At 40.6% G+C, this 57,671-nt stretch carries 42 protein-coding genes and 14 pseudogenes (1 of these 56 only partly in view); 22 read left to right on the top strand and 34 right to left on the bottom strand.

The annotated features are described in order from the left end of the window. Nucleotides 1-221: the start of a recombinase family protein gene (locus tag AACW75_RS12555; protein ID WP_017103703.1), read on the bottom strand. It extends 415 nt beyond the left edge of the window; 221 of the gene's 636 nt are visible here — the first part of the coding sequence; the start codon lies at nucleotides 219-221; its stop codon lies off the left edge, out of view. Between the two features lie 175 nt (nucleotides 222-396). On the opposite strand from AACW75_RS12555, the gene AACW75_RS12550 reads away from it, so the two are divergent. After that, nucleotides 397-654, top strand: a complete 258-nt coding sequence (locus tag AACW75_RS12550) for a hypothetical protein (RefSeq protein WP_016800084.1) — start codon at nucleotides 397-399, stop codon at nucleotides 652-654. Nucleotides 655-939: 285 nt separating this feature from the next. Here the strand turns inward: AACW75_RS12550 and AACW75_RS12545 are convergent, their stop codons facing one another. From AACW75_RS12545 to AACW75_RS12535, 3 genes and pseudogenes are all read right to left on the bottom strand, one after another. Next, entirely contained in the window at nucleotides 940-1,149 is a 210-nt protein-coding gene (locus tag AACW75_RS12545) for a hypothetical protein (RefSeq protein ID WP_016800083.1), read from the bottom strand. Between the two features lie 313 nt (nucleotides 1,150-1,462). Beyond that, nucleotides 1,463-1,675: a transcription antiterminator/RNA stability regulator CspE gene (cspE, locus tag AACW75_RS12540; protein WP_102258025.1), complete on the bottom strand. Its 213-nt coding sequence runs from the start codon at nucleotides 1,673-1,675 to the stop codon at nucleotides 1,463-1,465. Between the two features lie 287 nt (nucleotides 1,676-1,962). Next, nucleotides 1,963-2,409: pseudogene (locus tag AACW75_RS12535) on the bottom strand (recombinase family protein). 210 nt (nucleotides 2,410-2,619) lie between these two features. Here AACW75_RS12535 and AACW75_RS12530 point away from each other — a divergent pair. After that, nucleotides 2,620-2,880, top strand: coding sequence for a type II toxin-antitoxin system Phd/YefM family antitoxin (locus tag AACW75_RS12530; RefSeq protein WP_237297827.1), 261 nt, complete (start codon nucleotides 2,620-2,622; stop codon nucleotides 2,878-2,880). Further along, nucleotides 2,880-3,173, top strand: a pseudogene (locus AACW75_RS12525) (type II toxin-antitoxin system RelE/ParE family toxin). Before AACW75_RS12530 ends, AACW75_RS12525 begins: the two are co-directional and overlap by 1 nt. A gap of 45 nt (nucleotides 3,174-3,218) precedes the next feature. On the opposite strand, the pseudogene AACW75_RS12520 reads toward AACW75_RS12525, so the two are convergent. From AACW75_RS12520 to AACW75_RS12505, 4 genes and pseudogenes are all read right to left on the bottom strand, one after another. Continuing rightward, nucleotides 3,219-3,560, bottom strand: a pseudogene (locus AACW75_RS12520) (recombinase family protein); the annotation flags it as partial. Nucleotides 3,561-4,128: 568 nt separating this feature from the next. Next, complete coding sequence (locus tag AACW75_RS12515; protein WP_016800081.1) at nucleotides 4,129-5,397, bottom strand: RHS repeat-associated core domain-containing protein; 1,269 nt, start codon at nucleotides 5,395-5,397, stop codon at nucleotides 4,129-4,131. Nucleotides 5,398-5,431: 34 nt separating this feature from the next. Continuing rightward, nucleotides 5,432-9,274: an RHS repeat protein gene (locus AACW75_RS12510; RefSeq protein WP_017101797.1), complete on the bottom strand. Its 3,843-nt coding sequence runs from the start codon at nucleotides 9,272-9,274 to the stop codon at nucleotides 5,432-5,434. Nucleotides 9,275-9,289: 15 nt separating this feature from the next. Next, a complete protein-coding gene (locus tag AACW75_RS12505; protein ID WP_048660705.1) occupies nucleotides 9,290-10,351 on the bottom strand; it encodes a hypothetical protein in 1,062 nt (353 codons plus the stop codon). Between the two features lie 248 nt (nucleotides 10,352-10,599). On the opposite strand from AACW75_RS12505, the gene AACW75_RS12500 reads away from it, so the two are divergent. Then, nucleotides 10,600-11,520: an IS5 family transposase gene (locus tag AACW75_RS12500; RefSeq protein WP_237297826.1), complete on the top strand. Its 921-nt coding sequence runs from the start codon at nucleotides 10,600-10,602 to the stop codon at nucleotides 11,518-11,520. 465 nt (nucleotides 11,521-11,985) lie between these two features. Here the strand turns inward: AACW75_RS12500 and AACW75_RS26575 are convergent. From AACW75_RS26575 to AACW75_RS12490, 3 genes and pseudogenes are all read right to left on the bottom strand, one after another. Further along, nucleotides 11,986-12,101 (bottom strand): annotated as a pseudogene (locus tag AACW75_RS26575) (ISAs1 family transposase); the annotation flags it as partial. Between the two features lie 246 nt (nucleotides 12,102-12,347). Next, on the bottom strand, nucleotides 12,348-13,082 hold the full coding sequence (locus tag AACW75_RS12495) for a hypothetical protein (protein WP_017103568.1): 735 nt from the start codon (nucleotides 13,080-13,082) through the stop codon (nucleotides 12,348-12,350). Nucleotides 13,083-13,488: 406 nt separating this feature from the next. Next, nucleotides 13,489-15,543, bottom strand: a complete 2,055-nt coding sequence (locus tag AACW75_RS12490) for a hypothetical protein (RefSeq protein ID WP_237297825.1) — start codon at nucleotides 15,541-15,543, stop codon at nucleotides 13,489-13,491. Nucleotides 15,544-16,037: 494 nt separating this feature from the next. On the opposite strand from AACW75_RS12490, the gene AACW75_RS12485 reads away from it, so the two are divergent. Further along, entirely contained in the window at nucleotides 16,038-16,526 is a 489-nt protein-coding gene (locus AACW75_RS12485; RefSeq protein WP_102428398.1) for a PadR family transcriptional regulator, read from the top strand. A 174-nt stretch (nucleotides 16,527-16,700) separates the two neighbouring features. Next, nucleotides 16,701-16,880, top strand: coding sequence for a hypothetical protein (locus AACW75_RS12480; protein ID WP_016800071.1), 180 nt, complete (start codon nucleotides 16,701-16,703; stop codon nucleotides 16,878-16,880). Between the two features lie 142 nt (nucleotides 16,881-17,022). On the opposite strand, the pseudogene AACW75_RS12475 reads toward AACW75_RS12480, so the two are convergent. Beyond that, nucleotides 17,023-17,645 (bottom strand): annotated as a pseudogene (locus tag AACW75_RS12475) (IS5 family transposase); the annotation flags it as partial. Between the two features lie 945 nt (nucleotides 17,646-18,590). Between AACW75_RS12475 and AACW75_RS12470 the strand changes: the two are divergent. Next, nucleotides 18,591-18,950 (top strand): annotated as a pseudogene (locus AACW75_RS12470) (hypothetical protein); the annotation flags it as partial. A gap of 13 nt (nucleotides 18,951-18,963) precedes the next feature. Here the strand turns inward: AACW75_RS12470 and AACW75_RS12465 are convergent. The 5 genes and pseudogenes from AACW75_RS12465 to ltrA form a co-directional block, all read right to left on the bottom strand. Continuing rightward, nucleotides 18,964-19,194: a hypothetical protein gene (locus AACW75_RS12465; protein WP_016800070.1), complete on the bottom strand. Its 231-nt coding sequence runs from the start codon at nucleotides 19,192-19,194 to the stop codon at nucleotides 18,964-18,966. Next, nucleotides 19,195-19,560, bottom strand: coding sequence for a type II secretion system pilot lipoprotein GspS-beta (gene gspS2 / locus AACW75_RS12460; protein ID WP_016800069.1), 366 nt, complete (start codon nucleotides 19,558-19,560; stop codon nucleotides 19,195-19,197). Beyond that, nucleotides 19,517-20,642, bottom strand: a pseudogene (locus tag AACW75_RS12455) (alanine/ornithine racemase family PLP-dependent enzyme). Before AACW75_RS12455 ends, gspS2 begins: the two are co-directional and overlap by 44 nt. Beyond that, entirely contained in the window at nucleotides 20,639-21,844 is a 1,206-nt protein-coding gene (locus tag AACW75_RS12450; RefSeq protein ID WP_237297823.1) for a DUF1611 domain-containing protein, read from the bottom strand. Before AACW75_RS12450 ends, AACW75_RS12455 begins: the two are co-directional and overlap by 4 nt. Before the next feature lie 751 nt (nucleotides 21,845-22,595). Then, a pseudogene (gene ltrA / locus AACW75_RS12445) lies at nucleotides 22,596-23,875 on the bottom strand (group II intron reverse transcriptase/maturase). Nucleotides 23,876-24,806: 931 nt separating this feature from the next. Here ltrA and AACW75_RS12440 point away from each other — a divergent pair. Then, complete coding sequence (locus AACW75_RS12440; RefSeq protein WP_016800066.1) at nucleotides 24,807-24,992, top strand: hypothetical protein; 186 nt, start codon at nucleotides 24,807-24,809, stop codon at nucleotides 24,990-24,992. Nucleotides 24,993-25,997: 1,005 nt separating this feature from the next. On the opposite strand, the pseudogene AACW75_RS12435 reads toward AACW75_RS12440, so the two are convergent. From AACW75_RS12435 to AACW75_RS12410, 6 genes and pseudogenes are all read right to left on the bottom strand, one after another. Continuing rightward, nucleotides 25,998-26,234: pseudogene (locus tag AACW75_RS12435) on the bottom strand (recombinase family protein); the annotation flags it as partial. A gap of 91 nt (nucleotides 26,235-26,325) precedes the next feature. Next, nucleotides 26,326-26,586 (bottom strand): annotated as a pseudogene (locus tag AACW75_RS12430) (recombinase family protein); the annotation flags it as partial. A gap of 125 nt (nucleotides 26,587-26,711) precedes the next feature. Beyond that, a complete protein-coding gene (locus tag AACW75_RS12425) occupies nucleotides 26,712-27,626 on the bottom strand; it encodes an AAA family ATPase (protein ID WP_102258280.1) in 915 nt (304 codons plus the stop codon). Beyond that, nucleotides 27,623-28,648: a hypothetical protein gene (locus AACW75_RS12420; protein WP_016800063.1), complete on the bottom strand. Its 1,026-nt coding sequence runs from the start codon at nucleotides 28,646-28,648 to the stop codon at nucleotides 27,623-27,625. The genes AACW75_RS12425 and AACW75_RS12420 overlap by 4 nt, the downstream gene beginning before the upstream one ends. A 3,597-nt stretch (nucleotides 28,649-32,245) precedes the next feature. Then, complete coding sequence (locus AACW75_RS12415) at nucleotides 32,246-32,677, bottom strand: GNAT family N-acetyltransferase (RefSeq protein WP_016800061.1); 432 nt, start codon at nucleotides 32,675-32,677, stop codon at nucleotides 32,246-32,248. 82 nt (nucleotides 32,678-32,759) lie between these two features. Then, the gene (locus AACW75_RS12410; protein WP_017102562.1) at nucleotides 32,760-34,103 is read right to left on the bottom strand and encodes an opine metallophore biosynthesis dehydrogenase; all 1,344 of its coding nucleotides are present in this window, start codon (nucleotides 34,101-34,103) and stop codon (nucleotides 32,760-32,762) included. A gap of 340 nt (nucleotides 34,104-34,443) precedes the next feature. Between AACW75_RS12410 and tnaA the strand changes: the two genes are divergently transcribed. Then, the gene (gene tnaA, locus AACW75_RS12405; protein ID WP_029203693.1) at nucleotides 34,444-35,859 is read left to right on the top strand and encodes a tryptophanase; all 1,416 of its coding nucleotides are present in this window, start codon (nucleotides 34,444-34,446) and stop codon (nucleotides 35,857-35,859) included. Between the two features lie 64 nt (nucleotides 35,860-35,923). Here the strand turns inward: tnaA and AACW75_RS12400 are convergent, their stop codons facing one another. From AACW75_RS12400 to AACW75_RS12380, 5 genes and pseudogenes are all read right to left on the bottom strand, one after another. Continuing rightward, nucleotides 35,924-36,553 carry a winged helix-turn-helix domain-containing protein gene (locus AACW75_RS12400; RefSeq protein ID WP_237297821.1) on the bottom strand — a complete coding sequence of 210 codons (630 nt, stop codon included), beginning with the start codon at nucleotides 36,551-36,553 and terminating at the stop codon, nucleotides 35,924-35,926. A 144-nt stretch (nucleotides 36,554-36,697) separates the two neighbouring features. Further along, nucleotides 36,698-36,874, bottom strand: a complete 177-nt coding sequence (locus AACW75_RS12395) for a hypothetical protein (RefSeq protein WP_016800056.1) — start codon at nucleotides 36,872-36,874, stop codon at nucleotides 36,698-36,700. 543 nt (nucleotides 36,875-37,417) lie between these two features. After that, nucleotides 37,418-38,123: pseudogene (locus tag AACW75_RS12390) on the bottom strand (DDE-type integrase/transposase/recombinase). Between the two features lie 611 nt (nucleotides 38,124-38,734). Then, on the bottom strand, nucleotides 38,735-39,820 hold the full coding sequence (locus AACW75_RS12385) for a ParB family protein (protein ID WP_017102337.1): 1,086 nt from the start codon (nucleotides 39,818-39,820) through the stop codon (nucleotides 38,735-38,737). Further along, complete coding sequence (locus AACW75_RS12380) at nucleotides 39,820-41,019, bottom strand: ParA family protein (protein WP_016800054.1); 1,200 nt, start codon at nucleotides 41,017-41,019, stop codon at nucleotides 39,820-39,822. Before AACW75_RS12380 ends, AACW75_RS12385 begins: the two co-directional genes overlap by 1 nt. A gap of 238 nt (nucleotides 41,020-41,257) precedes the next feature. On the opposite strand from AACW75_RS12380, the gene AACW75_RS12375 reads away from it, so the two are divergent. The 6 genes from AACW75_RS12375 to AACW75_RS12350 all read left to right on the top strand — a co-directional run bounded on the left by AACW75_RS12375 (nucleotide 41,258) and on the right by AACW75_RS12350 (nucleotide 47,566). After that, nucleotides 41,258-42,382 (top strand): carbohydrate porin, encoded by a 1,125-nt coding sequence (locus AACW75_RS12375; RefSeq protein ID WP_017102338.1) that lies wholly within the window; start codon nucleotides 41,258-41,260, stop codon nucleotides 42,380-42,382. Nucleotides 42,383-42,528: 146 nt separating this feature from the next. Beyond that, nucleotides 42,529-43,773, top strand: a complete 1,245-nt coding sequence (locus AACW75_RS12370; protein ID WP_016800052.1) for a DUF3440 domain-containing protein — start codon at nucleotides 42,529-42,531, stop codon at nucleotides 43,771-43,773. A 5-nt stretch (nucleotides 43,774-43,778) separates the two neighbouring features. Beyond that, nucleotides 43,779-44,417 (top strand): IbrB-like domain-containing protein, encoded by a 639-nt coding sequence (locus tag AACW75_RS12365; protein ID WP_017102340.1) that lies wholly within the window; start codon nucleotides 43,779-43,781, stop codon nucleotides 44,415-44,417. Nucleotides 44,418-44,695: 278 nt separating this feature from the next. After that, a complete protein-coding gene (locus tag AACW75_RS12360) occupies nucleotides 44,696-44,962 on the top strand; it encodes a transposase (protein ID WP_229648116.1) in 267 nt (88 codons plus the stop codon). 690 nt (nucleotides 44,963-45,652) lie between these two features. Further along, nucleotides 45,653-46,933, top strand: coding sequence for an aromatic amino acid transporter (locus AACW75_RS12355; RefSeq protein ID WP_029222809.1), 1,281 nt, complete (start codon nucleotides 45,653-45,655; stop codon nucleotides 46,931-46,933). Nucleotides 46,934-47,419: 486 nt separating this feature from the next. After that, nucleotides 47,420-47,566 carry a hypothetical protein gene (locus AACW75_RS12350; protein ID WP_016800048.1) on the top strand — a complete coding sequence of 49 codons (147 nt, stop codon included), beginning with the start codon at nucleotides 47,420-47,422 and terminating at the stop codon, nucleotides 47,564-47,566. 599 nt (nucleotides 47,567-48,165) lie between these two features. Here the strand turns inward: AACW75_RS12350 and AACW75_RS12345 are convergent. The 5 genes and pseudogenes from AACW75_RS12345 to AACW75_RS12325 all read right to left on the bottom strand — a co-directional run. Continuing rightward, nucleotides 48,166-48,395 (bottom strand): annotated as a pseudogene (locus AACW75_RS12345) (type II toxin-antitoxin system RelE/ParE family toxin); the annotation flags it as partial. After that, nucleotides 48,386-48,619 (bottom strand): annotated as a pseudogene (locus AACW75_RS12340) (type II toxin-antitoxin system Phd/YefM family antitoxin); the annotation flags it as partial. The pseudogenes AACW75_RS12340 and AACW75_RS12345, both read right to left, overlap by 10 nt. A 106-nt stretch (nucleotides 48,620-48,725) precedes the next feature. Continuing rightward, a complete protein-coding gene (locus AACW75_RS12335) occupies nucleotides 48,726-49,088 on the bottom strand; it encodes a hypothetical protein (protein WP_016800046.1) in 363 nt (120 codons plus the stop codon). 272 nt (nucleotides 49,089-49,360) lie between these two features. Next, nucleotides 49,361-49,753, bottom strand: a complete 393-nt coding sequence (locus AACW75_RS12330) for a Rid family detoxifying hydrolase (RefSeq protein ID WP_016800045.1) — start codon at nucleotides 49,751-49,753, stop codon at nucleotides 49,361-49,363. Nucleotides 49,754-50,074: 321 nt separating this feature from the next. Then, a complete protein-coding gene (locus AACW75_RS12325; RefSeq protein ID WP_016800044.1) occupies nucleotides 50,075-50,902 on the bottom strand; it encodes a CPBP family intramembrane glutamic endopeptidase in 828 nt (275 codons plus the stop codon). 640 nt (nucleotides 50,903-51,542) lie between these two features. On the opposite strand from AACW75_RS12325, the gene AACW75_RS12320 reads away from it, so the two are divergent. Then, nucleotides 51,543-51,749: a hypothetical protein gene (locus tag AACW75_RS12320; RefSeq protein ID WP_102491941.1), complete on the top strand. Its 207-nt coding sequence runs from the start codon at nucleotides 51,543-51,545 to the stop codon at nucleotides 51,747-51,749. A 148-nt stretch (nucleotides 51,750-51,897) separates the two neighbouring features. On the opposite strand, the gene AACW75_RS26570 is transcribed toward AACW75_RS12320, so the two are convergent. Further along, nucleotides 51,898-52,251 (bottom strand): Ig-like domain-containing protein, encoded by a 354-nt coding sequence (locus tag AACW75_RS26570; RefSeq protein WP_372012355.1) that lies wholly within the window; start codon nucleotides 52,249-52,251, stop codon nucleotides 51,898-51,900. 45 nt (nucleotides 52,252-52,296) lie between these two features. On the opposite strand from AACW75_RS26570, the pseudogene AACW75_RS12315 reads away from it, so the two are divergent. The 6 genes and pseudogenes from AACW75_RS12315 to AACW75_RS12290 all read left to right on the top strand — a co-directional run. Continuing rightward, a pseudogene (locus tag AACW75_RS12315) lies at nucleotides 52,297-52,780 on the top strand (integrase core domain-containing protein); the annotation flags it as partial. Nucleotides 52,781-54,357: 1,577 nt separating this feature from the next. Next, nucleotides 54,358-54,867: a hypothetical protein gene (locus tag AACW75_RS12305; protein WP_145572360.1), complete on the top strand. Its 510-nt coding sequence runs from the start codon at nucleotides 54,358-54,360 to the stop codon at nucleotides 54,865-54,867. 8 nt (nucleotides 54,868-54,875) lie between these two features. After that, nucleotides 54,876-55,121 (top strand): hypothetical protein, encoded by a 246-nt coding sequence (locus AACW75_RS12300; RefSeq protein WP_237297820.1) that lies wholly within the window; start codon nucleotides 54,876-54,878, stop codon nucleotides 55,119-55,121. Nucleotides 55,122-55,564: 443 nt separating this feature from the next. Beyond that, nucleotides 55,565-56,155: an RNA-guided endonuclease InsQ/TnpB family protein gene (locus AACW75_RS12295; RefSeq protein ID WP_339385036.1), complete on the top strand. Its 591-nt coding sequence runs from the start codon at nucleotides 55,565-55,567 to the stop codon at nucleotides 56,153-56,155. Continuing rightward, nucleotides 56,101-56,223 carry a zinc ribbon domain-containing protein gene (locus AACW75_RS26565; protein WP_222425056.1) on the top strand — a complete coding sequence of 41 codons (123 nt, stop codon included), beginning with the start codon at nucleotides 56,101-56,103 and terminating at the stop codon, nucleotides 56,221-56,223. Before AACW75_RS12295 ends, AACW75_RS26565 begins: the two co-directional genes overlap by 55 nt. Nucleotides 56,224-57,107: 884 nt before the next feature. Beyond that, on the top strand, nucleotides 57,108-57,671 hold a 564-nt coding region (locus tag AACW75_RS12290; protein WP_237297819.1), incomplete at its 3' end, for an Ig-like domain-containing protein.

Here is a 57,671-nt window from a genome sequence, read left to right as displayed (position 1 = left end):
GAGAGTCGATCAATCTGCTCAATCATGATCAAATCCCCTTTTTTAGCATCACTTAATAATTGCAGTAATTTAGGTCTTTGCAACGAAGCGCCAGATTCTTGCTCAACATACCAAGCAGCAATACGAAGTCCTTTTTGTTCAACAAATTCTGATAAGGTCTTTTTTGCTCTTTCTGCATCTTGTTCGATAGTTGATGCTCTTAAGTATCCAAATATGTACATAATTTTGATTAAGTGACTTTTAGGTTATGATCTAAATAGGTATGTCATTTATATTATGACATTTAATGGTTAGGTGCAATTTTCAACTAGTGACAATAAGGTATACCCAAACAACATACCCTCCTTCTCAAATTTAAAGTTTAATCATTGCTACAAGGAATAATAAAAATATGAAATGAGAAATCAAAGACTCAGCCAAATCCAAAAAGAGATATTAAGTTGTTTGGCAAAGGGATTCGTGAAGGGAGTCAAAGAAGGTAAGTCTACGGTGGTCAACCATGCTATTAACCAACTTCTTAGGAGAGAGGTCCCTCCAAACAACTTCCGCGTATCTTGTGAAATTATTGAGGAGCGAGGGCTAATCAGGCGCAAGAAAGTAAATTTAGATTGGTATATTAACATTACGCCCGAAGTATTTGATAAAGCACTTTAAGGGCTAGGGTTTATAAATAGAGGTGCATATAGAGTCATTTACACCACAATTTCCGCCTCCGCTGAAATATGAAGAAGCGCATCTTGCTGTATTACAATGAAATCAGGGGGCGATTACGAGCCGAGGAATGCATGTCGACCGATTTCCTAACAAGCCGCTTTACCAAAGTAGTCAATAGCCTACGGAGCAAGATATCAAGCACACAATCAACAAAGAGTTAGGGTTCAGTCGGACAACTGTGTAATCAATTATTAGTAAGCTTAATTACAAGCCTGTGCTTTAGATTTAAGCCAAAATACTAAAATCACCAAGTACACAATCATGTTGATCAGTAATGCTGCCTGTTAAAGTCGTTTCGCAGTATGAAAATTTAATATTCATATCATCCACGTTTCCGCTCACTAACACGTGGCGCCTTAAAACATCACCATTAAGTTGGTGAATAATCCCACCCCAAGAGAGATTATCTTTAAATAAATTAAATGTGATCTTCATACTATTCCTATTTATTATTTATCGTTTTTTTCTTTTGTTGTTGAAACCAAAAAAGTTTACGGCCTGTTGTTCGAGACATGGTTGATCCTTATTTATTTTCGTTAGATATAACGAAGCTAGCAGTCTTTTAGAGATACTACTATTGAGATATATTAATAATTTTATTTATAAAAACGAAGTAAATAAGAAACGTAACGACAAATACAAAAAGTATTGGGAGAATATTGGATATTTTCGTGGGGAGTTATAAATAAGTACTCTAAGATGGGGGAAGTGACGCAAGCGGTATCTCCGCTCGCGCCTACTTAAAATCTTATGCAGCTACAACGTTTGCAGCTTGAAGACCTTTTTGGCCTTGCTCTACTTCGAAAGACACTTGTTGGCCTTCTTTAAGAGTCTTGAAACCTTCAGATGCGATAGCACGGAAGTGAACGAATACGTCAGCACCGCCGTTGTCTTGAGTTAGAAAACCAAAACCTTTCTCTTCGTTAAACCATTTTACTACGCCATTTGTTTTGTTAGACATATTGTGTCCCTTATATAAGATAAAAATTAATCGCAAAATGCGATGCGCTGAGAGCTGGAATTATTTAATGTATCTATGAAGCTAAGGGAAACACTGAGGAAAACAACAATAACGAGGAATTCTGAGGGTTTTACTTTTACAACTTGATGTTTCATTTAATAACTCTGAACAACAGAGCGATAACATTATTATCCATTATCTCGTTTTTGTAAAGGTTTAATTTGAAGTTAACATATATCTTCCTGCTGCCCTGCAAAATACGATTTTTTACAAATTCACCTACACTTTTATCCCGAGACCTTATAAACAGTCGTCCGACTACACCCTAACTCTTTACTGAGCGCAGTTTATTCATGCCTTGGTTTGCAATCTCTTGAATGAGTTGGTGAGCGTCTTAGAGGTGCCTCCCTTCTGAGCGCGCGCTCTGCCCACATCACTGTTAATATCCAAATCGCCCAAGTAATGAAAGACCAAACCGGCTTTCTTTCTCGCTAGCTGCTCAGCAATTTGCAAAGCATCAATGGTATTACGATCAAAATACGGTCGACTTTAGTAACGTGAATAACATCCCCTTCCCTCGCAAAGTCCAGCAACAGGTTAAGCAGTTCTCTCTCTGGGGATTCCCCCCCTCGCTTGCTCTTGGTGAATTTTTCATAACCTATAGCTTTAACCTGTTCAAGTTGAACGTCGAGCGTTTGGTCTTGAATACTGACACGGACATAGCCAATTTTCATGAAATGAACCCTAAAGTGAACATTAAGATAGTTTTAATTAAGTGTACATATACATTTAAAAGACTAACTGGACAGTTCTGAGAGGGGTAACAAGTCGTATCCACTAAATTACACCTTTATGGACACGCCATTGGATTAACCGTATAACTAAAATCATACAAATCAGTTAAAGCGTTAGATTCGTTTATAATGAACGAAAAGGAGAATATTATGCAATCACTTACTACTAATACAGCTAAAACTAAATTTGGCGATTTACTAATGAAGGCTCAACGTGAACCCGTACAAATCAATAAGAACGGTTCACCGGTTGCGGTGATGATGTCTTGTGAAGAATATGAGCAACTTGAAGCCCTGAAATTGATGGTGGTGAAATCGCGCTTCGAACAAGCAGAGGCCGATTTTCTATCAGATAACCTAGTCGACGGTGACGATTTCATGAATGCACTTGACCAAGGTAAATTTGATTAATGACGCAATATAAGCTTTCTTATGCAGCGCAGTCTGATCTCATTGATATTCGTCGCTATACATTAGAGCGATGGGGGCAAACACAATGGACCACTTACTTTTCAGAACTAAAGTAATCAATGGAATTACTGGCTAGCAATAAGTTGATCGGCATAGAAGTTTCAGAGTTGGGCCAAGACTACTTCCGCTTTCCTTCGAAGCACCATGTGATTTACTACATTCGAAAACAAGAGCTCCTCATTATTGCAGCCGTTTTTGGTAAGCACATGTCTCCCGCCAAACACTTTTCATAACTCTCTTAACCCTTAGCTTCATATAGTCACGCAGCGTACTCGGCGCTTCACCCTCTCGGCTTGGCCCTTCAGTCTTCCGAGAATCATTCCGTTTTTCTTTCTGGCGGCGAGCGCTTCCTTCGTTCTCAGCGAGATCAACTCACGCTCGATTTCTGCCGCAATTCCTAGCACCTTAGCGGTGATATGAGATTGCCTCGAGCCATATAACTGTAAGTTTTCCTTTGCAATATAGACATTAATTTTCTTTTTCATGCACACTTCGAGTACCTCTAGTACTTGTAACGTTGAACGTGCAATTCGACTGACTTCAGCAAACACAATGCAATCTCCGCTCGTCATCCCCTCTACTAACACACCTAACTTAAGTGGTCGCCATTTTATCTTGCCTATCAAGCCAAAGTGGGCAGCCAAGCACACCGATTTTAAGCATCATCCCCAACGACTCGCCCCTCGAGTTAGAGTTACTCCTACCAGCCCGTTCTGCTGGTTTTGTTCAACAAGGTGATACCGAGCCTAGGTTGCTCATTGCGAATGCGACAGCGATCGGGTTGCAACCTTCAATGTTAAAAGTGTCATATGCCAGTGAGATAAGCACTTCTAATACTAATGAAGGCCCAGACAAGAAGAGTGTTACATTATCGCTTGAGCGTGAATTCCCCCTCGATGATAAAGAACCAATAACCGGACGCTCTCACTCGCTGCTGCTTCAAGCTCAGTTGCAATGCCGGCATCCACCTGTAGTAATCCGCTACAATAATGAAATAAACAACCAAACTGGGAGAATATTATGTTTCCATTTGAACTAAAAGTTAGCCATAGGACGGGACTCGGCAAAAGGCCAGACAGAAGTTTTTTACTTTTACCCAAATTTGGCAACAACCCCTATCCCCACCAACTTACCTCTAGATTTTTTGTAAAAAAGCACATTAGTTAAAAATTACTGTCATTCTAACTATCATAACCAAGACGGATTCCTACCATAAATGACGAGTTTATTCAGGTTACCAGCCGCGGTATTGAAGCTATTGGTCACCCTGGCTAATGCAGGGGCTTGAGGTCTGAACACTCTCCCTGAAGTTGCGGGTAGGTTGCGGACGTAGTTACCTGGCCAAGCAACCACTCTAGTATTTAGATGATTGGCTAAAGCCTGCCCTTGAGAAAACATGCTTCCTCCGGTCGCCCCGAAACAGGTTTGCAAATTAAACCTCTGAACGCTTCGCGCGCCCTCTGGTAGATACTCCGCAAGCCGTCCAGCTGTTTTAAAACCATCTGGCGTCATGGTTAACCCAATCCCCCCATGGCTGTAGACATAATCGTCGGCGCTCCTGTAGATAGCTGCTGTTCTTTGATAACCTGGTGAGCGCTGCCTTGTTATGGTCGTGAGATCTTCAAGAGGGGACCAATGTCTTAACTCAACCATCTCCATCGCTTGGCGTCGTGTAGCCATCAATGCTCTTCTGCTACGAGCCACCCCGATCCCTCTTCCTGCCCCAAACGTTACAAGGCCTATTACCGCCCCAATTCCCGCATTTAAAGCGGCATCTTTGGCACTTGAGCCAGTCGCCAATTCAAGACCAAAGCTAACTGCACTTGACACAGAAGCATCAGCAATCGCGAGGCCCACTTGTACACTGGTTTTTGCTCCCGTTGCTGCCGCGCCAAATCCTCCTGAGATAAAGCCAAGTGCGGCCCCAATCCCAACTTGTTCCCATTCAAAATGCGTATCCGTCACTATCGCACGAATTCCTTCTGCAGTTGCGGAGATGCCCGCCCCTAGAATTGCCCCTACAATCGCCCCTATAATTAAACTGGATATCGCAAACTTTCCGCTGGGATCACGCAAATTCACAGGATCGCCAAAACAATAGCTATAGGAGTTACTCCCTCCCTCTCCAAAAGGACTCAACACATCTGCAGAATGGAAGCGAGTCAAACCTGAACTATAAATCCGAAAACCATTGCCTAAATGATATAGCCCTGAACCAATGTCGCTAATCTCACGTTCGCCATTAAAACCTAACCGACTCTGAGAAAATTTAACAGGCACAATTAACCCTGAAGATTCAAATTTTGATTTAAAGGCTTCGCCAGCTAAGAGAAATCTTGGAGTAAAGTAAATAAACGGGGATAAAGCAGCCAATGAGGTGGAATACTTGATAAAAGTTCTTTTTGATAGATCTATATATCTTTGATTAACACCGGATGAACCATAATTCTTATTCATGATAAACATTTCCTCTATAAATCACGCCTTCACCTCAACCTTGTCCATAGGGGGTGTACATTTTGTATTCTGTCGAAATAGTATCATCGCCATGGTGTGAGGTTAGAGTAGCGATAGCACTATGTTGGGCGTTTCCTAGTAAGTATTGATGTTCAGCAAGATGCACCGAGGTATCATAATTTGAAGGGCTGATATTAAACTTGAGGTACGAAGAAATAGTACGGTCCGTCCATAAACCACCCACGTTATGGTAACAAGTGTGCCATCCATCGTATAATTCGTTGACTATCTGGTCACCTTGATAATAAAGCTCCATCTTGGGTTCGTCTTGCCCAATTTGCGCCACTACACGCCCTTGAGCGTCGTATTCGAATTGATAAGACTTGTTGTTAATAGGCAGAGAAGTTGAATTCAATTGACCAAGAGCGTCATAATGATAAAGCGCCCCCCGCTCATCTTTAGTTATGTTTCCTGATGTGTCATAAGTTAAGTTAGCCGATTCAGAGTAGCTAATGTGGGTATTAGAGATTGACGTAAGACGCACCACGTCATCAGTATCATAAGTATATGTACAAATATTGTCGGTACCGTCTGAAAAAAACGTGATAAGTTTGGTTATATTGCCGTACAAGTCATAACTATATTGCTGTCGAATGATTTTGTTGCCAAATGTATCTTTGGGGTGTTCAAAGCCATCACACTGATAATCAACTAGTCGATGGAAATCATCGTATGACATTTTTTCAACCGTTGTTTTGTTGTCTCTTTCGAGTGTCTTTAGGCTGATTTGAAGTTCATCGTTATAAACTTGTTGCAAAGAAAACTGTAATTGAGAGTTTAGATGAACACTTCTTTTCGTTTCTAGTCCGACATCGTTTAATTCTAGTTTAATTTGAAGGTGATCATTTCCCCTATAAGTATCACATCCGACCAAGCGACTATAGTGATCATAATTTAAAGTGCTGAATGTATGGACACTCTCATTATTCGAATCTTGCTTAATATATTCGATATAAAACATTCTTCCGTAGCGGTCATAGCTGTATCTAACGACGTTACCAAAATAATCGTGCTTAAAATCCAGCCTGCCTGAAAGGTGATATTGTTCAAAGCTAAAAAGTCTAACAGACGTATTGGGGAAAAACGCCATCTCCTCTCTCGTCATCCCATCTTTAAAGTACACATAAGCACTGATGAGATTTTTATTCTCTGCACGTACTAGATGACCAGATTTTGCGTCGTAGTGATAGGTGACATTCAACGCTTCGTTGCCTGAAACATTATAGGCCGTGGCTTTCTTCAAATACTTATTGTACGTTATCTCGAGTTCATTACCATCCGCCATAACAACCCTCGTGGGAATTGGAGAAGCCCCGCTAAAAGACTGTTTTTCAGTTCCAGAACTCGACACTTCAGATACCATGCGAGATAGCCCGTCATACACCCTAATCCCAATGGTTTTATTATTAACACTGGTTTCAACAGGCAAAAGATCATGGCTGTAACGGACGTATTTTTTTGATATTTCAAGCGTTTCACCATCGTAGATTTGACGTGTTGAAACAACTCGGTCTGCGGTATCATAGGTGTATTCAACAGTATGACTTTTCTGGTCTGTGCTCGACACCAAGTTGCCTAAGGCATCATAAGTATTCTGGAAAAACGCTAACCGTTTCCCATGACTGTTGAGCAGCTCCTTTGTTAATAAGTTACCCATTAAATCAAAAGAACGAATTTCTGAAAGCAAACCTTGTATCGAATAGTTTATAGTCATCTTGACGGGGTTTTGCTTGATGACTTCTATCCTTCCCTCTGGGTGGGTGATTTTACTAAGGTTGCCTCTGGCATCGTATTCGTAGTTAGTTACCATTGAAGAACTGGTCGAAAAGTTATCAAATTCTTGCTGCTCAATCAATTGACCCAGGCTGTTATAGCTGAGTTCACTCAACACGATGAGTTGACCATTAAGATCACTTCGTTTTGTCTTAATGACCTTGCCTGCATTGTTGTAGTCTTCGACGCTTTGGATACCGGTAGGCTCTATGCTCTTCAATTGATTGAGCCCATCACCAACACGATAGACATACTTCACTACCGCTTCATAATCCGTCCCTTCCGCCTTTATCTCTCGAGTCCGCCTACCAAGAAGATCGTATCGACAACTTGAGATAACTCCTTCACTATCGACCCACTGAACGGCTTCACCACTCTTTAAATCATGCTTGACTTGGGTGGTAACGACTAAATTATCATGTGTTGTTAGTGCGCTTGTAATTTCAACATCTTGGTCGGTATAACGGTACGACAAGTCCTTTCGTGAAACAAAATCATTGATAAAAGTAGAGGTTTTTTGTAATTGACCATGAGTAAGCTCTTCAACATTGTTAAAGTAAACATAATCTACACGACTCAGAGAGCTCTCTTCATGTTTAAGGACGACAAAGTTGCCTCCTCCGATGCGGGGTAAGGATTGGTAGGTGAAGACACTTTTCCTCTCTTGTTCATGACTAGTAATAGAGGAAGCTGGCTGGAAAGTTTCTTCCTGCAGGAAGGCAACAAACCCATTAGGCTCTGGAGGGCATGCTTGACCCTCTCCTGAAGAGGTGTAATAGACTCGCTTCGTTTGATCACCATTTATCTCTCGAATTAAGGTTTGATTCCCATAATCATCGTACTGATACTTATGGACAAACGTTCTAGAATCAGAATCTTCATAGTGAGTTTCATGTTTTTCCTTCAGAAATGAGTAATTGGCTGGTTGATGCTCAATACTGGTATTTATCTCCGCGTAATAAACGTACTCTTCTTTTCTGTAAAGAACCTCATTGTGGCGATATTCTATAGATTTTTGTAAATGATATTTATTATAAGACCGTGTTATGGATTGCGTGCTATTTATTTTCTCGACACTACTATACTCATAGTCACTCCTAGATTTGAATAGAGTATCTTCTCCATTGACGAACGCGGCTTCACTAGCAAAACCGAGATAGTTTTTATCTGAATAAGTATAGTTTGTTACTCGGTCAGGTTGATTATTCCCAGCGACAAATCGATGCATAGTCACATAAGGGACTTTACTGACCGGCCCACCGCTCGGAAAGCTGTGCCCTTCATTTTGGTAAGTGAGGATTTCTTTCAGGCCACTGGGATGAGAAAAGACTGTCAGGAGATCATAGTTAATATTACTCAGGTATTCGTACTCAAAAGTGATATTCGACTCGTCATCAGGTAAATGAAGCGTTGTTAATCTTTTATAAATACCATTGCTTTCTTTATCAACAACCAGTGTTTGATAGGTTTCTCCACCTACAACCTGTGTGACCGTTGTTTTTAAGTCTTCAGACCAATAATCTATCCGTAATTCTCTTCCTGAGCCATCCGTTATTTTCCACAATTTGCTAGTTTGGTCACTCTCTCTATAGTGGAATGTTGTTTCCAAGCCTTGGATGGAGGTGATCTTTTTCAAGGCTCCCGTTTCATAGTCTATCGATTCTACAATCCCACTTTTATAGATAACATTAATTTCATTATTACTGAGAGAATAGAGTAACTTAATATCTTTAATTTTTCTGTATGGGAGTTTATATTCATTAGTCTGATGATTATAAATCGCTTTATAATTTTGGCCTGAGCTCAGGTAAATAATACTATCTTCTTTTTCAAAACGACTGAAAGAAAGAAGCCAGCCTCTCCCAAACCCTTCATCTCGAACACTTTCGGCACGATAGTTTAATACCAAGGAAATGGGAGAACCTACGGTTTTATGTGATAGAAAATCAGCGAGCCTTATTGAACATATATAAGCCCCAGTCCTAGGATCGACACCTGAATTATTAATAATTGAGAAGTTATGTGCATTCGATAAAAAAGACATTTTATTAATCACCTATTAATTATGTTCACTATGTATTCTTCTTAAATAGTACCCTTCCTCGAAATAATCATTGTAGCTAGTTCTTGAAAAACTAAAGTATCCTCTATTGCCAAATTTATCTTCGAAATACACTATTTTTCCATCAGGACTAATACTTTGGTTCCAGTCATAGGGAGGAAATGCTTTAGAGATGTTAGCAGAGTTGCTGCTGTAAATACCGCGCCCAAATGAGCTGACGAATATAATGGCCTCATCTGTATTGAGATCGCCATAGACAACCCGGTCTTTCCAGCCAGTGTCATAGGTAGTTGAAAATGGTATGTTGATATGGCCAGCATCTGTATCATATATCCAGTATAAGGCGGAAGAGGACTGGCTGTTGCTATAAGTCCCCAGCAACCTATGGTGGTCATTATTTAATCTCAGCCCCCCTTCTTGCCAAACTTTCTGGAGCGTAAAATTGTTAGGCTTATACTTCTTGAGATGAAGAATGGCCCCATCACTCCATCCGCTATTGCTTGTTTCGTAGGTAAAATCTGAACTGGTAAAGGTTCTTGGGGTCAACAATTCGACGATGGCAGAAGATTTGTTTGTGGTTCCATTACAAGTATTTTGGGTAAGAGATTCACCAGTGATATTATTGGTGGCCGTCGCTTGGACACACAGATGATAAACATCTGCACGGTTACCTGAAACAAACTTAGAAACACTCCTATAGCCTTCTCTTCGTCTGTTTCGGTTACTTCCATCCTCAAGCCTGATATCTAATACATACCCGCTGTGAGAATCTGAGACGGAGAGCGAGTCAATCGTTTCCGCCGTATAGAGTTTTTTGAGACTTACATTGTCAAACGTGTAATTAGATTTCAACTGATAATAAATTTCAATTTCGGCCTGCATTCTATTATTGGCGTATATTTTAGAATTTGGCGATAAATTCACATAGGTGCCTTCAAGATAAAGCCTCGAAAAAGGTTCCTCTCTAGGTCCAGTGGAAGAGCAAAAAGCGCTATTAATATTAAATAAAAAAGCGAGTAAACATAGTTTTTTAAATGAATTTGTTTTTAGAAATTTCATATATTATATCCCATATTTTATCACAATGATAAAATATATATTTAATCTTTATTTTTATAATAATTAATTTATAATTTATAATGAAAAATTTAGAAAAGCGCAGTAATAATGTATATACAGAAGAGAGTTTTAACGAATCCCGCCCTCTGGCCAACTTTGAGTTCAAATGGGCTTTGTTGCGTAATTCAATGGAACTAAATCAAGAACCTACGATCTGATCAGCTACCTCCACACTCTCTCGTAGTCCTATGCCTAAGCCTCGTTACAAAACAACCAACTGGAAGCAATACAACCGATCACTCATTAACCGTGGTTCTCTGACTTTTTGGATTGATGAAGAAGCAATAAGCGGATGGGCGCAAAGCAAACAGAATAAGCGTGGTAGGCCGCGTCGGTTCAGTGATTTAGCTATCACGACAGCACTCATGGTCAAACGAGTTTTTTCTATGCCATTGAGAGCGCTGCAAGGATTTATCGACTCGATATTTAGGTTAGCCCATGTACCGTTAAGTTGTCCGCATTACACCTGCATCAGTCGTAGAGCCAAGCAAGTTGAGGTTTCATTTAAGACTAAAACGAGAGGAGCGATACAGCACCTAGCCATTGATGCTACTGGCCTTAAGGTTTATGGCGAAGGTGAATGGAAAGTCAAAAAACATGGGACGGATGGCAAGCGTAGAGTCTGGCGAAAGCTGCATATTGCAGTCGATACCAACACTCATGAGAACATTGCCGCCGAGCTAAGTTTATCGACGGTTACAGATGGAGAAGTCCTCCCTAACTTATTGAAACAAACACGCCGAAGTATCCTTAAGGTGTCTGGTGATGGCGCTTACGACACGAGAGCATGTCACGCTGCTATTGAGATTAAGGGAGCTATTGCGCTTATTCCCCCAAGAGAAGGGGCTGCCTTCTGGGAACGTGGTCATCCTCGAAATCTCGCCGTGGGTAGCCAGAAGTTATACGGCTCAAATAAGTATTGGAAAGAGCGGTATGGATACCACAGACGTTCACTCTCAGAAACAGCGATGTATCGAGTTAAACAGTTACTAAGAGGACGATTGAGCTTAAGAAATTACAATGCGCAGGTGGGTGAGACTTACGCGATGATAAAAGCGTTGAACAAGCTTACTGGGTTAGGTATGCCTAAAGCTTGTCGTATTAACTAAGAAACACACGAAACGAAGTAGCTCTATCTCTAAATTTAATTACGCAACAAAGCCTATCCTCGCCCTAAAAGCGGGCGAGGATTTACGGAGAAATTGCTAACTGGAAATTGAGAACCTCAAAATTATCCTATAAAATTTATTCCTAACGAAGCCGCAAATTCCACCTGCTTCCAGCTCGATCTAAATCACGATCATTTTTAATCCGACCTGGGCGACTTGCCCCTCCCTCCTCTCCTCGACCACCTACAACCATAGCTAACATTTCTAATTCTTCTTGCGATAATAAAGGATGATTGTCAAATATAACTCGTTTCATTATTAAACCCCTAATTTTATTACTAATAATCTTAAAATTAAACAAAAGAAATTAATTTTAAATTATGATTACATTTAAAAAATTAGTTAATAAGTTAATAAGTTAATAAATTAATGTAAATTATATTAAAAAAGAATAACCTTGAATTCTAATTTCAGCACCGAGCCTACTGCATAAATACAACGTTGCTCATCTTCTTTGAAAATAACGTCTAACGCCCAGGACTCTGGCTCTCAATGTGCCAAAGTTTTCTTGTCGCTCTTGAGCGGCTTTGTTGAAGCGCTCATTTAATCGCCAATTTTTGAGTTGAGAGCCTTTTCCTATATTCTTATCATACCTTGATGTATTCACTCTCATAATCATACCTTACAAACACAATCAATCCAGGCGTCAACACTTCAAAAAAACACACCTACCGACAAACCAATTATATTGCGTGACCGAGGGCGGATTGATATCTGATTATCAGGCGACATTATGGATAATTGGCAGAGTGAGCAACGCACTTAAACTAAAAGCAGTTAGGTGTTGAAAAACCCATCCTTCGATAATTAGTCTCAAGAACATCCGAGATCATAAAAGCAGTAACCTTCTTTATTTCACCTCCGCCTTTCTTTAAATCTCGAATTATCTCCCTACCATTTTCAACACTCGCTCTTTTAACCGCTCCCGGTCTATTAAGCCTAGTGTTAACAATGTTATCGGGGTCTGACATCACTTGAGATATGCTTCTTTTTTCTAATGCAGTCCAGTCCTTAACCTCACTAATCACTACATTTTCACCTTTATATGAAGTTGAAAAGTATAATTTATTAGAATCTATTACATCTGAGCCCAAGGTATCAGAGGCACTTTCTAAAAAATCGTCATTGAACTGCAAAGCCTCTGTTACGCTACTTTTAGTACTTTCATTTGGAAATGGTATTTTACCTTCCTCAATATCAGCCAAAATATTTTTGTTCTTTTCAAGCATACTTTTTACATTCTCATATAGCTTTTTCCTAGCTTCTGAATGTTCCAAGGGTTTATCTAAAACTAACTTTTCAGTAGAGAAACCGACTTTTGAAAGCCTTGCCTCCCCATTTTGAATTATTATTTTCGGCCTGATCGAGTCTAATTCACTTGGATTTATTTTAGTTACATCAATTTCAAGACTCCCAGACATCGAGCTAAATGAAATTGCAGAGAGTAGCAATATCAAAAATGTATTTATAATATATTTAATTTTATATTTTCTTCCCATCATGATTCACCTCTTCAAGGAGTAATTGGTCTATGGTAATCCGGGGAAAGGAGAAGCCAACCCATTGTAATTCCCCTCAATAACATCAGAAACTACAAAAGCGGATATTCACCTAACGTTCGGATTATTTGACTTAAAATCTCTCACCACACTTCTATCTGTTTAGCACTGCACCTTTAAGAACCACATTAGTATTTACAATGTTGTCTGGATAACATGACGCAAGAGAAATACGCTTGCTCTTAACCTTAGGTCGCTCGAACGTTAGACATCAAAATGGATTATCCTTTGATTTAATTAAACTAGTGCCTCTTCCTATAGTCTTGATTTTTAGTTAATCAACTCAAAAAAATCATTTTTAAAACTTTATCTAAGATACTTTTTCCCTGCTCCCATCACAATATTCGACCTAATTGGCGTGATGCAGACGCATGGGTGGTCCTGTTTGAGAAACAGGAACCCATAAATTGATAGTGTCATCAAGGTACCTAATTATTTTATTATTATCTTCATCTAAAAAAGGAGTTGAGTTAAACGCTAGCCAATCAAAGTTTCCACTTGAATATTTATGTACTTCTTGAGAAGAGTAATTTACGAGTTTACTGTTTTTATTTAGCGCAACCAGGTCGTCACGTAAATCGCTCAAGATTACAGCAGCGGCTTCATTTTCCCAATCACTTAACTTTTGTAGTTTCTTCACGTAATTATCGATTAATGCGCCCACAACGTTAAAGTAACTATTTTGAATAGAGCTAGTCATTTGAGCATAATCAATGAATCGTAATGATGTCTCATAGTTATCACCACCTTGTAGACTCATTAATGAAACAGCATCATTTAATGCAACATCTACCTTTTTCTTTAGGCTTCCATCAGCCACATGTTTATCGATTTTCTCAATAAGCGAATTTAATTTTTCTTGACTGATTGGCTTTAATGAAATTTCTGATTTATCTACTAATTTAGTATTAACCAGGTCTTTAGCTGCATGATAAGAACTCATAATTTTGTTTTTAAGGGTGGAATGTTCCTCTCCAATTTTCGAATATGCATCATTAATTAATTTTGTAAACTTGGTCTCATCAGTCACATCGACGCCTTGGCTAATTAGTGACTTTGTTATGGCAAAAACAAATGGAGCAACATCAATTTTGGATTTAATATCATTCATGACAGAGCCTTGAATTATTGAGCTTTCAATTGGCATAAATATCGATATAAAAATAAGAAAACCTTCTTCAATCTTTACCTCTGAATAATCAAGGTTTTTCAAAATATGATGCCCAAAATATAACCAAGAATAGTATTTTTTTAGAACATCATTATATGGGGCTATCATTGACTCCTGAAGACTATGGATAAATTTTGTATCTGTAAGCATATCTTTGAATTCAACAACAAGATGATCGCTATTGTCATATATTACATCTACTGTCCTCTCTAAAACTGGGAAAAATACATCATTCAACCAACGCATATTTGGTATTGCAACATTTTTTATCGATTTTGAAAATCGGATGCTGTTTGTGCCTTCATATGATGGATGGAAATTTGCATTATTTAATTGGACATGTCCGAAACTGCTTATGTATTTCTTCCCTGTCAATGAGGTTGAATACCAGTATTTTAAATTTTCCTTTAATCCGATTAGGTGGCTAATAGTTACTGGTAATTCACTTGAAACGAATTGCGTGGTTATTGGGGTGGATACTGTGTTATCTTTGAAATATTTATCTACTCTATTAGAGTAATTATCATTAATCAATCTATATGCTAATTTGTGGAAACTGTTTTTATATAATTCAACTGTTAATTCTCCAAAATTTTTATATTCATAATTATAAATCTCATCATTATCACCTCGGATTATTTTTTTAAGCTTTAGTAGTGATGCGTCTGTTTTATCAATTGCTTTTGAGTAGACACCCATCAAAGTGCGATCGGACTCTTCCATCTTGTTGATGACCCCAGCCATTTTTATATCACCATAAATTGCAATCCCTTCAGCGATGAGAACACCTATAACTGGGTTTATAGCTTCCGCAATTGACTCGGAGAAGATTGAGCCGATAACTTCCCCTGCAATTTCCGGGGCTATGTAGGAGCCCAAAAGAACGGCACCACCAGTGATTTCATCAGCATTTTTATTTTCTATGCCGTCAAGCAATTCTAATCCACCACTTACAACGGCAATAGCTCCACCAATTTTCTCTGCCAACTCCATTGCTCCGGTTTCAAATTCTGGTATAACCTCACCAATTTCTTCATTAGTAATCTTTTGGCCAATGGAAGTTTCTTTTTCTGATATCGGTGAGATGTCCTCTTGAAAATCATCAACCTCTTTTTCAAGAGTTGTAGTTTTACATGCTTCCCCCTCATCCAAAAGAAAATAGAAAGAGTTAGCACTATTGGCAAATAATACCGCTCCGATTGATAGTCCAATAGTGCTTATTTTAAACTTCATTGTCCATTCCCCCGCCTAAAATATGATTTTTTGAAAAATTTGATGGAATTAAAAAATTGGTAAAACTGACAATAGACTATTTCAATCAATCAATAAGAACATTTAAATAATTTATGTTTTATTTATATTGAAAAGTTATCATCTTTACTAATTCAAGGAAAAAGCATGAGCCACACCAAGAGTTTTTGACTCTGAGTTAAGTGAGAAAGAGCTTGCGGTTGAAAATGCAGCTAGAACAATATTAGTCAAAAACAAGATTATATGTAGCAAAGCGGAAAGAGCGGTATGGTTACCACAAAGCCTATCAACAACTCAAAATCAAAAAACGGATAATTATTAATTATTAATTACCCTTCAACCTCTTGCGATAGCTGACAGGAAGAAGCATAAAGACGTCAGGTTAATAATCGCCCCAATAATGATGAAAGTCGTTTCACTTAACATCTCAGCGCATTCAAGCCGACCGCATTGTAATAATTGAAGGAACTAAAAAGATGTCACTACGTTACGTCATATTGACGTATTTAAATGAAAACCCCCACTCAGGTTACAGCGTCACCAAAGAAATCAACAAATCCCATTATTGGAGCGCCGTCCTACAGCATACTTATCGAGAGATTAAGGTATTGCACAAAGAAAGATGGATAGAAGCGCATGCGAACTGTGCTTCAAAAGGCAACGCTTTCACTATCACCGAACTTGGTAAACAAGCGCTAATTAACTGGCTATCGACACCGGTGGCCACCTGTCAGCATAGAGATTCGTTTTGTATAAAATTGATGAATCATTCTCTCGCACCAACAGAATTAAGCCGTGAGATAGACCTCAGCATCAAAACCACCCTCACGGTATGTCAATATTACGAACGAACCTTGAAACAACCGCAATTAAACGCTCGTCAAACCCTTATCCTCAAAAAGCGACTCGCAGAAGTTCAATTGAATTTGGATTGGTTCCAAGACATCCAGAAGACCTTGTTTTGAAAACGTCCACTCAAAGCAAAGTCGTTAAAAAAGAAATTGACCACATCGCCAAATACATTACACCTCAAGTTCATTCTGGCCCCGTCAAGCACGCACCCAGAATGAACTTGAAGAGAACGACATCAGCCAAAATATTAAAATAGTGGGATTGATTCATAATAAGGAGAACACCTCATGGACAAAAGAACCGTACCAGCCCATCAGCGCATGGAAATACCGCTTAAACCCAACCACGCCTTACCATATCCAAGTAAAACCGTGCCAGAAAAATTAAAGCAGCAGACCAAAGTTCGTCGCCGCATTGAAGACATCCTTGAAGCCCAAGAATTTGATGCGCTTTGGAAGGATGGGTGAAATAGAAGACAATAAAGCACGGCCGCTTTGTCGCGTAATTCAGTTTAGAGGCCATTTTTCACCGTTTGATATGCTTTTTAATCAATACGACAGGTTTCAGGCATCCCAAGCTTCTACAGCGCTTTGAGCATGTCTAAGTTTATGAAAGTAAACGTTTGTGATAACCAGACCGCTGTTTCCAATACTTATTGGAACCGGACACCTCCGGACAACCAGCCGCGAGATTTCGGGAGGGGGATGAGCTCAAACGCGAGTTTAATCTGAATTGCATAGTAACAAGACCTCGTGTCATAGCGCCATCGCCAGATACCTCTATGAGACTTCGGCGTGTTTATTTGAGTAAGTTCGGGAGCACTTCTCCACCGGTAACATTAGATAAACTTAACTCAGCAGCAAGGATTTCCGGCGTCTTGGTATCGACCGCTAAGTGTAACTTTCGCCATACTCTAAGCTTCCCATCTGAACAAGGTTTTTACTTCCTACTTACCTTCACCATAAACCTTGATGCCTCTCTACTCAATGGCTAGGCACAGCATTGCGCCTCTTGCTTTTGTTTTAGATGAGATATCTACCTCTTTTGCATGGCGAATGATACTTTTGTTATGTGGGCAGCTCAACGGAACATGAAGCTAGCCTAAATATTGAATCGATAGACCCTTGCAGCGATCTCAATGGCATAGAGAAGACTCGTTTCACCATTAACGCAGTGGTAGTAATAACTAAATCACTGAATCGACGTGACCTACCACGCTGGTTCTGTTTGCTTTACGTCCCCCCACTTATCGCCTCGGGACCTATCAGAGCTAATAGGAACTAATACAGGTAAAGGAGACCTCTTTTTATTTGTACTGCAATTTATCTAACTCATAATTGTCCGTGCGACCTGAAGTCGTATGAAGCGTTGTTCACCACGCAGAGTGAACCATCTGTATCACCAGATGACCCTAAGAGCCTGAATAAAGCAGCGGCTCTGACAACGTAACGAAGCTTGGTCGTTAGGCTGTGCGGGAGCAAAATCGTGAGAGGATGTTCCTCCTGATAACCTCAAAATCGGGTGAGTGCTAGGGAGTCAATATGATGAATGTAATGTGAATCCATTTAAGGCGCGTTATGTGATGAAACAGCGGAAGTGGTTAATACGCTGTAGCCAAAAGGCAACGAGAGTCGGAAAGAGATTGGACAATGCTCTTTCGTGGTCATTGTACTCTCCGCACCATTGTGGGCATCTAAGTTGACATTTTTACGCGACATACGGAACAGGGTAAGCCTGTATACCTCCCTATGGGAAAGCTACCTGTGAAGGTGGCCGATAGGTATGCAGGTAAAGGAGGTTAGAGAAAGCAAATGCCGCTTTGTAATGAAGTGGATACAGATTTTTATCTGGCGCGAAAGCGAGCTGACTTCTAACTGGTCTCCCGTTGCGAAAGAGTTTGAAGAACTTTATTGAAGAAGAAAAGCAAATGATGATTTCGAATGAAATTAGTGCATCTTCTTACAACGAACCGTGGTCTCTCAATTACTGAGTGCTCATTGGCGAGGTATTAAAGCTTCAAGTGCGTATCGCAAAGGTAATTAACACGAAGAGCTAATGTTGCGATCAACTTTTGGTCTCGCTCTAGTCCTATAACGATTTAATTACTGGGTGCTTCACTGTGCCTTTGTGGAGGCTTGAGCCGTATGCAGTGAAAGTTGCACACGGTTCTGAGGAGGGTGGCACCTGGTAACAGGTGCCGTCTATCCGACATTTCCTTTCGGCTTGAAGAGATTTGGCGGATCAAAACCAAACTAGAGATTGATAGTAGTTGGATGTAGCTTGCGTTACTTAACTGAGCCATTCTTGATAACAAACTAAGATCGAGTGATTTTCTCTACTTCCGGGGTTGCGAGGTCTCTTCGCAAAATAGGATATTTAGCCGTGTTAAGCAGATTCAGAGAAAAACAGACCTTGAAGTTCAATTTGAGAAAAAGACAAGAACTCAACAGAGTCTCATGAAATGGATTTTGATGACTTCCAACAGCCAGCAATTTTCTTTTCCAAGCCAAATGCGAAAGCAACAACCGATTAAGTATATACAGGCTTAAATTAAAAGTTGGAATGTTCGATTTTCTTCTTTGATTTGTAGGCTTTCATTGAAATTTTTAAGACAAGTTGTTCTTGTTTCGTTGAAATGAGCTGCTTAGTTAAAGCTTTGTGGTGTAGGTCCGTGATAAAGTTTTTTTCCCAAGGCGTAAGGCGGTCAAACCTTAATAAAATAGTGTCATTTAGTACATTGAACAACTCGTATTGGCTTTTATCCATTCGACTGCTGAGCATTCAATTAGAGCACTTAGCTAGAGAAATGACGTTAAGGCTTTCTACGTTATCATTTTTGCCTAAGGTAATGATTCGATAAGAGACCCCCCTCTCTAATAGTGGTCTTATTTCGATGTTGTCACAAAAACTAACGGCGACTTTTTCTACTAAGCTGTCCATATTCAAAGTTTTCTTTTTTACGAAAATAAGAGTGACACTATTGCCCTCTGACTGAGCATTTACGAGTGTGATTGAGCCTAACTCTTGTGGCAGTTGGCTTGAGATAACCGTCGCTCTATAATCGGCAAGCCCATTAGATTTTATTGGGCTTATCTGACAACCGTTAAGCATGACACTGACGAAGAAAATTACTGTTGTTCGTAGCATTATGCGCTTCTTCTCCCTTTAGGTGCCTTAAAATATTTATGGATATAACGTGAAGACATAGAAGATAAGAGCGCACTGTAATCTAAACTGAATGTGACTTTTTCCCCTACAAGTAGTGGTTTCTGTGAGGATTCAAGGACAAAGTGATCGCTAGTTGAAGACATGATCTTAATCCCATTCGGAGCCTTAAGCCCGCTGACACAAACATCTTGGCGGCCTAATGCTAGAATAGCTTGTGAGACCTCCCCTCTATCTTGAAGGCTTTCTTTTTCACCAAAAGCATTTAACCCCCGACTCCCCCAAGGCAAAGTCGGTTTAGTCTTGGATTCAATCACTTCAGCGGTCAAAGAAACCGCATCCGTATGTAAGCCTTTGATATTTTCGTGCTCTAAAGGCTCACAGCCTAAAAAAATTGCTTCTCCTATACGAAGGTTATTGACTCGAGTTAAGCCTGTTCTCTGAAGAGCCCAGTTAACTGAAGCAGAATTACCCCCTGAAATAATTTCTAGACTGATCCCAAATGTAGCTTCAATTCCATCGGCAAGCTCAGAAAGAATATTCATTTTTTGATCATCTGGAGCGACACCATACCGACAGGCCAAATTCGTACCAATTCCTTTTATCGTGATGTTTGGTAAAGAAATAACTTCTCGGATAAAATCAATAATATGATGGGGCATCACACCTTCTCTGAGATCGCCAAGCTCAACCATAATAATGATACCGTGACGGCAATTTTGTTGTTCCGCTGCATGTGAAAGCCTCTGAATCACTTCAACTTCAGAGTTTAAACTCATATCACTGTATTTTATTACGCTCGCCACTTGACTTAGCATGGGTGTACGTATCAGCATTTTAGGGATAGCAATGCCAGATTCAGTCATCTTTTGAAGATTTTCGATTCTTGAATCGGCTAACATTGTTGCGCCAGCATCAATAAGAACTTGTGCGATGATAGGGTGGCCGAGGAAGGCTTTTGTTACAGGTGTAACGGATATATTTTTTAGTGAGAGCTGAGTAATCAGGAACTGAGCGTTATGGTGAATCTTCCCACAATCAATGTCTAATCTAGGGTAGTTCACCCTTTTGCGGCCAGTTTTCTTGCTATCATAGGGAAGGCTGACGTTACGATGTGCAGTAGATGTTCGACAGGCTGTGATAATGCATCAGTAACCGGTATACCAAATTCGGTAGTGTAGCTGTCTATCACACAGCGTGTTTCATCTAAAGACATATCTTCATGATTCAGTGTTAGTCCAATAACATCGGTATTAGAAAACGTTTCGATAAGATTGATTTCTGAGGCAATCGAAGGCATTGGGCAATCAGGAAAATCACTACGATATAAACGTTTAGGAGCATGTTGCAATATCACACCCGCTGGACAACTGCCACGTAAGATAAATGCGCTGGTTGAAAACGCAGGGTGACTCAAGGCTCCTTGCCCTTCAATAATAATCAGGTCCGGATTTTCTTTTTCATAGGCCTGTACAATGACAGATTCCAACTCACCGGCACAAAATTGTGAAGGGACAGCATCGAGTGCAACGCAGTATTGCGCGCCTTGCATAATACCTGTTTGACCAGTGGCAATCAGAACGACGTTAAGGCCTTTTCTAGTCAGTTCATTCGCCAATATTGTTGCTGTTGTTCGTTTTCCTAGCGCGCAATCCGTCCCCATTACAGCAATTCTCGGACATTTAACGTTGTGTATTTTGCCGCTAAACGTTTTCAGATCGCCTTTACTTTTGGGTTTGCGAGTATCGAATATTCGAACGTTATTCTTTAAGCTAGCTTCTAAAAATAGAGGATCATCAGTTAGGAATTCATGCAAGCCATTTACGATGTTCATTCCTAGTGACATGGCATTTAAAATGATGCTTTTATCTAAGTCAGATAAAAAACCACTTGATGGCGCAATGCCAAAAATGAAGTAATCGGGAATGCTTTCCGCGTGAATGATAGCTTCTTCAGCATTGGCAAGGATCGGTATTCCATTGGCTTTGTTATCAAGTACTTCTCCAGCATCTAAGCCGGCAGATACACTATCAATAACCGATAGAATACGATAGCTTAATGAATGCCTCACTAGCCCATTAGCGGTTTTACCATCAATTTCACCGAAATTACCTTCGCAATATATAATTGCCGAAGGGATGACAGGTTTCACTTTCTGAGCAAGTGGTAGCCAAGGAGCAATATGAGTTACATTGTAGTTGGTTTTGAAATTTTCAATTCTAGTGAATTTGAAGATGTTTCTTAACTTTTGGGTTGAAATGGACATAATTAAAGCCTGCGGTGAGGCTTAGGAGGGCAACTAAGGAGTGCCGAGATGCGAGTTCGGAAAAGAAAAGAAGTCCCTACTAAGCGGTAGGGATAAAAACCAAGGTAACACACTTACCAGACTATTGTTGGTTAATATTAAGACACTTCTGCGTCTATCACTTTGAAAATTAGCCCTTACTAGAGTGAGTTATCGCCCGAGAATCGACTCAATTAACATCCTAATATCAACACAGATACCTAAACCGTTCAACTTCCTCATCAGTACGTGTTGGCATTGCTTTGATAAGTCTTCCTCTGCGCTTGGGAGCTCGTCTGTTTAGGTTTGGATGCTCTCACTTTTCGATTTTTAGGTTTACTCATAAACTGACCTGATAATATTCCACGAATGACTTCCCCTATCGCCTCAGAAGATAGCGATACTTGCGCATCATTCACATGGGCAAACGAAGCGTTGACGGAATACGCTTATGACCTAACAACTGCGGTGCCATTCATCATTTTTGACAAAAGACCATCTCAGCCCCGTCACCTCTTAAATTAGACAACCCATTAAAAGGAGCAATTTTAGCACCTTAAAACGATTTTAAGCTGCTTTGGCTCTTCCATACTTAAGATGTGTGATTAAGCTATTTTTTACGGTTTTGCTTAATGCCATCACAAGGATTCTCCATACAAGACGCTGCTGAACAGCATACTTAAAAATAGAACGAAGCAATCGAGTAGGAGGAGGCCTCGCAGCCTCCGTCCTCTCACACCACCGTACAAGCGTGGGTCGCATACGGCGGTTCCGAATATACTTTCAGTGACTCGTATCCATCTCTTAATGAGTACAGCCCCAACCCCTCGAACCATTTTATTGGCATGGCGTGATTAACCTGTGGCGTTAAAGCTAGATGCCACCAACCCTTGCCTGACATCGCTAGCTTCCACGCATTACGCTCAGTTACACCTTGTCGCTGTAACCATGTCGCTATGCTGTGTCTGCGTTTGCGCTGCTTTAGTCGGTAGCACCTTAGTCTACGCCGTATCCATTCATCTAAGCGCTGCATTGCACTTTTACGAACAGTAAGCTTGAAGTAGTGTTGCCATCCTCTTAGATATTGAGTTAACTCCGTGACTCTCGTCCTCGATTTCGCTTCGTTATCTGACGCACTCGCTTCTTCATTTGAGCTTGTGCCGTCTTCGATATCTGGATTGTTCCGTCTATCTGGAAGCGATGGCTTAGGTAAGTTCGCTCTGTCACTCCCGTTGCTGCACTTTTCTCACGGTTTACCGTCAGCTTTAGTTTCTGCTCCAAAAACTCCGTTATCGACTCTTTGACTCGATGAGCGGCTTCCTCACTACGCACGTAGATTTGGCAGTCATCTGCATATCGACAGAACTGATGCCCTCTACGCTCTAACTCTTTATCCAGTTCATCTAATACGATATTTGACAGTAGCGGAGATAATGGCCCACCCTGTGGTGTGCCTCGTTGTCTCTGCTCAACTAACCCATGTCGCATTATGCCTACCTGTAAGTATGACCTAATTAGCTTTAACACGCGTTTATCAGCAATATTTTGTGACAGCCTGTGCATCAGCCTATCGTGATTCACTGTATCGAAGTATTTTGCTAGGTCGATATCTACTACATAACCTCGACCTTCTCGGATGTAGCGACTTGCAGCCGTCAGTGCATGATGTGCACTGCGGTTTGGTCTAAACCCGTAACTGCTATTGCTGAACTTCGGCTCATAGATATCTGATAGCACTGATGTGATTGCCTGTTGGACTACCCTATCAAGGACTGTTGGGATACCTAATTGCCTTACGCCACCGCTAGCTTTGGGGATTTCTACACCAAGAACAGGTTGAGGTTGATAGCTTCCATCCAGAAGACTCTGGCGAAGCTCTTGCCCGTTTGATGCCTGTCGAAGTCTTGAGATAGTGGCGTTGATGTCAAGCTTGTCGACTCCTGCACACCCTTTGTTCTTCTTCACGCGTCTAAGAGCTTGATTCAAATTGGTTGAAGAGCAGATTTGCTCCATCAACGAAGTTGAGGTCACCAAGACTCGCCCTCCTGTCTACGCCGACCATGCTTGTCATTCTTCGTATCCATAAGCTTTACTTGAGGTATTGCCCTTTGGGACGTAGAGATGAGTTTCATCTTGCTATGACTCCACATGATTGAGTGTCTAGTGACTGCTTCTTGATATATTCAGTTCAGGCCTTCCCTTGAGTTGTACATTCTCAAAGTACTATGCCTTCTGCTGACTTCTTATTGCTCATCACACAACATCACTGCTGTATTAGTCTCTATTGAGACAAACAATAAGATCTCCCGAGGTAAGGCGTTGATCTTTCCCTTGGCTGTGCCTGATTTACCACTACACACTTCCCGTCGAGGCATTGGGCTATTCTATCTATGGTTAGGTTGCCCAAGTTGTAATGGCCTACTATCAGATTTCTATTCGTCACAACCAAGTTTTGCCATTTGCTTCCTTCAGATTTCACCTCACGGTGAACACCCTTGCATAGGCTAACGGTTCTCGCTCGACTGAGCCCGTAGAGGACTTTCACCTCCTAGATCAACGCCATGCTCGGCGCACCATCAAGGTTACGGTTGGCAGCGCCAGCCTAAGTCAACTAAATTCATCAAATCAACGTTGTACATGGTATGAATCAAGGCTACTGACGGGATAGCACACAAACTCTGGCAATAAATGTCTTTTCAAGGCACTCCTTGCTGTCCCTATCGAATCAAATTTCCATGTCGTGCACACCATAAACCATACATGACTCCTTAACCAATTCATCAAATTTATTGCAGGATTATTAGACAAAAAATCCCTTTATACAGAAACCATTTCCAACGTGTTCCAATCTTAGCCGAGTGGTTAACTCGCGCAGCTCAAGAATCTACCTTACCGCCTTTTGACCACTTTTTTCTTAATTCAAAAAGAGTGGCAAGAGTTGAAAATGGCGAGTTGGCTACATGACTGTGGAAAAATCACGACACCCGAAGGTGTGGTCAAAAAAGCAACAAAACTGGAAGCGATTTATAACCGGATCCACGAAGTAAGAATACGCTTCAAGCTTCTTAAACGTGAGGAAGAAATTACGAAATTGAAGTCTTTGGTGCAAGCGTATCCAGTTGGATGGTGAGATCAAATAATAGAAAATTGTGAACAGTTGAATCAATATTTTTAATTTTTAGCTCAGCTTAATTTGGGAGCAGAGTTTATCACACCAACTGAACCTAATATCATCTCACGAATGTGGACTCTAACCTTAAGTAAACAACTCGGTACATCTTCAGAAGAAATGAAGCAGTACACGAAAAAAGATAAATACCCAGCCGAAGCAATATCAGGCGAATAAAGGATAAATGCACAACTTAGGTATTCAGAGCGGCACGTTAACAGAGAAAGAACGGTTTATCATCAACGATCACATTGTTCAAACCATCCATATTTTGGAGTAGCTACCGTTCCCACAACATATTCGAAACTTGGCAAAAATTGCGGGAGGCCACCATGAGAAAATTAATGGTAAGTGTAACCTATGGGCTTAACGGGCTCAGAGATGCCTCTTACCACAAAAGTCATGGCCATTGCCGATCTCTTTGAAGCGTTGACCCTGCTCTGTTCGCTTTTTTTTAAGTTCGAGGGTTTGTAAACGTCTTACTGATGACTATTTACAGCCTGAGCAAATTGATGAAGTAAATATTAACGATTATTTAACGTGATATCGACGTTAAGAGCCTGTTCCTAGTCGTCATAAAGAGAAGAGGCCGATACGCGAACGTTGTTTCTCTCGTCCTTTCTACTTTCTTCGCAAACGTAATCTTCTCGCATCGGCTCAAAACTTGTTACGCCGTCACAATATATAATCCTGACACCTTAACCTAGATTGTCTTCTAGTCTTATGGAGTCGGTAGATTCGAAATCCTTAACGAGCACCTCATGTACCTAAACCGCCTTTACGGTGGAGTCAAAATCGGTCGAATTCACCTAGATATATCTCGGCGGATCTTGTGGGACAAACTGTCATGCGGCCTCCTAAAAACTGCATCGAACATAAAAACAAAACCCAGTACACTTAAACGTCCCCTCAACCGTTTTCATGAAACGTAAAGCTGGAAAAAACAAGCCCTATTTTCGTGCCAACCCCCTCATTACAGCGCTGCAAGATGTGTTTTCTTTCCATCTTGGTGGTGTAAATGATCCGGCCTACATAGCTATTGAGCTCCAAATAGCACAAATCATGAAAAACCAAACCGGCTTTCTTTTGCGCGAGCTGAGCGGTAATTTGCAATGCATCGATGGTATTACGCGCCATCCAATCGACTTTGGTAACGTGAATAATGTCCCCTTCCCTCGTAAAGCCCAACAACTGGTTTAGCTGTTAAATTTGAACGTCGGACGTTTAGTCTTAGGTACTGACACGGACATAGACAATTTTCATGAAATAAGCCTAGAATAAAACCAAATTTGGCGCCTAGTACTGTTGCCATTATCCGACACAGCATTGAACCATCCAGTTGCAAATTCTGATTAGCAATATAGACGATAATTTTATTTTCCATGCTCACTTAGAGTGCTTTGAGCACTTGTGAGGTAAGACGTGCAATACGGCTGACTTCTACAAACACCAAATTACCTATCCCAACCTTTTTGGTAGAGTCATAGAGCCCGTGCTTTTAGTTTGCTACATATTGGTTGTCTGAAGAGACTCCTAAATATGCGTAGTTCACCATGTTTTCACCTTAAATAAGATTATCTAAGGTAGACAAAAAAGTGAACGGATATAAGAAAGTGCGAACAGAGTCAGACAAAAAGACAGCACCGAAATTCGGTGCTTTTTGAAAATGTGAGAGCTAGCTTACAAAACGTCTCTGAGGTTTTTACGCTCTTCAATTTCTTCTTGTTCCGGGATAGTTCCAGGCAGCGTAATTTTTTTTGGATTTTGCTTAATACTTTGCACCGATCGAACAGACTTAGACGTCTTGGATTTCAAACTGAATACCTGTGGATTAATCGTAAGGTTTTGTCTTACTTCAACCGCAAACTCTTGATTTTCATTTTCAGGTAAATAATTACTCTTAAGGTACTTAATCGACAGGAAATCCTTGTTTCTCTTTAACGTAAATAAGCACTTTGTTAATCGCATTATCGACGTTAAACCAGCCCCAGATGCCATGGTAATTTCTTGATTACCACGAATTTCCTCTTTATTCACATGATGAACAAGCAATAAACTAGCGCCTGATTCACTGGCAAGGCTTTGGAAGACATTTTTGATTAAGCGATCGTGTTTGACTTCCTCACAACGGCCTATTGACTCAGTCACGGTGTCTACTATCACTAAATCGAATTCAGAGAAAATTTGTTTGAGTTGTTCTAAATACTGCTTATGTTCTACTTTTTCTTGTGCAGAGCTGTCGGGCGGGAGCACTATCGGTTCAATGTCCGTTAAAAAATGTAGATTTTTTTTTAGCTCTGACTTAATGGTGGCAGTGCAATTAACCAGCTTTTCTTTCATTCGAGATTGAATCACGCCAGCCCCGTCTTCTGAACTCAGTACCAAGGTTTTAGCCGGTTTGTCGGCCGCGCTCATCCCTAGTAAAGACATTGAAGAAGCGTGTTCCATCGCAATACAAAGTGCAAGGTGAGATTTACCGACATTCGGTGCGGCAATCAACATACCTACATGCCCTTTGAGTAAGCCTTTTATACTGAACTCTAGGCTTTGGCTCGCAGGTGAAGACATCAAGCTATCAAGAGATTGAGTAATCATGATTTACCCTCCCCAATATAAAAGATCTGTATACCATTACCAACATCGCGAAATTGAAGACTAAAATCTTTTTCAATTTGCACGGCATTGGCCAACAAATCTTTTCTTAGATCGCTACGGAAGCTATGGCTGACTTTAGAAGCAATAGACTGAATGTAACTATCGAGCGCCCATTCAAACTTTTTGTTATGTAAAAATTCTGCTTTGTGCGTGGTAATGTATTTTAAGAATGAGCGAACTGACGGTTTACTATAGTTGGTCATTTTGTGTTGTTCTAATCGATAATAGTAACCATGGTCGCGTATCGCTTGTAGCAAGCGCATGTCTGGCACTAAGAATACATGGTTAGTTAGATTCTTACTGTTTTTACGGCCGGTTTTGAATTTACTTCGATCACAATAGAAACGGTAATCTTGCACAAATTCTAAGGGCTTTTTGCCTACAACGTTCTGTTCTTCATCGAGTTCATTAATCACCAAATGAGCCGTTGCCAATTGAGTAATACGACGCTCAATTTGATCGTAGTTCGGACGAGTTGTCGCCATTCCCATTCGGGTTGCTAGCTCATACATACTCATCGATAAAACGGTTGCATCCCGGTCAATAAAAGAGTCGAAACCATCTTGTTGAGTGTCAGAAATATCACCATCAGAAATGGTTTGATATACTTGGGACCAATTTAAACGAGATCCCGCTTCATAAGAAGCATCGTCGAGTTGAATAGTTTGAGCATAGGCCAGCATAGTCTCGAGGATATCGCGATGAGGTTGTAGGAGATAATCTACATGTAGATCAACCCTGAAGCTTTTCCCATAGCTATTAATATTAACACTCTCTAATGGGTGATTTGGATCTGTACCACCACTCTGAGCAATTTGAATCAATTTTGACTGCATCGTTGAAGTCAAACGAGAAGCAGGATGAAAAATAGTTGCTCGAGAGAACAGAATCGATGAGATAAACCGATTTTTTCGGTCTTCTTCATTAATAACCGTCAGGCTAGAGTTGGATGATAACGTCATGATCATTACCTAAGAATGAGATAGTATCATTTTAACAGATAACCTTACTTACCTCATCAACTTCGGTAGATGTCTATATTATTTCGGTAAATATCTATAGCTCGTCACATAAATTATGTATAAATATCGGTAAATAACTACTTGTTTCGGTAAATGTTTAGTTACTTCACAATGATCAAACTATGTATTTAATTCATAATTTATCTAATGTTTTGATCGTTTTATAACCAATTTAGGTTAATTATCATAAGTTAACTTAAATTAATGATCTTACCTTCCTTTTAGATCGGCTAATGTTAATACTAAAAAATCTTATTTCGGTAAATGTTTATATGTATGATCGTTTAATATCAATATAAAATCGGTAGATGTTGATATTGAATCGGTAGATGTTGATATTGAATCGGTAGATGTTGATACATTTAGATGAACTCTAAGAAACTAGAAACTTTAGGATCTAGTTTCAAGATATACCAACTTCACTTAGGCTCAGTCGGTAACCCAACAACTAACATCAAATCTCGAGAGATTTTTGATGTTAGTTGTTGGGTAAATGTTAGTTATCTAATGATTTTATGTCTTACTTTTAATGTTTAGCTATATTTTTTACCAATTGCATGTAATTGATAAACGGGTTGGGTTTGTAGTGGTCTAATGATCTTAGGTACTAAACTAGGTGGTTAATCGCTACTATTAATACGGGCTCTTATGGTGAAGATCTTTTCGTTTTTTAGATCATCCCAGGCTGTAAATCAGTTTCATGCATTACTCGTCACTGCGCCTGACTGAATTAAACGAGCTTGCTATGTCTCCTCGACTTTTTATGCAGTCAAACCTATTTATCATTTAAATCTACTTACGAAAAGTTTCTCTCATGCGAACTAAAGAAAGAGCTTCAACATTAATGGAACACTTTGGTGTGGATCATGTGTAGCTGCGATATTGTTGGTTACAGCATGTGCTAATCTACAGAGGTTAGACAAAGAGTCTGCATTTACCTAACCTCTTTGAAGTGAGTTCGTTACAAACTTCATCAGGAAAGACATCCTGACACCGATGACAGTAGTTTTGATAGAATGAGAAGTGATCCTAAGACAAAACTATATGTAGCGAAGAGAAGCAGAGGGACTTTCGATAAGAGAAACACAAAGATTTTTGAAACGCTATATCGTTTGTAAATTTCCCTCCATTATATTGAAAGATTTTTCAGTTATGATGTAAGTATTGACATGGGATCGTCAATGCTCCCATGGAGAAGTTATTCATAAATTTGAAAATCGAGTGGACACAAGCTCAGTCGCTATTACCTGATGAGCTACTACAATCGGCAATAGCCTCCTCAAGCAAATGATGAGGCCTATAGATTTAGGATTGGACAAAGGTTGATTCGTGTTGTGATGAGTTGTGTGTGTTGAGCGCTGATTATATTAATGACAGTGGGATTAATTTGCCTTGGGAAGAACCTTAAGTGCCAACGCCAGAAATCAAATATTACGAACTCTCGAATTTCAAAGGTTAAGTCAATAATTATAATTTACCGCCCCTTTCTCTCACTCTTGGATAGAAATTGGCTTCAGAGGCTATTTCTACTGTCGTCCCTGAGAAGATTAACTTTAAAATCGACTTAAACTTTGTTGCGTGAATGAAATCCAACTTTGACGAATGTGTTCCTGAAGCTTGCTCTGAAATTACTGAGTATTAAATTGAAATTGTCGGTAGGTGCTGTTCCACTCCACAACCGAACAAGCTCGCGAACGTTGTAGGAATACCAATGTCATGCAACCACGCTAACTTTGTAGCAATCTTTATCAACCCTTAGATGGGAAATTACGTTTATCGCTTAATGGGGCTTTATCTTTCTTTAGAGGCAAGAGTATAGTGGTCCAATAAAATTGGTCACGGTTTTCAAGACAATCAATCGTTCTGAGCCAATGGGTGTCAGAACATCATTATACTGATATGGCCTAAGTTGGCTGGAATATCTAATTATGTATTGGATGATTTTTTGAGTCTCTGCAAAGCTGCGATAATTTATTGCGGGAATCTACTTAGTATTTAAGCTTCTAAAAAACGTTCGATTGTCACCTACTCCCTGCAATTTTTTCGTCGAGATAAGTTTTTTATCTGGAAGCACCGCAGTAATTGATGATACTTTCCACTTATTTAGTGACAGCCTTGGCCGCTGCGGTCCATGATATTTTTAGGTTTCCGACGAGCTTGTAAGCCATCGATAAACTTTATCTCTTGTCCGACTGTTAAACCATCAGCAGAGTCGTGGTTTTTTTAATATTTTCCCCGTCTTGAAATGTGTTTATACATTGAGGACTAATTATGACCATCCCAAATAAACACTACGTTAAGTGCACTCAGCGAGATTACATACTAGGCTTTAAATACAGGTTGTGGATACCATTGAAAAAGGAGAAATGGATTATTTAGTCAGTTCAAGGAAGAGCACGATGCCGAAATCACCGAGGGCGGCAAGAAGCCTTCGAAAAGAAAGTAAGCGTAATTAGGGCTTGTTCGTTACGCGATATTTATCTTTAATGTGTATATCAGAGAGAAAAATTGTCAAGGTGAGCTTGCACTAAGGCGCTTCATGTCTCGACTAGGAACTCACAAGCTTCACTTCTCTTACTAAAACCTCAATTGATAGCTAAAGGAATAAACCTGGGCCGCGATGTTTAGTTTAACTACCTTCAAGAAGAGCGGTTGCTGGTTAAGCCAAAATGGAGTTACACCAAAACAATGAAAAAGGCATTGAATGAAAAAGCATCCGAACTTGGTAAAATAAATGTTTTCTTCAAAGGTAGAGGAGTTTTTGGTGAGCTACATGACTTATGTTCAATCTGATGAGGGCGTTCATTAGTTGTCATTGTCAACGGACGCCTTCATTCGTAAGATGAACAGGCCAAATAATATGTATGAAAAAACAAAAAATTCCGTTACAGGCTTGCTAAAAATCGTCAACCTATTTAAGACGAGATACCTTCTTTTAAAATTCACGAATTTCTAGTTGTTCAGATGTCATAGGTGAGGCATTAGGGCTTTCTCTCGTAGATCTGTCTAGCGAATAGCAGAACACCGCTTAGCTTTAATTTCGATGTTTGAAGCCACATATGCCAAGCAGATGAACTGTTCTCTTCTAATACTCTCCTACCCTGCCCTCCTACCAGTATCCAAGCACAATGTAGTGTCTCAGTCACACCTTAATTACCGGTGTGATTTACGCTGTGGTATCGACGCTTCATGTTGCTATTTTTTTCTGGTGCAACCGACATATAAAAATCGAGGTCCAAACTCCTTGGTTACTCGCTGTCTCGCCTTTACTTTGGCTTGGGATAACCAGGGGGCTTGGGGCAATTTATAACTGGTGACCGATTGAATACGTTATTTTAGCTTGGGTCGGAGTGGTGTGTGTTGTCTTTTCGCAACTCACTGGCAATATTAGTTTCGCCCTTTTCTTTTTGATTGGGTATCAAGAAGGTTTGATGGGCTTTTATAGAAAAACAGTTTTAGATTGATTTGATTGTGGGAAAATTTGTCAATGCTCAGGCTGAGCATTGACAAATTTCATGGTTTTTTGAAAGATAATGATTAGTGTGCTGATTTGTATTTTTTCCAATAATCAAAGCTGTTGAGTAGGGCAAGCTCAATACCTTGTTCATGGTATTTATACGACACATAAAATCGTTCGATGTAAGCGTAGAAAGATGGGAGACGTTGTTGGAGAGCCGGCCTTTTTTTAGGAGGATGGACACTAACCATTAGGTAACCTATGACTTGTTTATTCTTTTTTGTTTCAGCGACAAAAAAATAGATATTTTTATTGTTTAGCTTCTCCTTCATCATTGATTCCGTAAAAACTAGATCAATGATTCTGATTTTACTGAAATTGTAATCACTTAAGCTGTATTCGTTCTGCTCTCTCTTGTAATGGCTAATTTTACTGTGGCTGCCTGTTAGTTGCTCGTGACACAGAGCATTGATAGAGGATATGTCGTTGAGCGTCGCTTTTCTTATTAACACCTTAATCTCCTTTTTCCTGTTATCTTTTTGAAGCAAAACGCTAAAATGCGAATTAAAAGATATGTGTGTCCCCTAGTAATTACTAGGGGCTAATAGATGGGGTTGCATATTCGTAATATTCTTTTGCGCGTTGTTTTAAAGCCTGGATTAGCGTATTTGGTAGGTTTCTTTCTTTTATCCAATTTTCAAACACTTCTATTGAGGGAAATGTGACAGAAGAGATTAGGCTTGAGCTTTGAACTAAGTGGTTAAGCCAATAAAGGGTCTGTAGGTCTTCTAGAGGAGTTCTGGGGAGTAGTAGTCTTCCTTTTCTAACTTTTCCTTTGATATAAGGTTTGGCTGAAACCTCAAAGGTTTTACCTTTTGAAAACGGGTCTGGGTCTATCAGGATTGTGCTATATCGTATGTAGAGTAGATATTCCTGCTCTATCTCATCAAGCTCGTTGAAAGAGACTATTTTGTCCTTGGGGATAGTCTTTTCATGTACTCGGTGATGTTCATCATTTAGCAACTGCAGTAGATTAATCGGTTGAGCTGAGTAATGTTCAAGTAGGCGAGAAACTGATTTCCAGTGCAGTAGTAAATCCCTAATCGAACTCATGGTGATTGGCCCTTCTGGGTACAGTTTATACATGTACTTAACTTCGTCTTCCTTAGACAAAATGTGATCTAATGAAAACGTATTGATAATAAAAGCAGGGTGTACATAAGTAGCAATGTTTCTGCCTTCCACACTGAACGAGTTATCTAAAGGGATGACTTGAACATCAATTTTTTCTAAAGCGTTTCGCAAGGCGCTCAATAAACCATCATTGGATTTAGACTGGTAAATATAAACTCGTTTTTTTACTGTTTTGGTTCTGACCGTGAGGACCCTATTTTTGTCCGTCGGGTTAGAAGTAAAATAAGACGTCGCAAAGTAGCTAGAGAAGAGCATTATATTTGGAGAGGCTCCTTTCTTTTTTAACATTCCTTCTAAAATAAGACACCCACCGAGCATTGAGGACATAAGAATGATTTGTTTTAAGTTCTTTAATAAAATTTCAGAAAAGGAAGACAACACATCACAATAGGCGTGAGCTGGAGTGGCTAAAACTAACGTATCCCAAGAGGAGGGAAGGGGAGATAGCTCTGTATAAAGTTCATTAAACTTAACTAATCCGACTAGTGTCGCTAATTGTGGTTCATTCACCTCACAACAAACAACGTATCCGTGTTGTTTGATTAATCTTTGCCTATTTTCCCACTGAGGGGAGCTTTTGCCGATGAGGGCTATTTTTTGACTAAGAGGAGCCATAATTTGGCTAGTTTGAATGCCGACCGGCCCCGCTCCAGCAACCAATGTGTTCCCTAGTATCATAATGGGCTCTCCATATTTCCATTTTCCTTCTAATTTATATGCTCTAGGTATATTTTTCATTCTCATACCACTACTTTTATAGTGCTACTTTCTAAGTCCATTGTTTATTTAATTATCTTTATTAATTAAAAAAACGGTGATGTCATTTGGTCAGGTTTTCTCATGGCTATGATGCTTTTTTAGAGGGCTTTTAGGTGTTGTTAATATGTTTATTAATATTTAATTTACGCTGAAATTAATACCAAATTTTATTTATTTGATTAATCTTTATTTAAGTTGGGAAGGAGAGGTTTGGGTGTCCGAATAATGGGCTTCTTTAGTTATTTCTAACCAACTTACCCTTAATCGTTGGAAAATGTTTGGAGAGAACCCTATGTCAGCAATTAGCAACAATCAAGAACAGCCTATGGATTCACACTATTTGCCGGAGCCGTATCGAATCCGGGTTATTGAACCAGTTAAAAGAACAACAGAACAAGAGCGAGAGCTGGCGTTAATGAAAGCGGGGTACAATCCTTTTTTGTTAGATAGCGATAAAGTGTTTATCGATTTACTGACCGATAGTGGCACCGGGGCAGTAACGCAGGCCATGCAATCCGCAATGTTGAGAGGTGATGAAGCGTACAGCGGCAGTCGAAGCTATCGGACGCTTAGCCAAACGGTAAAAGATATATTTGGCTATCAGTTTACTATCCCTACACACCAAGGACGTGGCGCTGAACAGTTGTATGTACCTGCCTTGATCAATAAGCGTGAACGAGATAAGGGGCTAGAACGAGAAAAGATGGCCGCATTTTCAAATTACTTTTTTGATACCACTCAAGGGCACACTCAAAAAAATAACTGTCGTGTGATGAATGTGCCTTCTCGTGATGCCTTTAATACTGAAGTTAAGAGAGATTTTAAAGGCAATTTTGACTTGAAAGCGCTCGCGTCTGGCATTGAAGAGATCGGGGCTAAAAATGTGCCCTATATTGTGAGTACGATTACTTGCAATTCTGCAGGTGGTCAGCCAGTTTCTCTTGCCAATTTGAAGGCTGTTTATGAGTTAGCGCAGTTTTATGATATTCCCGTAGTTATGGACTGTGCACGGTTTGCAGAGAACGCCTATTTTGTAAAGCAACGCGAAGAGGGATATGCTGAATGGAGCATTCAAGAGATAACTAGCGAAGCTTTTAAATATGCCGATATCTTTGCTATGTCAGCGAAAAAAGATGCGATGGTTCCTATTGGGGGATTGCTTGCTTTCAAAGATGAAAGCTTGTTAGATGTTCAATTAGAATGCAAAACATTATGCGTGCTATTGGAAGGCTTTCCAACCTATGGCGGGCTTGAAGGCGGTGCTATGGAGCGCCTAGCTGTCGGACTCTATGATGGGATGGAAGAAGATTGGTTAGCTTCCCGTCTTCAGCAAGTTGAATATTTAGTAAATGGTCTTGAAGCGTTAGGGGTTCGTTGCCAGCAAGCTGGCGGTCATGCTGCATTTATTGACGCAGGTGTGCTCTTACCTCATATTCCGCCGGAACAATTCCCTGGGCATGCTTTATCTTGTGAGCTTTATAAAGTGGCGGGTATTCGTGGGGCTGAAATAGGGTCCTTATTGCAAGGGTGTGACCTTGAAACTGGTGAACAACTGCCTTGTCCAGCGGAACTGTTGCGTTTAGCCATTCCCAGAGCAACCTATACGCAAGCTCACCTTGATTACATTATTGCTGCTTTTAAAGAAGTGAAAAAACGCGCCTCATCTATTTCAGGTTTGAAGTTTACTTATGAACCTAAAGTATTGAGACATTTTAACGCTACGTTAGAACCTGCACTCTAAGTTGTACCCCCCTTTGCTGTGAATAAGGGGGGATTTAGTTATTAATAACTAAATTGACGAGGTGTTAGGGGTTTATTGAAGGTTTTTTGCTTGCCTGAACTTGGGAAGAGGCGAGGATTAATTTCAGTTCATCCTTTTTTGTTAAACAGATTTGGCTTGATTGATTATTAAGGTTCACGTTAACAACTTCAAGTTCGTATCGAAAATAGAAATAACTGATTAGTAGGACCGCGAGGGTTGTTGAAGATAAGCCGATGAAAGTCCATTGGTATAATTTTAGATGATTGGTTGCTTTTTTGAGAGGACACGAAAAATTAGAGTGACGTGGTAACTTTATATCTCTCGGCGGGTCTAGTGAGGTTTCAAATTCAGGAATATGAATCTTGTAACCTTTTCTTGGGATGTTGACGATTTTGATGCTATCAAGGTCTAGAACTTTTCTTAGGTTAGTTATCGCGACTGGTAAAGAGTTAGGCCCGATGATATCTGGGCTCCCCCAAGCGGCAATAATTAACTCTTCTTTGGTTGAAATGAGTTGTTCTTTCTTAATCAGAGTTTCAAGGATACAGCTTTCAGGTAGGGTAATTGAAAATGACTTTTGATTGCTAAGCATCAATTGAGCCCCTGATTCATCCCTGTGTAATATACAATTACCTATAGGTAATTGTAGGTTTTCGAGATGCGCTTTTAACATAGTGTTTCTCCATATTTCTAGAGAGCGATGGTTAAGACAGTTAGTTTTTCTAGTGCTTTATATAATGGCTCATTTTTTGAATACTATTTACAAAATTTTGAATAAATTTGAAGTTAAACGAAATATTAGTTAAGGCGTTTTGTTTCATATGAAGCTAAAGGTCAGCTCTTTTCCTCCTTTGTCGTTTAGGTAAAACTGCATCCAACGCCAGTCCTTCTCCTTACAGGCCTTAAAAGTGCAGTGGATATTTTTTCCTTTAACAATATCGTTATCGCAGAAATCTATAAATGATTGAAAAGAGCGGCAGATCAGTGTTTCCATATTAGTAGTCCTTTTGAAAATTTATTCATATACACATCTCTAATTTATCTGTGTAGATGAATGAATTTTAATAAAAAATGATTATTAATAATTTTAGATTACCCATTTGGCAATGGCTAAAATTTAGGCCATTCCTCATAGGATTTTTTTGATAATTTATAAATAAATTATCAAAAAAATCATCTATTTATAGTGATATTTTAGTTTTTTAAAACTGGGGTTTTGGAGGGTTAAACAACAATAAATTTTTGACTAATACTCTCATTCTTCCTGTTTTATATAGTTGCTTCTTCTCTGTCTACGAGATCCCTTGAGCCTGTTATTTTGCTTTTATTCCTCAATTCGTTACGAAAGAATCGGAACTCTTAATCGAGCTGCAGCTATTCGTTTTTTGGTGTACTTACTAATCTAATGTTTAGTAGTACAGATTTCATTGCGTTTTGGGGGCGTCTAGCTTGAACTTGGGTCACTAAAAAATAAAATAGGTTAGCTTATGGTCTTTGATGGTCGGCGGAATATTGATTGTTCTAGGGGGTGTAGTGGTCAAAAGTACCGGACACTGGCTGAAGGGCCATTAACTGGTGACAACCCATCATTTTCTTGAGGGCGTTGCCGATTGTAAGGACTCATCAGGTAATAGCCGTTGTCTTTCTTGTCCTGAGCTTGTTCCAGGTAGCTTGTTTCTGGTACCCACTCGGCTTTCAAGCTTCTAAATAACCTTCTATGGGAGTGTTTTCCCAACAATTACCACGAAGGCTCATGCTTTGAGTTGTCCTGGCATCCTTGATATTAATAGAACATCATGTTCTTCGCCGCCCCCGTTTCTTCTAAGCCAGCCCTAAAGCTTTAGATGCTAATTCAGCATTGGACTTATCTGATAAAGGCCAGCCCACAACGCGTCGACTAAATAGGTCAAGCACTACTGCTAAGTAGGCCCACTTCGAACCAGACCTAAGATAAGTAATATCGCCGCACCAAACACTATTTGGAGTACGGATTTTTCTCGTTCTAATCGGTTAATATGGGCTTCTAACTCTTGGATTTTCTTTTACTCAGACGTGAGGGCTTTGGTCGTTGGAGTAACCCCACCTTGCTCAATTTTGAGTTATTCGACCCAGTGTCGTAAAGCTGTTTCACGTATTCCATAGAGCTAGCTGCTTCAGGGATGGAGTCCCCTTGGTCAAGAACCAAGCTTGCAGCATATATTTTTGAATTCAGTAGAAAATGTACGTCTTTGTCGTTTTGCCATTGAACCCCTCATTTATGAGGTCCGGGATCAGGATGCCACTACAGGAGAGAGCCTTTTGGACGTGAGAAGAATTAAGCCTTATCATTATTTATTAATAATAAATTAATGGTCTTTATATTTGGCTAAGATAATAATTCGATTGTTAGGTTCACCTAGAACCAAACACTCTGCACTTAGCCAATTTTTGGGTTATAAGGATGAAGTTACCCTAGGTCAAATAGAATAAGGAAGGAAGTTTCCCAAGCCAACCTGTTCTTGATGGTTTAGTCGCTTGTAGTCATCCTATTTTTTCGATTTGGCATAGAGGGAGGTGACAAACAAGTGGTTAATTAAAATGATGGATGTGCTTCATCGGGGGGGGAGGGGTGTTTTAGAGTTTGACGAGGCCAAACTCATTGTAGGGCTTAGTTTTTACTGATTTGGAGACCATTTTCTTTGCATCATCAGTGAGTATTCTATCTTTAGTCTTCCATTATCCTTTCCGTAAGTGCGTTCTGATAACAGTCATAATTGTATTTGTAACTCTCTAATTTCATGTTGGATATGTGTCAACCTTATTTAGGACGGGTTAGGTGAAAGATAAAGGCCCTAATCTGAGAGCCTTTATCTTTTTATAAAGTTGATTGGTGGTGTTTACCTAACACTGATTGGATAGCTTTATCGAGTTCAGCTTGGACATCCTTTGATAAGCGACCAAATTCATACGAAAAGTTTCGACCTTTAACACGCTTACGAGCAAACATACCTTTACTGTCGAACTCTGCTAGAGGAGTAATGACAGCTTTGTCTAATTCTTGCTTGGCTTCAACGATCTTTAACTCAACTTTAATGTAAGCAATCAGAGCGTCTTTAGCGTCTTCTTGGCTCTGCTCAGCCTGAGCGTTGACAGCATTATCGGCTATTTTTTTAATGAAGCTGCTCAAGGCTTTCTTGTCATCGGCGAACGCTTTCATCACCTTAGCCAAGAGGGAGTAATCAGCATGAGACAAGTCGTTAACGACAGGGAATAGGGCAATCAGCTTACTGTCAATACTGGCTGCTTTCAGCGCTCGACCTACCGCTTGACGGCTAATATTTAAGATTTTTGCCGCATCTTCTTGAGTTAGCTCACCGTTCTTCATCAGAGTTTGACATTGCAAACCAATTTCACGCTGGTTGTGCTCTTTGGCGGTTTGCAGCTGCTTAGCCAGCGCTTTGGCATCGGTGGTAGAAAGCTCGTTTTGAGTGACTAGAATTCGGAATGTTTTTACACGACCTTCTTGAAATAAAAACCAAGCACGACGGCGAGAGCCATCAAGAATATCAATGCGACCATTAATTTCTCGGCCAACGGCTGGATAGAACTGCTGAAACTCTAACGAGTTCAAATCTTCCAATGATTCTTTGGTTAACAGAGACTGGTCACGACCATTAACATCAAAGGTCACAAATGAGTTCTGCTTAACTTGTTCGTGTGACAGTGTAACTTCATTGAAAGTGGCAGTTGAACCAGAAGCTAATTGCCAAACCATTTTCTGGCCAACAGACTCTAATCCAAACTTAGTTCTAAGGTAGTCTTCAGCGTTTTGCCCGCTTTTCTCTAGCTCGGTGCTGAGTTGACTTGTTAGAGTGTCTAAATTTGCTTTGGCCGCTGATTGCTGCGCTTGAGCTGAACCAGGAGCATTGCCTAAAGGGCTCCCGCCACGTTTCTTCGCCATTATTTGTTCTCCTGTTCACGCCAAACGTTCAGAATATCGCGCAAGATCTGACTTGTAACTTCATAGCTGTTTTGTTGCGCGCTTTGGAAAGTTGCTTTGCTTTTCGGGTATTCACTTTTCGACATATCAAACACCGTCGAGAGTAGGGAAGACGACTGACGAACGGCCTCACTATGCTTAAACTCTTTTGAGTACAAGTAAGGAGAGAAGTTGTCGTACAGGTTGTTCATTAATTCGGTAGTGGTTGAGCTATCACGATGGTTAGTCAGTAAGATCTTCATGAAGTCGTAGCCTTCATGGTTGGCGTTCTCTAACAGGGCCCACACCTGAGGAATGTAGCTGAAGTAAGAGCAGGTAGCATCAATGTCGTTTTCGGTAATCGACAGTGGGAAGACCACATTCGTTGCGGCAAAATACGCATTGAAGGTTGCATAACCTAGTGAAGGAGGGGTGTCGATAATAATGATATCAAACTCATCTTTTACACTATCGATGATGTCTTTAAGTAGTGAATAAGGTGAATTTAAGGTTTGACTGAATACTTGCTCATGAAACCAGCCTTCCATCGCTCGGTCACTTTGCGCGGCAGGCAAAATGCGCAGGTTTGGAATGGTAGTTTCAAGAAAGGCTTCAGAGATGACTTGATCAACGGTTTCGCCTTCATCGAGGTCGAACGTTTTCATCATCAAGTCACCAACAGACAAGTTACCTTCTTGCTCGGCTTCGGGCGCGTAGTACATCGATAGCGTGGCTTGGCCATCCATATCGATTAGACCAACACGATACTCTTGATGAAACTCGGTCGCTAAACCTGATGCGATAGTCGCGGCAGAAACGGTTTTACCAACACCGCCTTTTTGGTTCTGGATAACCATCACTTGCGCCTTTTGCTGCTCACTGCGTATGAACTTAGCGTCTTTACGTAGATTATCTGGTAGTAAGTTACGTACCTTGTACATTTCCGCGATATCGATCGACCATTGTGAGTCTTCATGACGACGGGGATCTATCGCAGCGGCGGTAACATACCGATCAAGCGTTTTTGCATCAATGCCAAGGTAGGCCGAGGCTTCTGCTCGGGTAAAGTTACGCAGCTCTTTGCGATGATTGGCCAGTAAACGTTGATTACGACGCTGAATGTAAGCGTCTGCACCGATTTTAAGCGCTTGAAATGTGTTTGTAGTGTTTTGATTATCCATTTCTTCCTCCGGGTAGGGATAAGAAATAGTATATACCTCAATTTTTGATGTTGGTATAAAAAATTGAGGTGTTTTCGATTTTAAATAAATGATTGTGACAGGTTGATAAAGGAGAGCGCTTAAATTACCTATTAATTACGAGTATTCATTTTTCAAATCCCTCTTAATAACTCCTGACTAACAATGAAAGTTGAGCTGAGTCGTACAACTTCGATGAAAAAAAAAGGAAGTTATTGATATGATTGAGAATGTAGCATTTACGAAAAAGACTAAGCGTTTTTGGCTAACGCTTGTGGGATCGGTTGTGTTTGTTACGCCAACGTTGATTCATGCGGCTGAAGACCAGGATTTAAAGGGAGCTGTGGATTATTATGTTTTTGGTTTAACGTCCAGTGAGAGCTTGCCGAACAAAGACAGCAGTGCGGCAGCTGGTATTGCACGGATTACATTGAATTGGCGAGCTTACCAAAAAGAGAGTGATACCGGAGCTTTGCAGCTGAGGGTTGATCATAAGCACGGTTATACAGAGAGTACGCCCTCTGAATTTGTCATGGAGAATGTCGGAGGGTTTGGTGTAATCCAACCAGCTTTTAGTGATATAGGTTTAAGGTTAACGAATCTTTATTGGACACAAACCTTTAATAAACAATCTACTGATATGATGGTTGGTTTTTTAGATGCAACTGATTATGTTGATACTTATCAGTTGGGTAACCCTTACTATGGTTTTTCTAACTTACAGTTTAGTACCGGTTCCGGTTCTATCCCAATCCCAGATGAATCAACATTCGGCGGCGTTCTACGCCATATGATGTCGGAAAACTATTATTTTTATGCAAGTTTCTCTGATGCAAAAGCTGATTCGACTAAGCCTTTCGATGGTGTTGAACAGTTCATCAATGATAATCAATATTTTAAGTCCCTAGAAATAGGTTGGGTGGAGTCGAAAGACGATTTTTATTTGAAGAATTCACACCTAACAGTTTGGCACAGTGATGGAAAAGAGAAAGCTAGCGAAAACTATGGCGCAAATTGGTCGTCCATATATAAAACCGGCTCATGGATACCATTTTTCAGAGCCGGTGTCGCGCAAGGACCTGAGGCTTTATACAAATCTTCGGTCGTGTTTGGTACTGGGTATGAGGCAGGACCTGGCATGCTAGGCATCGCCTTGGGTTGGGCTAAGCCCAACTCTGCTAATGTAGCTGATGACTCTTACAACTCTGAAATCTATTACCGAATGAACTGGGGTGCGCTCTCGTTAACTCCTAATGTTCAATATCTTTATTCTTTACCGAAGAACTCAGAAGCTGATGACAGTTGGATTATTGGTTTAAGAGGTAATCTTCACTTTAGTTTCTAGTCTCTCAAAGCTCTCCCGAGCTTGAAATTCGGAAGAGCTTTTCTTCAATATTGCCCTTATAAATAAATTAATTATTAATAATTAATTTATAAAAAATGCAAAAGTTATTTATTTTTATTTGAGTAGTTAATGACATTGTGGAAATCATGATTGCCAATAAAAAAAGAAGAGAAGGCGATTTCTCTCGAGATAAAATTCAGCAAAAATACAATGTGCTTGAAGGCGCTCGACAAAGAATTTGCTATCTTTTCGACAACTTTAACCATTTCTATGTTTCCTTCTCTGGAGGGAAAGACTCTGGCGTCCTTTTAAATCTGACTATTCAAGAAGCGAAAAAGCGTGGTCGATTACCTGTCGATGTACTCATCGTGGACTTTGAAGCTCAGTATCATGAAACTCATGCCTTCATTGAGCGCATGGTACTGGACGGAGAAATTAACCCCTATTGGGTTTGTTTACCGCTCAGCTTAAGGAATTCAATCTCACAGTTTCAGCCTAAATGGCTTTGTTGGGATCCTGCTAAAGAAGCGCAATGGGTCAGGGACCGACCACCGCATAAAGGCGTGATTTCAAACCCGGATGTATTCCCTTTTTTCCAAAACGGGATGGAGTTTGAAGACTTTGTTTTTAAGTTTGCTCATTGGTACCAAAAGGAAAGGGGTGAGCCAATCGCTGTGTTAATCGGTATACGTGCTGATGAATCTTTACATCGCTTCAATACCATTAAAAATAGGTCCAAAAAAAAATTTTCAGATAAATATTGGACGACTAAAATGCAGCCAGATGTGTATATGGCTTATCCCTTATACGATTGGAAAACTAAAGATATTTGGGTTGCGAATTACCGCTTTAGTTGGGATTACAACCGTATTTACGACTTAATGCATAAGGCCGGCGTCCCTCTTTCACAGCAGCGGCTTTGCCAACCTTTTGGCGATGAGCAAAGAAAAGGGCTGTGGCTATATCAAATATTAGAACCTGATACCTGGCAAAAATTAGTTGCCAGAGTAGAAGGATGTAACTTTGGTGCTCGATACTCAAAAAGTCAGGGGCGTATCCTTGGTTATTATCGCTTTGAATTACCACCGGGGCTTAGCTACCGGCAATACAGTAAATACCTTCTGAAAACCATGCCGCCACATGTAGAAAAACATTACCGAGACCGAATTTTTAAGTTCTTACAGTGGTGGCGTAAAAACGGTCCTCAAAAAGGAGTGACCTGCATCCCTGATTACGCAGAGAGTAAATTGGAATCTAGGAAGCAAGTTCCTAGTTGGAGAAGAATTTGTAAAGTACTGATTAAAAATGACTATTGGTGCCGAGGACTCTCTTTTGGGTACAACAAGTCCTTAGCAAAACAATACCATGCCCTCTATGGAGAAGAAGAGTGATACGAATGGAAAGTGAACCTACTCTAGCTTATCAGCATCGCACCAAGAAGCCGTTGAAATCTATCAATAACACGGACAAACAAGTCATTGATAAGGTCGCAATTTACAATAAAGCAGCCAAAGTACTCATCGAGCTTATTCCTGATTTACCGCCAGCTTGTCATGTTGAAATGATCCCACTTGATGAAATAGAAGCTAATCAATACAACCCAAATAAAATGGCGCCTCCAGAAAGCAAACTCCTAAAAACGTCGATGGAGAAAAATGGTTTAACTATGCCTATTTTGGTTAATCGTTTGAATACTTCGGTCAAAAAATACGTTGTCATCGATGGGTTTCATCGTTATCAATTATTATTGAACCACCCAGAGCTGCAAACCCTAACGGGGTACATCCCCGCGGTGGTCCTTAATTTGCCTGAAGAAAATTGCATATCGACTTCTGTTCGCCATAACCTGGCGCGTGGCTCACACCAAGTTGAACTGATTGCAGATCTGATTATTCAACTCAAAGAGATGGGATGGGCAAATCATAAAATTTGTTACGAATTGGGAATGGATAAAGATGAAGTTCTACGATTACAGCAAGTCACAGGCCTCGCTGCTGCCTTTAAAGATCAAGAATTTTCACAGTCCTGGGAGTAATTGATTTTTTAGCAATCACGCCGTAAACCCTCGCCAGCTCTGAGGGCGGGGAGATAAGGCGAAAGTGCGATAGCACTTTAAGATAGACAGCCCGAAGCAGTTGATATAAGACTGTTCATGAATACAGTTAAGGATTTTGAGTGTTAAGAGCAACTAAGGCACGCATTTACCCAACGTAAGAGCAATCTGAGTTTTTAATAGCTCAGTTTGGCGTTGTGCGTTTTGCGAACCACAAAGCTCTACATTTAAAGTCGCATATGTACCGCAAGCTTCCGAAAATGAAACCTGTAGAGGCGAACATTCACCGTGAAATTGTAGGTAAAGTTAAAAGTATTACTGTCAGGTTGAGTAAAACAGGTAAGTTCTACGCATCTATCCTTGTTGATGATGGAGTGGAAGCGCCTAGTTTGCTTCATACAGTGAGTAAGGTGACAGGTATTGATCTTGGTCTGTCTCACTTTACTATTGAATCGAACGGCAGAAAGACAGCTAACCCCAGATTTATAAAGCGTGCTGAGAAGAACCTCAGACGTAAGCAGAAGTAGTTATCTCGTAAAGCTAGATTGCTATTAGCTAAATGCGATGAAAAAGTCGCTAACGCTCGCGCTGATTTTCAACACAAACTCTCTCGAACTCTCGTAGACAAAAACCACGCTGACCCCCCAAAAGATAGACGTTATTCTGTTAAGTGTAAGTGGTCAACATTTCGGACACTGATTTAAGCCTATTTTCGGCATTTACTGGCGACAGCCCATGAGTTGCGTGCTGAGGCCGAGGCCGATTGTAGTAACTCATCAAGTAATAGCTCATATCTTTCCTTGCCTGAAATTGTGGCATCAGGCTTATCTGATAAAGACCATTCCACAACGCGTCGGCTTAAGTAGGTCTACTTCGAACCAGACCCAATCTAAGTAAGATCATCGCGTCTAGCCTCTCCAATTTTGCATGTTTATATCGATGCGAACCTGGCTGATTACTCATTAACCAGCTTCACGCATTCTCTGACGAACCTTAAATCCCCCCCGATTTTGACACCTTCTGCACTCAACATCGAAACAATATTTTTTAGTTAGGTTAACTAGGTAGAAATATTAGGCTAATTTAGAATTTAATTAATATGTCACTCCTAAAATTAAGTTCTAGATTCTAGGTTCTAGCGCTTTTTTGTGCCTCCTAGCTTGTAAGGGGAGCAGTCTAAAAGAGCAATTGAACTAACGAAAGAAAGGTATTTATTTATGTCTAGTATGAAACAGGTAAGGAGCACAACCCCGCCTTCAATGATTGGAGGAGCCTGTATTGTCGCGTGCATTTGCGTCGGCGCTGGTATGCTTGGACTTCCCGCTGCAGGGGCTGGGGTCTGGACCATCGGGGCTTTAATGGCTTTGCTCTTCACTATGCTCATTATGACAACCAGTGGTTGTCTGTTACTCGAAGTTTTAAAAGATTATCCATACAGGTCGTCTTTTTCTTCCATCACAAAAGATTTGTTAGGAAAAGAGGTTAATTTTTTTAATAACTTAATGATCTACTTTGTGGGAGGGATTTTACTGTACGCTTACATCACTTCATCTGGACTGATCATTAAGGAGTACTTTGGCCTTTCCCCTAAACTAGCTTCTATCCTTTTTGTGCTTATCTTTTCTGGACTAGTTTGGCATTCAACAAAAACAGTTGACCGCATTTCCATGGTGTTGATGCTGTTTATGATTATCAGCTTTATTTTTGGGACTGCTGGCCTTTGGTTTAATGTTAATCTTGTTACTTTGTTGGATACTGCTCACTTAAAGTTTGAGTATGCGCAATACGTATGGGGGTTTTTCCCTATTGCTTTAACTTCATTTGGATACCAGCACAGCGTCTCCACTCTGCGAGACTACTACCTTGATGAAAGGCTCGCACAAAGGGCGATTGTAGGCGGAACGCTCATGGCGTTCTTTATCTACACCATTTGGCTGTTAAGTATCTATGGTAATTTACCAAGAATTAGCTTCGGCCCTATAATTGCAGAAGGTGGAAATATAGACATCTTACTCATCAGCTTAAAAGCAGTGTTGGCTGAAGAAACCCTATCAAATGTCATTAGTGCTTTTTCAGCGGCGGCCATTTTGTCGAGTTTTATTGGGGTAGGGTTGGGTGTGTTTGATTTTTTGGCCGATCTTTTTCAATTTGATGCTACCTCCAAAGGAAGAACCAAGACCTGGGCGGTTACATTTATTCCGCCTCTTATTTTTTCTCTTCTTTTTCCTTTTGGTTTTCTTAGCGCAATTGGTTATGCAGCGTCTGCCGCTGCGATTTGGGCATGTATCGTACCGGCATTGTTAGTAAGGAAATCGAGACTACAAAGACCAGCGTTTAACAACCTTGAAGAGAGTGAAGAAGATCAGAAAAAATCGAAGGCTTACCAAGTGCCTGGAGGAGAGTTGGTGTTGGTTGGTGTGTTTATCTACGGTGTGAGCATCATCGTTATCAACGTACTAGTCCTGTTCGAAGCGCTGCCCGTTTTTGACGGCGTCTAGCCTTATTAATTTTAAAATTACCCACCCAAAAGATTCAAATCACGGTCAAGGACGAGCAACCCGAGCGCTGAGGGGCGTGGTTATTTGCCGATCGAGCCCTATTAGGACGGTTTTAAAATAAACTCTAGCGGCAAAATCTTGGGTTCCGAGTAAATTTAAATAAAGTAAGCATGAACAAGAAGGATTAGTGATGAAAGTGAGTGTCTATATCGATCAAGTGTTGTTCAAACAAGCACTCAGAGCCGCCAAAAGCTCTGGACTGACCCCGTCCCAAACCATTGCCCATTGGGCGGCAATGGGTCAATTCATGGAAACCAAATCCCTCGGATCGCTGAGGCTCATACAGAGTGGCCCTAGAAAGAAGTAAATTTCCAGCGTTTTCATCGCTCTGGCGAAACCTTGGAGCCCCAGTAAACATCGTTAATAAAGACATTGAAAAGCCGAGCCAGCCCTCGGCCTTTCGATAGCGTTGCCGACGGAACTTGAATGTTCCGTACACAGATGGCCAGAGAAGAATGGCTCTTATGGATGTTTGAAATTCTTGAGAACCAAGTGATAGACAGAAACTCTGAAGCGCCGGCGGATTGCGTGGTGATTTCTGGCGCAATTTTACTCGACGTCCAAAAGAAATGAAGCGTTGGGAAGTATGAATAGAACTCCCCATGCTCCTTGGTGAGCGCAGTTAATTCGGGGACGGTTAGCTTTGCTAAATCCTTGCAATAACGGTCATATTGTCTACCAACACTGTCATTTTTCTCGCACCATCTTGTTGTCGAAAATTTGCATAATGTCCGTCCATCGGGGCATTCTACTCTAGCGCTTGAATGCTTTTTGCGTAAGACCGCACCACATTATATTTCATCTCATTAACGGTATAATTGAGTTTTTTAAAATCCAAACTTGGGGAAGAACTAAAATACTTACCGTTTGTGTCGCCAAGTTAAGCCTTCTATCACTTTAAGCAATCGCTTTTCGTATTGTTCCGCTCCGTCTCATTAAGTGAGCAACACATTTTCAGCGGTGGTGTTCGTGATAGTTAATAACGGGCTGATGAGCCTCTGGGCCTCAACAGAAAACGTCACTTTGCCTTGTTTTATAACGATAATTTTTCCCGTCTCAGCCGTATAGCCGTGGGGTCGTTCATTAAGGTAAACTGATCACGGTCGAGTACTTCAAGAGCGTCTTGAGACGTTTTTAGTTCAACGGTTAGTTCAGCTGAACTAAAGATGCACACCTTTAGCTTGGTAAAAAACACGGCAAGGATTAACCACGAATTCACGAGAATTGAGGTGTTTAAGATCAGGAGGAAGACGCCCAGACTCGGGAAATTAGCTGAGGCGTTCGACTCTTTCGAAGATGTTTTGAACGAGTTGTTTGGCAGCGAGCAGGTTTTCAAGGGCAATGTATTCCGCGAATTATTGAGAGTCGATAACGCGGGCTCACTCCAAATCCCTTCAGCCATTTTGACATTTTTCCTTGCTTCATCAGGACCCAGTGCTTTGCCTTTGAGATTGCGAGTTCACCGCCAGCAAGCCCTTCGAGAATAGCCAAACGGTTTTGCATAAACTGGTGTCCACATCAACCAGATACGTAGAGGGGGTCCCATGTTCGGTGAACAGCACTGGCTAGGTCTGTGAGGGTTTTGGTCGCTTGACGCTTAAGGGAAGTAACAAGCTCGACTTTCATGAGAAGGACTCCAACAGAAGACTCAAGTGATACTATTGAATCACTTGAGTCTAGTAAGTTTAGTGGAGAGAAATGCAAAGCGTTGGGAGTTACACTAAACAGTTTGTTATGCCTTTAATTGATAGGTCGCCTTTGAGGTGTATTCTGCCACACCTAAAATGCTAAAAACCCCGCCTATTGTTGTAAAATTGCACGCCCCTTCTTTTGCACAAGCAGAGAGGTTTTTATTAAACCAAGCTCTCGTAAAATAACCCGATTCTTTTAAATGTACGTAAGCGAACTGGAATTCAGAGAGAGTCACTCCTTTTTCATAGAAAGACGCTTTTTTAGAATGAGAGGGAATACGATAGATTAACGCCTCTTCACCTCTTCGTATGCCGAGACCTTTGATTACAAAGTCAGTTTTCATTTCTGGTTTTTGAATAACTCGACCTACTTCTTTAGCCAGTTCTCGGATGACCTTTTCCATTTTTCCTCCTGAGGTATAGATGGCCTTGTTAGGTGTCTTATTTTCGATGTTTTAGTAGTTCTACAACATGCTCTTTAATTTTGCTATCGCAAGGAAGTTGAGCACAGTACCTTCTTGAAACCAATAGAAGGTACTATCTAAGTTTGATTTTAAGGAATCAATTTGCTCAGTAGTTAAGCGTACCAAATATGCTCTCATTCGGATTTTTCGCGCTGTTGATGACAATTACGACATAGGCACCCTGGAGCTAAAAAATCACGAAACGTTAACGGCTAAGGTGCGACAGCAACGGCCTCTATCTCAATCATGGCATTGAGAGGGAGTTTTGACACTTCGATACAGGTTCTTGCGGGAAAATAATTGGCACCATGTTTAATGAAAAAATCATTATAAATTTCATTCACAATTGAAAAGCTCACCATATCGGTAAGATAAACGGTTGTTTTCACTACGTCTGACACATCAGTATTCGCATGTAGCAAAATGGCTCTCATGTTCTCTAGGCATTGAGTCGTTTGTTTTTCAAGGCAGGATTTAACCATCAAGCCTGATTGTGAGTGAAGCGGTAGCTGTCCGGAAGTGAAAATTAGCCCTCCAGAAATCACCCCTTGAGAGTATGGGCCAATAGCTTTAGGGGCTGACTGAGTTTCAATTATTTTTCGCATATTATTTAACCATAGGTTTTTGATGAATCAACAAAGCTATAGGATTGGGTAAAAAAACACTTATTATTTAACTATAATTAAAAATGAGATTTGAAGGGAACGGAGAAGCTAGGCAAGACAATTGCTTGCTTAGACCACTCACTAACTTTTAAATATCCTTTCCTTACTCCCTCTTGGCAGCACTGTTTTCATTGTGAAAATCGCGTAGCGTTCATTTCACTTTTATGATGGAGGAGAAAAGTGGCTGACAACCAAAGCACGCTAAAACTCAACCAAGTGAATTTAAAATAAAGGCGTAAAGTAGACCGGCCCGTATAAACCTTACCTCTCCTTAAACCCTCTACGCTGATAATCAATAAATAGTGAAAAAATCACTAGATACCCCACTTGCAACGCAATAATACTAATATCAACCGCCTCCCAAGGGTTAAAGTGAAGCTGAGTGCTTAAATAATAGACAAGATCATAAAGTAAAATAAACAGGTTATGGCAAGCATGAATGACAATGACTACTCCTAGGCGGCGATATCGCTCAAAGACCCAACATAGAAACGCCCCAGACATAAATGCGTCCAGCGCCCACTGGTGTATTGAAGCAAATATTAAGCTTGAGAGTAATGCGGCGTTAGTAACCCCAAAAATGGACCTGAAAATAACAAACAACAAATAACGAAACAGGAGCTCCTCTATCACGGGAGAAATGAGCACACCGTCTAGAGCGCTTCGCAACACACTCGACCAATCAATTACGCCATCAGAGGCCGAAAATAAAGGGGTAAAATTGTAGGATTGGGCCTGCCAAGATCCCGGGGAAAACCAATCAAAAATAATATATTGAAGATAATTTGATACGGAATTTAATGAAATCACCCCAATCAATATCAACGCGCCTTCACCCCATGTACATACGTTTCTGGGCCAAGAGGTTAAGTACTGCTTCCAATGCTTATCTCGCCGAGCACTAACAAATAGCACGAAAAAAGCGATAACAGGTAGAAAATAGTAGGCGAAAGCAGAGTAGAGTGCTCGATCCAAAGTCGGATTTAATGCCCACTCTCGGGTAATGCTCAGGTAGTAATCAAGCAGGACATAACTTGGAAAGAAATAGCCTATGTAAACCACCACCACAGCTGAAATCATTAACCGCATCGTAAACTCCAAAAAATTAATAACCATAAGGCAGTTCTTGCCGCTTTTATCATGTTGGTCGTTTAAGCTCACTTCGCGAACGTGCTGCGCTGGTAAGGCTCACTATAACGAGCCCTTTGCAAGAGAGGTGCACTCTATCAAGCGAATCTGGGAGCTAGCTTTTAATCCCACGGCCTAGGGTTACCCCCAAAAATTTTCCAACCTTATGAAGAGTAATTAATAATTTCATAGTTAAATTCCCCCTCTATTTAACTGGAGAGCGAAACCAATGTTTTAGGTTTTAAAGGAGTTATCTTCCCAAATAAATTGAATGGAATGTTAAAGTTTTTTCTATGGTTTAATTATTTAATTATAGGTAATTAAATAAAAATTTAATTTTTTGAATCGGTCATTGAAGCAGCCCAAGTCATGGATGTGGGTAAGTCTACGTGGGTTCGCCAACTAAAAGCAAAACGCCAGGGAAAACTCCGAAAGTCTCACTTAGGACGCCTGAACATTTAGGTTGGCTCATTTGTCCGGATTATACTTGTATCAGCCTCAGAGCAAAGCAAGTCGAGGTCTCATTCAAGACAAAAACGTGCGTAGAGATAAGTGCTCCCGATCTTACTCAAACAAATACGGGGAGCTGGAGGCGGTGCTTATGACGCGAGATTGCGCCGCTTTCTTGGAACGTGGTCACTCTAGAGCTATTGATTCTAGTTGCTATGAAGACTGGGATGAAAAAAGGGGCGAGGTTGGGAAGACATCAAAACTATACAAAGAACCCCCTACTTTAGTCGGTGGTTTAGGGCTAGAATCACAAGCGCGAGGGTTCAACCGTGAAGGGTCTGAGACGCAGGGGGCGTAAAACTCGTTGTCTGGCATACTGGTTCCTTCGCTGCCATTTTTGAGTCTTACACTCAAACCAGGACCTCGATTCGTCCCTGACCAGTAATTTATCCTGAGCGCCTAGACTCGCACGATAAACATATTACCGTATGTATTAAATAACCCTTTTAACTCATTTTTTTTGTAAAACCAATATTTTCTCCGCCGAGGCTATTTAGGAATATTTTTGATGGTGAGTTGATAAACATCTTCCTACTCCCAGTATCGAAGCTCTCAAGACATGAAGATCCAGTAACTCTACATGTGAACACATTCACGTCGATTGTGTGAGTGGTGATGCCTCCATCTTCAGCTGTCGTGACCGTCGTGCTGCCAACCGCAACCCCTGACAACCAGCCAGTAGGTGTCATCGTTGCCGTGCTCAGCTCATTCGACGTCCACGTCAAGGAATCGCTTACATCGTATGAAGTGTTATCGCTGTATGTTGCCGTCGCCATTAATTGTCGCTTTTGACCTTCCACAACGGAATTTATGAGGGGGTGACCGCAAGCGAGGTGAGGACCGCAGCGGTAAGCAATGGCTCTTCGGGAGCGAGAACTATTGCTGATCTGGTGATAAATCAAGGCGTAGCTCTGAGCCGTTATCTAGCAACAAAGCTAATGAAAACGCTTGGTTCGATTAGCTGTCAATTACCGAGACATCAGTATAGGAAAGCCTAAAGGGGCTACATTCCACAGCGAGCAAGACAGTCACTAGATGAGTAGAAAATATCGTCAGTTACTGTGGCGTTTTCAGATAAAACAAAGTTTATCTCGACGAGGAAATTGCTGGGAGAATGCTCCAACGGAACGTTTCTTTAGAAGCTTAAAGACGGAGTGGATCCCAACAGTAGGTTATCGTAGCTTTTCTGAGGCTCAACAAGAAATTATCCAATACATCATTGGCTATTACAGCCAATTGAGGCCACATCACTATAATGGTGGCCTCACACCTAATGAATCAGAGAGATTGTCTTGGGTACCCTCTAAAACCGTGGCCAATTTCAGTTGACCACTACACATAGCAAAAAATTATAAGCAACCTACTTTTGTAGGTTTGATACTAGGATGAATAACTGTCCCATTAGTATGGGCTAGAGACACTGGTTCAGTTTCTAGAACTGTGCACTTAGGTCCTAAGCGCTTATATATTTTAGGATGCATCTGAGAGAGAATCGAGGTAAAACTTTTATAGTCAGGACTTTCTAAATGCACCGCGCGACAAGTTCCAATAGGAAAGTACGTATGTATTGCCTCAGGGGCTAAAGCCGAATCCTCATAGATGTCACTTAGCTTTACTTTTACCGGGTTCAACTCACATCCCTCAAACGTCCCATTTTTCTTGTACCTATAGTCACTAGGCTTCTCTGTTAAAGGATTAAAAGTATGGCCATAGTAAGAGTCTGTACAATTTCCTCCAATATACTTGTTGTCCTTGTCATAAAGACATAAGCGCGTACGCATGATTAAGCTGTTGTAGCAAGACGGACTCTAAGATTTCTTACGGTGGTTTTCTTGCCTATTGGTATGAAACCACCTCTGGACCCCTGACAAGTTGCGGGCGTTCCACCGGAATCAAAATATTGATAACCCAACTTCCCACCTCTCAGAGAATCTAAAATGAGGTCATCAAGATAGGTGAGCTCCCGAGTATCTTTCTCTCTAAGTATAGGGTAGAGAAATGCTTGATCACTCAATTGTGGTCCCTCATAAAATGTCACGTAACTATTTGATAAATCGATCGCTCTAGCATTAAAGGAGAGAAAAAAACAACTCAAATAGAACAGTATTCTTGTCCTTGTGTACATATATTACTACCTTTGATTAAAATCAGTTAAACGAGGCTCCACCTAACTCTTAATGCAGCCCGAATACTAATAAATTAACTATCAATTATGTTTTCCTTACAAGTGAGTCCAATCGAGTATTGAGAATGACATTTCTTTGATTTTACTAGTCTTTTAAATCAAAAATTTTGCGATTAGGTTGTGGGTTGGCATTAATTGAAGCGATAGCAAGATAAGAAAGTTTAGATTATTGTTATTTTTAGCCTGTATTTTGGGGGTGACAGGACCCCTGTAAAAGAGAAATTTGATATTAATGTAAATACAGTGTGGTTAAATCTACACCCCAACCCCTGCAATCGTGGGTCGGCTGACATTTTGGATTGATGAAAAAGTGATCCAACAATGGCAACGGACCAAGCAAGGTGATCGTGGAAGACCTCGTTTGTTTAGCTAATCACTTTACCGGAGCAAAAGGTAGCCTCATCACCCCTCTAGAATTGTCTGAGGCTGGCTTTGAGATGAAGAACGTCCTATTTCGAAGGCGTGGCCAGAACGCTTGCGCTTCCTCACTCCTTTCACTGACTTTAATTAAGTTCGAGTAAAGGCTTATTGTCTTATGTGCCTATTTCCCTTTCGACTCACATCATTTGATGGGCTCACAGGCTGTTAACCGTGATCGTTCTGAACCCCAATGACAAGGGTATATGAACGCTTCGCGCCCTTGTCCTTGAGAACCAAGAACGTTTGCCGGACAGCCAAGCGGCTCCATAAAAGTGATACTCAAACAGAAAGGAAACTCCTCATGGTACAACGACACTCAAGCCTAACTCTCTCTAAATCAAAGTTCAGCGACCAGCGTTTCGCCGCTGGGCACGAAAGCTCACCAAAAAATGATGTCTCTAGATATTTGGCGGTCTTGAAGTTGCGCTATCAAGTCAAAAAGTGTCGTGATGAGGCGAAAAGAAAGTCTGATTGGGTTTCCAAAATCCAGCGTTTAAAAATGTTCAGTCGTCGTCAGTCGCCAGAGCAACAGGCTGATATCGCGTCGTTAAAAGGCCAAGGGTTCGTTGAAGCTATCAAGCAGCAGTTTCCGCAATTGGTGTCGCGTCGTTTTGCTTTCCATGAAATCCGTGACTTTTTCATTGAATTAAATGGCGCTGGCTTTGGTGAATGGTTTCTTCACGAGCGAGCGGATCACATTATTCTGTACACCACTTACGGGTCTGTGTTTCCAGCGTTGCGATTCGTGCAAACGGAGGAGGGGACGTTTAAGTGCTCAGGGTTTTGTTTTGATGTGCGTTTTGGCGTTTAGAGGGTCACATGAAAATACGTTCTACGGTTTCCTCTGACATATCCTGGCACGTGATTTGGGTGAATTCAATCGACTTCTTAATACTAAAGGCACCGGGGGGAGGGGTGAGTATCAGAGTGTGTGACTGTGCTACCACCATTAAACAAATGCGAGAAGAAGACGCCTATGCGAAGAAAACGGAAAAGACGACAGAAACAACCTCCGAGCATCGCGCGTCGGCCAAAGGTTTACTCTCTTGTCTGTATAACGATTAAGGTCGGCTGATGCGCGACGGCATCAAACCCTCATAAGGTAAGGTCATCAATAGGTCTGAATTTTGTTTCGATATTCCAGTCGTTTTCGGCATTCAATCGGTTCGGGTTTGTTATACGAGCAACGCTTTTGCTCTTTGTGAGCACCAGGCGATTATGCGTATTGTAACTACCAAGCAACTTTGTCTTGGAGTGGTGATTTTTTCAAAACTTACTGAATCCTAAAAAGGACATCAAGCCACTACTTGCAGTTGCCAAGAAATCGCGTAAATACCACTGGTTGAAGCAAGATGATTCAACCGTCTTGCAGCAATCTGTACTCAATCGTCACCAAGCCTTTGATAACTTCTTTAATCCGAAGTTGAAAGCCAAGTACCCACATTCAAACGTAGACACGGTAAGCAATCGAGCTATCACTGTGTTGGTGTAAAAGTCTTTGATGGTGCATCAAACTCCCGAAAATAAAGCCTGTAGAGGCGAATAATCACCGTGAGATTGTAGGCAAGGTTAAGAGCATTACGTTAAGCAAGGTAACTGGTATTGATCTAGGTCTATTTCATTTTGCTATTGAATCGAACGGTAGAAAGACAGCTAACCCAAGATTTGTAAAACGTGCTGAGAAGAATCTCAGACGAAAGCAGCGTCAGCTATCTAGAAAAGCAAAAGGCAGTGCCAATCGAGCAAAAACTAGATTGCTCGTTGCCAAATGCCACGAAAAAGTGGCTAACGCTCGTGCTGATTTTCAACATAAGCTTTCTCGAACTCTCGTTGACGAAAACCAAGCGGTGATAATTGAGACATTGAAATCAACAAACATGATGAAAAGCCGCAAACTGGCGAAACACATAGCGGACGCCTCATGGCATAGTTTTGTCTTTAAGTTGGAGTACAAACTAAAAGAGCAAGGCAAATATCTAGTTAAACTAAATCAGTGGGACGCAAGCTCTAAACGTGCTGTTGTTGCGGTCATAAAGTGGAAGAAATGCCCTTATCGGTTCGTAAGTGGGATTGTCCATCAGGCGGCACTACAGACATAAATCGTGACTTAAACGCCGCCCTTAATATCCGTGATAAAGGCCTTCTAGAATTAAAGGCGGTTGGATAATCGTCTCTGCTTATGGAAGCTGCGTAAGTCTTGATACTATCGAGCAATGGCTAACGAAATAAGAAGCATCGCCCAATAGGCGGTGAGTAGTCACTTAGATAGATACGCTGAAAACCCAAGCAAACGAGGGAAGAGCTCCTAGTTTTTTAAGGACTTAATAGCATTTTTCTAGCTAGGCATAGACCTTCGGATCTTGTCACTTTGGGCAAAAAGTAAAAATAGAGTAAAGCAGATGATGGCAAGTCCTAAAGATATTCCTAGTATTAATAAGCTTTCTTCACATATTAGAGGTAAGGCTATTGATAAAAAAGCGAGCAGGACAACAAATAGTTCACATCCTCCCCCGAAAATAGGATGCTGATGACGAAATACTGCCCATTGATAAACCATTGTTGATAATCTCCTTGCAGCTGAGCTCAGCTTAGTTCTTTCTCTTTAGTTAAAATACGTTAACACTATCAATACTGTATGGGGGGGGATTTTTATTATTTATTTTTAATTAATTATCTGCAAATTTTAAACGCTAAAGTTAGTAATATTTGAAAGCTAAATACAGGGTTTATTCATAATTATCTTTATAAATAAAGATAATTAATTAAAAATAAAATCATTGCTTTATGTTAAATGATTGATTAATTATATTAAATGATTGTCATTTCCTCTGCTATTAATCGAATTTTATAAGAATCATTTTTAATTTATAACTATAACTAGCTATGGCCATAAATAAAATTATCTCCCTTTATATATTAATTATACTCTTCTTGACAGGTTGTAATTTAGAATTGTCAGAAGAGGTTGATGTAAAACCAGCAATAACATTAGAACGGATCGATATAAGCGTCTCCTCATCATCAGGAATTCGGGGAACAAGTAAATTAACGATGAGGAAGGGGAACAAAAAAGCTTTCGTCGCAGTAGGTTATTATTCTGATCACTCTTCAAAGGTGCTAACTGATTTAAGCATTTGGCGCTCTAATAACAAGAACATTGGATATTTTGTAGAACCGGGCCAATTAATTGGCAAAGCGTTAGGATTTATAAAGATCACAGCCACTAAAGACGGAGTCACCAGTAACACAGTGGACGTGGAGGTGACCAATGCCATCGTCACCTCGCTCACCGTCACGCCTTCACAGGTCTTAGTCGCGAAAGGTCAAACACAACAGTTACTTGCAACAGCGACCTACAGTGATGGGACCTCATCAGATGTCAGCCGTTCGGTCACGTGGACACCGGATGAACCACAGACAGCAACGGTCACGCCTACTGGTTTATTGTCTGGGGACACAGTCGCCACCACGACGGTTGAGGCTTTCCTAGACGGAGTCACCAGTAACACAGTGGACGTGGAGGTGACCAATGCCATCGTCACCTCGCTCACCGTCACGCCTTCACAGGTCTTAGTCGCGAAAGGTCAAACACAACAGTTACTTGCAACAGCGACC

It is taken from the genome of Vibrio sp. L3-7 (genome assembly GCF_963898195.1).
In the GTDB taxonomy this organism is placed as follows: Bacteria; Pseudomonadota; Gammaproteobacteria; order Enterobacterales; family Vibrionaceae; genus Vibrio; species Vibrio echinoideorum.
This window is presented reverse-complemented; position numbering and strand designations above follow the sequence as displayed.

Coding starts and splice junctions, on each gene's coding strand:
- AACW75_RS12550 (WP_016800084.1), top strand. CDS start 397: ATGAGAAATCAAAGACTCAGCCAAATCCAAAAAGAGATATTAAGTTGT.
- AACW75_RS12545 (WP_016800083.1), bottom strand. CDS start 1,149: ATGAAGATCACATTTAATTTATTTAAAGATAATCTCTCTTGGGGTGGG.
- cspE (WP_102258025.1), bottom strand. CDS start 1,675: ATGTCTAACAAAACAAATGGCGTAGTAAAATGGTTTAACGAAGAGAAA.
- AACW75_RS12530 (WP_237297827.1), top strand. CDS start 2,620: ATGCAATCACTTACTACTAATACAGCTAAAACTAAATTTGGCGATTTA.
- AACW75_RS12515 (WP_016800081.1), bottom strand. CDS start 5,397: ATGAATAAGAATTATGGTTCATCCGGTGTTAATCAAAGATATATAGAT.
- AACW75_RS12510 (WP_017101797.1), bottom strand. CDS start 9,274: ATGTCTTTTTTATCGAATGCACATAACTTCTCAATTATTAATAATTCA.
- AACW75_RS12505 (WP_048660705.1), bottom strand. CDS start 10,351: ATGAAATTTCTAAAAACAAATTCATTTAAAAAACTATGTTTACTCGCT.
- AACW75_RS12500 (WP_237297826.1), top strand. CDS start 10,600: ATGCCTAAGCCTCGTTACAAAACAACCAACTGGAAGCAATACAACCGA.
- AACW75_RS12495 (WP_017103568.1), bottom strand. CDS start 13,082: ATGATGGGAAGAAAATATAAAATTAAATATATTATAAATACATTTTTG.
- AACW75_RS12490 (WP_237297825.1), bottom strand. CDS start 15,543: ATGAAGTTTAAAATAAGCACTATTGGACTATCAATCGGAGCGGTATTA.
- AACW75_RS12485 (WP_102428398.1), top strand. CDS start 16,038: ATGTCACTACGTTACGTCATATTGACGTATTTAAATGAAAACCCCCAC.
- AACW75_RS12480 (WP_016800071.1), top strand. CDS start 16,701: ATGGACAAAAGAACCGTACCAGCCCATCAGCGCATGGAAATACCGCTT.
- AACW75_RS12465 (WP_016800070.1), bottom strand. CDS start 19,194: ATGCTCAGCAGTCGAATGGATAAAAGCCAATACGAGTTGTTCAATGTA.
- gspS2 (WP_016800069.1), bottom strand. CDS start 19,560: ATGCTACGAACAACAGTAATTTTCTTCGTCAGTGTCATGCTTAACGGT.
- AACW75_RS12450 (WP_237297823.1), bottom strand. CDS start 21,844: ATGTCCATTTCAACCCAAAAGTTAAGAAACATCTTCAAATTCACTAGA.
- AACW75_RS12440 (WP_016800066.1), top strand. CDS start 24,807: ATGGCGAGTTGGCTACATGACTGTGGAAAAATCACGACACCCGAAGGT.
- AACW75_RS12425 (WP_102258280.1), bottom strand. CDS start 27,626: ATGATTACTCAATCTCTTGATAGCTTGATGTCTTCACCTGCGAGCCAA.
- AACW75_RS12420 (WP_016800063.1), bottom strand. CDS start 28,648: ATGACGTTATCATCCAACTCTAGCCTGACGGTTATTAATGAAGAAGAC.
- AACW75_RS12410 (WP_017102562.1), bottom strand. CDS start 34,103: ATGAGAATGAAAAATATACCTAGAGCATATAAATTAGAAGGAAAATGG.
- tnaA (WP_029203693.1), top strand. CDS start 34,444: ATGGATTCACACTATTTGCCGGAGCCGTATCGAATCCGGGTTATTGAA.
- AACW75_RS12400 (WP_237297821.1), bottom strand. CDS start 36,553: ATGTTAAAAGCGCATCTCGAAAACCTACAATTACCTATAGGTAATTGT.
- AACW75_RS12395 (WP_016800056.1), bottom strand. CDS start 36,874: ATGGAAACACTGATCTGCCGCTCTTTTCAATCATTTATAGATTTCTGC.
- AACW75_RS12385 (WP_017102337.1), bottom strand. CDS start 39,820: ATGGCGAAGAAACGTGGCGGGAGCCCTTTAGGCAATGCTCCTGGTTCA.
- AACW75_RS12380 (WP_016800054.1), bottom strand. CDS start 41,019: ATGGATAATCAAAACACTACAAACACATTTCAAGCGCTTAAAATCGGT.
- AACW75_RS12375 (WP_017102338.1), top strand. CDS start 41,258: ATGATTGAGAATGTAGCATTTACGAAAAAGACTAAGCGTTTTTGGCTA.
- AACW75_RS12370 (WP_016800052.1), top strand. CDS start 42,529: ATGATTGCCAATAAAAAAAGAAGAGAAGGCGATTTCTCTCGAGATAAA.
- AACW75_RS12365 (WP_017102340.1), top strand. CDS start 43,779: ATGGAAAGTGAACCTACTCTAGCTTATCAGCATCGCACCAAGAAGCCG.
- AACW75_RS12360 (WP_229648116.1), top strand. CDS start 44,696: ATGAAACCTGTAGAGGCGAACATTCACCGTGAAATTGTAGGTAAAGTT.
- AACW75_RS12355 (WP_029222809.1), top strand. CDS start 45,653: ATGTCTAGTATGAAACAGGTAAGGAGCACAACCCCGCCTTCAATGATT.
- AACW75_RS12350 (WP_016800048.1), top strand. CDS start 47,420: ATGTTCCGTACACAGATGGCCAGAGAAGAATGGCTCTTATGGATGTTT.
- AACW75_RS12335 (WP_016800046.1), bottom strand. CDS start 49,088: ATGGAAAAGGTCATCCGAGAACTGGCTAAAGAAGTAGGTCGAGTTATT.
- AACW75_RS12330 (WP_016800045.1), bottom strand. CDS start 49,753: ATGCGAAAAATAATTGAAACTCAGTCAGCCCCTAAAGCTATTGGCCCA.
- AACW75_RS12325 (WP_016800044.1), bottom strand. CDS start 50,902: ATGCGGTTAATGATTTCAGCTGTGGTGGTGGTTTACATAGGCTATTTC.
- AACW75_RS12320 (WP_102491941.1), top strand. CDS start 51,543: ATGACGCGAGATTGCGCCGCTTTCTTGGAACGTGGTCACTCTAGAGCT.
- AACW75_RS12305 (WP_145572360.1), top strand. CDS start 54,358: ATGGTACAACGACACTCAAGCCTAACTCTCTCTAAATCAAAGTTCAGC.
- AACW75_RS12300 (WP_237297820.1), top strand. CDS start 54,876: ATGAAAATACGTTCTACGGTTTCCTCTGACATATCCTGGCACGTGATT.
- AACW75_RS26565 (WP_222425056.1), top strand. CDS start 56,101: ATGCCCTTATCGGTTCGTAAGTGGGATTGTCCATCAGGCGGCACTACA.